The sequence below is a fragment of the Sulfitobacter pontiacus genome (genome assembly GCF_040790665.1).
GTDB lineage: Bacteria > Pseudomonadota > Alphaproteobacteria > Rhodobacterales > Rhodobacteraceae > Sulfitobacter > Sulfitobacter pontiacus.
This window is the reverse complement of the sequence record NZ_CP160850.1, coordinates 1-56948: the sequence shown is the minus strand read 5'-3', so window position 1 is coordinate 56948 and position 56948 is coordinate 1. Positions and strand designations below refer to the sequence as shown.

Here is a 56948-nt window from a genome sequence, read left to right as displayed (position 1 = left end):
TGATGTTCGACGCGCAAGAAGGGCAGTTCCTGCAAGAAGGCGTGCAGATCGCAGCGCTGGATCCGGTGCCGTTTGAACGCGCGGTGCAGCGTGCCGAGGTACAGCTGACCCAAGCCGAACGGGATTTCGAACGCTCGCAAACGCTGGCCAAAAGCAATGCCGTGTCCACGGCACAGGCGCAAGACACGGAAACCGCCCGCGATCTGGCGCGGATCGCGTTGAGCGAGGCCCGCGAGGCGCTGGACCACGCGACGCTGATCGCCCCGTTTCGCGCCTTGGTCGCCTCGCGTCTGACGCCGAATTATGCCAATGTCGCCCCCGGACAGGCCATCGTGCGATTGCATGATATGTCGGAAGTACGCGTCGAGATCGACGTTCCCGAGCAGATGTTCCAGATGTATTCAAATGCGGCTGACGTCGAATTTACCGGCACGTCGCCGCTATTTGCCGGTGGTGTGCCGCTTGAATTGCGCGAGTTCAACGCCGAAACGCAAAGCATCGGGCAGAGCTACCGCGTGACACTGGCGCTCCCCTCTGATCGGGTCACACCGAAACTGATCCCCGGCGCATCGATGAGCGTGACCGCGCGGATCGCGGCAGGTGACGACACTGCAACGACCCTGCCCCCTTCCGCCGTGGTTATGGCGGACGATCAGGCGCGGGTCATGGTCTATACCCCTGACGAGACCGGCGAACAGGGTCAGGTCAGCTGGGTCAACGTCGACGTGTCCTCGAATACCGGCACAGACATCATCGCCACGGGGATTGAGCCGGGCACCCTGGTTGTTGGCGCTGGCACACAGCTGCTGCGCGAGGGCGACACCGTGCGCCCCTTCAACGGGTTGAGCATCGAGTAAACTATGAAAATCGCACGTTTCTCCATTGAAAATCCGCTTTATACGTGGATTTTCATCCTCTTCGCCCTGTTTGGGGGTGTGTTTGGCTACCTGTCGGTCGGCAAGCTGGAAGACCCGAGCTTTACCTTGAAATCCGCCATCGTCGCCACCGCCTATCCCGGTGCCAGCGCGGCAGAGGTGGCGACCGAAATCTCTGAGGTGCTAGAGGCTGAAATCCAGCAGATGGACGAGGTCAAGACCGTCACCTCGCGCAATACCCACGGGCTGTCGGTCATCGAAGTCGAGATGCAGGATGAATACGACGGCACCGAGCTGCCACAGGTCTGGGATGATCTGCGAGATCGTGTGTCTGACGCGGCAAGCTCACTGCCCTCGGGGGCCTATCCGTCACAGGTGAACGACGATTTTGGCGATGTTTTCGGTATCCTATATGCCGTCTCCGCCCCCGGCTTTTCGGATTCCGAGATCTGGGAGATCGCGACCTTTATCCGGCGTGACCTGCTGACGGTCGACGGTGTTGCCAACGTCGATATCGACGGGCTGCCGGAAGAGGCGATTTTTGTCGAACCAGCGTCGCAAAAGATGTCACAGCTTGGCATTGATCCCAGCGTGATCATCGGCGCGATCAGTGAATCCACAGCGATCAACCCCACCGGCTTTGTCGAAACTGGCGATACCAACCTGCGGATCGACGGTCCCTCGGGCGATGATAGTGTCAATGAAATCAGCGCCTTGACCTTCGGCTTTCAGGGCGAGGTGCTGAACCTACTGGACGTGGCAACCGTGTCGCGGGGCCGTGTGGACGCCCCCGACCACCTTTTGCGTCAAGACGGGCAAGAGGTCTTCACCCTTGGCGTTTCGGGACTGGAATCGGAAAATATCGTCGAGGTCGGCAAACGCGTCGAAGCGCAGCTTGAGACCTTGCAGACCTTCCTTCCCGTCGGAGTAGAGATCACGCCGATCTACGAACAACACCGCGTCGTGGACGAAGCCAACAACAGCTTCCTTTTGTCTCTTGCCATGTCCGTGGGCGTGGTGATCGGGGTGCTTGCGCTGTTCATGGGGGTCCGCGCCTCTGTTGTTGTCGGCGTATCGCTTTTGCTGACCGTGCTGGCCACGTTCTTCTTCATGTATCTGTTCGGCGTCAAAGTTGAACGGATCAGCCTTGGGGCCTTGATCATCGCGATGGGGATGCTGGTGGATAACGCCATCGTCATCGCCGAGGGTATGCAACAGGAAATGCGCAAGGGGCGGCCCTCGGTTGCGGCCGCGGATACAGCGGCGCAGAATACGCAGATCCCCCTGCTGGGTGCCACGGTCATCGGGATCATGGCTTTTGCCGGGATCGGTCTGTCGCCTGACGCCACGGGCGAATTCATGTTCTCGCTTTTTGCGGTGATCGCGATCTCGTTGTTGATGTCGTGGATCGTTGCGGTGACTGTGACGCCTTTGCTGGGGCACTATATGCTGAAGATCGGCGGGCTGGCGGATGACGACAGCGGGTATAACGGCCCGATTTTCCGCAGCTATGGCAACCTTGTCAGGCTGGTGCTGCGGTTCCGCTGGCTGGTATTTGCCGGCCTGATCGGCACCACGGCGGCCTGTGTGATGATCTTTGGTCAGGTCAAACAGCAGTTCTTCCCTGCGTCCAACACGCCGCTGTTCTACTTTGAATATAAGGCTGAGCAAGGCAGCTCTATCCAGTCGACCTCCCGCGATCTTGCGGTTATCGAGGATTGGCTGCTCGCGCGCGACGACGTGGACACTGTGACGACGACCATCGGTGCCGGCCTGACGCGCTATGTTCTGACCTACACGCCCGGAGACAGCGACCCTTCGATCGGGCAGCTGGTGGTGCGCGCCACCTCGGCTGACGCAATCCCCGCCCTGCGCGCCGAGCTTGACCAGTTCGCAATCAACGCGCTGCCTTGGGCAGAGGTGCAGACCAAGCGGATCATTTTCGGCCCCGGTGGCGGGTCGGATATCGAGGCGCGTTTTTCTGGGCCTGACCCCGAAGTGCTGCGCGATCTGGCCGATCAGGCAGAAGATATCCTGCGTGACGCGACCCCGCTGCTGCATACCGAACATGTCGATTGGCGCGAGAAAGTGCTTGTGACCCGCCCTGTCTATGCCGAGGACCGTGCGCAGGCCGTGGGCATCGGGCGCGGCGATGTGGCGGATGCGATTGCCCTGTCGACCAATGGGATCACCGCGGGCACCTACCGCGAACGGGACCGGCTGATCGACATCATCGTGCGGGTGCCGCGTGCGGAATCCGCGAGCAACGGGCAGCTGCCCGACCAGATCGTCTATTCCGCCGCGCTTGGGGACTACCTGCCGCTGAGCCAGGTGATCGACGGGTTCAAGGTCACCGCCGAAAACGCGGTGATCGAACGGCGCAACCGCGTGCAGACGATCACGGTACAGGCCAACGTCATCGAAGGCGTCACCCCGCCCACCGTCTTCCCGCAGATCCGCCCGCTGATCGAAGAGATCGAGCTGCCGGTCGGCTATACCCTTGAATGGGGCGGAGAGTTCGAGAACGCGGGCGACGCGCAGGCCTCGCTTGGCAAGCAGATGCCGCTGAGCTTCGGGACCATGTTGCTGATCACCATCCTGCTGTTCGGCAAACTGCGTCAGACCGCGGTGATCTGGACCATCGTGCCCATGGCGATCAACGGGGCGGCACTGGGGCTGTTGTTCTCGGGGTTGGCGTTCAGCTTTACCGCGCTGCTGGGGCTGCTGTCGCTGTCGGGGATGTTGATCAAGAACGCCATTGTTCTGGTCGAAGAGATCGACGTGCAGAAAGAAAACGGCCTGAACCAGCACGACGCCATTGTCACCGCCAGTGTCAGCCGTTTGCGCCCTGTGGTTCTGGCGGCGGTCACGACGATCCTCGGGATGGTGCCGCTGCTGGCCGATTCGTTCTTTGCCGCGATGGCGGTGACGATTATGGGCGGTTTGGGCTTTGCCTCTGTTCTGACGCTGATCGGTGTGCCGGCGCTATATCACACCTATCTCGCGAAAGAGCGCCGCGCGGATGCGGCGGCCAAACCGGCCTAGGAAAACGGATTATGCCGTGGTGCCATGCACCACGGCATGCGCCAAGGCACGGGCCAGCGCGTCGCGCTCCGCCTCGGATTGATCGGGCCGGATACGGTACCAGTCAACCAGCCCGTTCAATGCACCCATCAACGCACGGCTGGCGATTTCGATGTTTGGCACGTCCAACTCCCCCTGCGCCACACCCGCGCGCAGCACCTCGCGGTAGAGATTTTCATAGTCGTTGCGCAGGGTAATCAGCTCGCGCAGCACGGCGCGCTCGGCTTCGGTGGTGGAGCCGCGCAAATAGACCTCTACGCCCAAGCGGATACTGCGCTGATAGGGCAGCGTATCCATCATCACACGCGCATGGGCATGGGCCATCAATTCAAGCTTGCTGATGTTGGAAGTATTCAATGATATCAGCGGGGTAACCGCGTCAAAACAATATTGCATCGCCTGTCGGTACACCGCGAAATAGATCGCGTTCTTGGACCGGAAATGGTGGTACACCCGCCCCTTGGTCGCACCCAGAACATCGGCGATATCGTCCATCGTCGCCTTGTCGAGCCCCTTGAGCATAAAGCACTGCGCCGCCGCCTCGATGATCTCGCGGCGGCTGTCATGCTTGGGCGCGGCCCCCTCGGTGGCGTCCGTCAGCGTGTCGTCATCGATGTGTTCGTCCATTCGGTTCAGCCTTTGACAGCGGGTGCGCAGTAAAGAACGGGGGGTTTTGCCCGTGTAGCGTGAATACTGAGCCGAAAAAAACGGTTGTGACAAGCCGTTGCGTCAGCGGACCCCCCGTAATTATCCGTTAGCGCACTTACATCACCGACAGCTATTGACACCTGCGCGCCCTGTTACGAGAGTAACATACTACTCGGAATGTTGGACCGTCAAAACACAGGCTCAACACATCAGACCGTGGGAATGGACGGTGTGCCGAGTACCGAAAATCAAGGGGCAACCACGCGTTTTGCGCGGTTGCGTGACCCGAAATATATGTTTGGGAGGACATACATGACTTATAAATCATCCGTCGCAGTCACCGCATTGGTCGCTGCTGTTGCCATCGCCGGTCAGGCCAGCGCGAAAGAGCGTCTGAACTTTGCCTACGGCTATCCGAATAACTCTGCCATCGGTCTGGCGGTTGACGCCTACGCCGAAGCCGTGGCCGAACGCTCTGACGGTGAAGTCGACGTAACCGGTTTCGCGATGTCCCTGCTGAGCCTGCCTGAAACCTCGCCCGGTGTGCGCGACGGTCTGGCGGATGTCGGCTTTGTGCTGCCGCCCTACTATCCGGCGGAATATTCGACCAACCTCTTCCTGCACGAGATGAACCTGCTGGTGAACCTTGTGGAAGAACCCACAGGCAAAGAGCCGCTGGCCTTCACCGGCGCGATGGTCGAATACACCTTCACCAAATGCCCCGAGTGTCTGGAAGAATATAGCGCGCAAAATCAGGTCTATACCGGCGGCGGCGTGACCCCGCTGTACAACCTGCTGTGCAAGGACGTCAAAGTCACCTCCGTCGAGGATCTGAACGGTCTGCGTCTGCGTGCCGGTGGTGCCGGTTTCGTACGTTTCGCCGAAGCTTTCGGTGCCCAAGGCGTGCGTCTGCCCGTTTCCGAAGCCTATGAAGCGCTGGATCAAGGCATCATCGACTGCGCCATGCTGTCCGCGCCCGAGCTGACAAACTACAACCTGCACGAGGTCGTCACCGACATCACGCTGGCCGTACCGGGCGGTGTGTTTGCGGGCGTTTCCTCGGCAAATGTGAATGCGGACCGCTGGAAGGGCATGGACGACGCAGCGCGCGAAGCCCTGCTGTGGGGTGGCAGCCAGATGACGGCGCACACAACATGGAACTTCTACACCGACGATGCCACGGCGATCGAACATGCGCGTGGGGCCGGGATCAACATCCACGAACCCGACGCAGAGCTGCTGGCAGCGGTCAAGGAATTCAGCCGTCAGGACCTCAAGACCGTTTCCGCCCTGTTCAAAGACACTTACGACGTAGCGCGGGCCGATGAAATCGCCGCCGATTTCGAGCCGCTGTTGGCCAAGTGGAACGATCTGGTGGTCGACGTGGACAGCGCTGACGCGTTGAACCAAGTGATCTGGGATCAGGTGATTTCCAAAGTGGACCCAGCGACTTACGCGCAGTAAGCCGCCCATCCGCTGATCACAACGGGGTGCCGCGCCGATGCGCGTGGCCCCCCGACGGCCCCTTTTGCAAACGGATACTCCGATGAAACTTATCGCGTCAGTGATCTCTGCGGTGATCACGTTGACCGCTTCGCTGGCTGGTATCATTGTTCTGATGCTGGTTGCCCATGTCACCATCGACGTGGTCATGCGCTTTGCGTTCGATACGCCGCTGAACTCTACTATTCTTTACGTCTCGGCCTTTTATATGGTCGCGATCGCCTTTCTGCCTCTCGCCGCGGTGGAGCAAAACGACAGCCACATCGCGGTTGAACTGCTGGTCGAAAGGTTTCCCACCAAAGTACAAAGCTTTCTCGCGGGGTTGGCCTTGCTGCTGACCTGCATCGTGACCGCCACCGTCGCGATCCGCACCGGAGACGAGGCTTTGGCGAAATTTATCGGCGGCTCCTATTCGATCGAGGCAGGCGGGAAGGTGACCACATGGCCCACCTATCTGGCGCTGCCCTTGGGCTTTGGCCTGATGTCGATCGTCGCCGCGTGGAAATTCATCTGTCACCTTACCGGCCGCCCCCACGGGTTGAACGCCTTGCAGGTTGAAGACCCCTATCTAGCCGGCGGAGACGCACAATGACCGAGTTACAAATCGCAGGCATCTTTATCGCGATCCTGCTGGCGATGATCCTGATGCGTATCCCGATCGGCATCTCGCTGATCGCCGTGTCCTTTGGCGGGCTTTGGTCCATGTTCAACTGGAACATCGCCTGGGGGAGCCTCGGGATCGTGCCCTATAGCTTTGCCAATTCATGGGTGCTGAGCTCTATCCCCGCCTTCCTGTTCATGGGGTTCATCTGTTATCACACAAGGCTGACGCAGGGGCTGTTCAACGCCGCGCAGATCTGGCTGTCGAGCCTACCGGGCGGCCTTGCGATTGCGTCAGTCTTTGGCTGCGCGGGTTTTGCCGCTGTGACCGGATCGTCGGTCGCCTGCTCTGCGGCGATGGGTAAAATCGCGGTACCTGAAATGGTGCGTCACCGGTACAGCCCCGAACTGGCGACGGGCACCGTTGCCGCGGCGGGGACCATTGGTGCCCTGATCCCACCATCCATCCTGATGATCCTCTACGGCATCATCTCGCGGCAGTCAGTCAGCGCGCTCTTCCTAGGTGGTCTGGTGGTCGGGGTGATCACGCTGGTCGCCTATATCGTGCTGATCCTCGTGCGGGTGAAGATGAACCCTGATCTTGCCCCTCCGGTCCAGATCAGCGCGACGCGCGCGGAAAAGATCAAGGCATTGGGTCAGACATGGCCGGTGCTGCTGATCGTGATCGGTGTGTTCGCGGGTCTGTTTGGCGGGGCGTTCACCCCGACCGAAGCGGGCGCCATCGGGGCCATGCTGTCGACCATTGTCGCCCTGCTGTACCGCACGCTGACGTTCAAGGCGCTGCGCATGGCGATCACCGAAACACTGACCACCACCGCAGCTTTGCTGATCATCGCCGTGGGGGCCAGCCTGCTGACACGCTTTCTGGCGCTGTCGGGGATCGGGGACGCGCTGTCCGATGCGATCCTGGGCTTTGGTGCCGCGCCGCTGTTGATCATGATCGGCATCGTTTGCGTCTATCTTGCGCTTGGCATGATGCTGGAGCCCGTCGGTGCGATGCTGCTGACCTTGCCTATCGTTCTGCCCATCGTCGAAGAGACGGGCTATAGCCTGCTGTGGTTCGGTGTGGTGCTGGTCAAACTGCTCGAGATCGGGATGATCACGCCGCCCATGGGGATGAACGTCTTTGTGATCAAAGGAGTGGTCGGCAATACCGCGTCGCTGTCCACGATCTTCAAGGGCGTGTTCTGGTTCGTCATCGTTGATCTGTTGATCGTGGCGGCGTTGATCGCCGTGCCCGATATCGTGATGTTCCTGCCCGATTGGGTCGGCCGCTAAGACATCGCCTCCGGCGCGGAGCTTTCCGCGCCGGAGCTTTCTACAGCGTGATAGCTTGCCCGTGAGGCGTCCGCGCCGCCGCTTCGTGCCATGCGTCTTTACACGCCGTCAGCTCGGCCGCCGTTGTCAGCTGCTTCTGCGCCACGATCTTTTCCAGCGCGGTCAGCCAGTGCTGGTAGTAGTCACGCTCTGTCCCTGAATGCACCTCTGCGGTCAGCGCTTGCGCCCATTCGGCCCATGTGAAGGCCCCCGATTGATGCAGGGACACCGCCATCGCAAAGGCCTGCGCCTGCCACGGCGCGTCAAACACCGGTTCATCATCCGACAGCGTAATATCGGGCAAAAGCGAAAGATCGGGCAGGGTCATGATACGGTCCTTAGATAGGGTTCCCACAGATCAAGGGTCACGCTGTCATCCGCGCGCGCCTGATCGCCCCAAAGCGTGCGCGCCGAAAAGGCCACCTGATACAGCCATTGCGGATCCTCGCCCTGCCCTTGCGCATTGCTATCGGGAAAGACGTGAAACCCGTGCACCTTGGTGATCGTCCCGATCTTGTCGCGGGCATAACGTGCCATGCGGGTGTGGGTGGCGGGATGGTTGTTAATCGTTCTGATCTGATCCCCGACGGCAAAGGCCGGGGTCCCAGTCGCGGGCCGATCCGCCGGCCCCCCCGCCGCCAACATGTCGTCGACATCTTCGGCAGCAAGCTTGCGTTTGATCGCCGCGGCGGGGGTCAGCGGCACCGATTGCGCGATCTCTGCCTCGGTGAGCATCCCCTTTTCCACCATCAACCGCTTGGCCGCTTTCAGCCAGATCGCGTAATAGGGCGTGCGGGTATAATCGCCCGGATGCATATCCTCGCGCGCGGATCGCGCAGCATCGATATTCCACTGCCCGCAGGCCCCAAGCGCCACCACGATACCAAGCGCGCGGGCCTCCCAGGGGGCGTGAAACAGCGGTTCGTCCTCTTCTTGCACCACAGGGCCAAAGCCCATCATCCCGCCAAGGTCCGCCCCGCCGTTCATGATGCCACCTGCGGCGCGCGCGTCAGCCCTGTCCCGATCATCGCATTGCGTGTCACCAGATCGGCCAACTGTTCCATCGAATAGCCTTCGGTTCCCGCCGGGCGCTGCGGGATCACGAGATAGCGGATCTCGGCGGTTGAATCATGCACCTCGACCCGCGTTGCCGGATCAAGGGTCACGCCGAACTCCGCCAGCACCCCACGCGGATCAATCACCGCCCGTGACCGGAAGGGAGGTGATTTATACCACGTCGGCGGCAGCCCCAGCACCGACCACGGGTAGCAAGAGCACAGCGTGCAGACGACCAGATGATGCACCTCGTCCGAGTTGAACACCGCTTCGATATGCTCGCCCTGACGGGAATGATACCCAAGCGAATGGATCGCTGCAGAGGAATCGCGCCGCAGCCAAGCCTCGAATTCCGGCTCGACCCATGATTTCGCCACCACATGCGCGCCGTTGCGCGGGCCGATCTTGGTCTCGTAGGTCTGGATGATACGGTCCACCGCCGCGCTGTCGATATAGCCCTTAGCGCTCAGCAGGCTTTCCAGCGCCCTCACCCGCGCCTCGGTTTCTGTCAGATGTGAATGATCGCCGTCGTGATCATGCCCGTGGGATGTCATCGTTCCGCCCCCTTCGCCCTGCGTGTTGATGCAACGATAGGAGGGAACGCCGCGATTGGAAACCACCATATGTGTGGGCGGCCCGCCGCGACTTCCGTGACGTCAACATACCTTACTTATCCCCCCGTCCTGACACGAAGCGACCGCAGGAATGCCTAATTTGTTAACCAAGTTGACCCAAAGCCAAGGAGCCCCGCATGAGAACCTATCCGATCCCCTTTAACGAAGAAGCCCGCCTGCGCGCCGTTTTTGACATTCCGGGACTGACCGCACAAAACGAAGCGTTGTTTGACACGATATGCGAGGCGGCGCGCACCCTGCTTGACTGTCCGATTGCGCATATCAGCGTGGTCGAAGAGGACAGCCAGTGGTATAAATCCGTTGTGGGCATGCATCTGGACCCGATGCCTAAGGACACCGGTTTTTGTGCGCACACCATTATGTCCGACGCGCCGATGATCGTGCCCGATCTCAGCAAGGACGCCCGCTTTGAACGGCACCCGATGGTCGCCAAGGGCGGGCCGGAGGCGCGCTATTACGCGGGTGTGCCGCTTATCCTGTCCTCCGGTCACCGCTTTGGCAGCCTTTGTGCGCTGGACCTGAAGCCCCATGAATACCCTTCGGAAAAGCAGATTGCCCTGCTCACCGATCTGGGTCGTATCGTCGTTGCCGCACTAGAGCGGAGCCAACCCGAAGCCCCCGAAGTGCAGCAGGATAAAACCGCGCAATCAGCCTTCCTGACCTTGGTCGGGCACGAGTTGCGCACGCCGCTCACCGTACTTTTCGGCAGTCTCAAGCTGTTGGAGGCGACAGCAAGCACCGGTACTAACCCCACGCTGATCCATTCGGCCCGTCGGTCGGTGGATCACCTGACGAAACTGATTGAAACGATCCTGTCCTATAGTAACGCCAGCACCGGCGAGCTGCGGTTGAACGAACAAAACTGCGACCTTGCCGCGATCCTGAGCGCGGTTGCAAGGTTGCAGTTCCCCACCACGGATGTGGCGGCCAAAACGGTCACGCTTCGTGATACTGTGATGCTGGATACGCTGCATGTGGACGCCGAACAGATCGAGCTTGCCGTCACAGCCTTGGTGTTGAATGCCGTGATGCACGGCGGGACCGACATCACCCTAGAGACGTTTCAGGACATGGACGGGAACATCGAGATTTCGGTCCGGGACAACGGCAGTTTCGACGAACATGTCGAACTGGCCGAACTTTACAAACCTTTTGTCGTGGGCGGGTCGCTGGACCACCGCGCGACCAAGGGCGGGCTGGGTCTGGGGCTGCCCCTGACCCGCAAGCTGGTCGAGATGCACGGCGGCGATTTTGAGGTCCACGCAGAAGCGGATCACAGCCGCGCCGTCATCCGCCTGCCCGCGTGGCGGGGTAAAACCGCGATGATCCAGGCCGCCAAGATGGCGCCCGCCACTGTCCCCGATGCGCGGCAGAAGCTTATCTAGCAGCGGAGCCTAAAAGCTTGTCTCGGCGTGGTGGATGAACCGGGCCTCAAGCGCGCTTGGTTGGCGTTCGGCATGGGTCAGGATGTGAAACCGTCGCTGCGGGGTGTCGATGGGCACGTCGACCATCCGCCCCGCCTCGATCGACCGGCGGACCACCAGATCGGACAGCAGCGCGGCACCGATGCCCGCTTCGACCGCGCTGCACACCGCCTCGTTTGACGGAAGCTCCAGTGTGCTTTCCAGATTCTCCAGCCCCAAGCCCTGCCGCCCGAGCCACTGCAGAAAACTGTCGCGCGTGCCTGACCCTGCTTCCCGCAGGATCCAAGGGGTCTGGCGCAAGCGTTCAGGCGAAAGATCGCCCGCCGCGGCACCGCTTGGGAACACCAGCCGCAGCGTGTCCCCCGCCACCGCCTTAGCGCGGAGTGTGGTGAGCTGGCAGTCCCCCTCGATAATGCCGATGTCAGCTTGCAATGCTTCGACCGCGCGGGCGGCGTCGTCGCTGTTGCCGATCCGCACTGTCAGCGCGATCTCGGGGTGCGCCGCGCGGAACCGCGCGATCACCGCGGGCAACCAGTAGTTCGCGACCGTCTGGCTTGCCGCAAGCCGAAGCCTGCCGCGTTTCACCCCCGCCAGATCATCCAGCCGCTGGCTGGCGATGGCTGCGCGGGCCAGTACGGCACGGGCTTCGCCCAGAAAATCGCGCCCCGCATCGGTCAGCACAATCCGCCGTCCGATACGATCAAAGAGGCGCAGGTTATGACGATCTTCCAGCGCGGCGATGGCAGCGCTGGTCGCACTCTGGGTCTGGTTCAATGCTTCGGCGGCGCGGGTCATGTGTTCACGCTCTGCCACGGCAACGAAAATGCGCAACTGGTCCAGTGTCATCAGGCGGCCCCCGTCAGGATGATCAGCGCAAGGCTGACGCCCATGATAAAGACCCAAGCCGCCGCCCCCAGCAAGGCCGGACGCCCCCCCGCCGCAGCAAGTTTGCGCAGATCGGTCTCAAGCCCCATCGCCGCAAGCGCCATCGCCAGCAGGAATTGCGTCACACCGGTCGCGGGGTCCAGCACCGCCTGCGGCACCCAACCGGTCGAGGCCACGCCGACCATCGCGATGAACCCGAAAACAAACCACGGGATCGGGGCCTTGCCGCCACCGCCTTGCCCCTGACGCCGCCGCGCGGCAAACGCGCCCAGACACAGGATCATCGGGGCAAGCATCATCACCCGCGTGAGCTTGGCAATCGTGCCGAACTGGCCGGCCTCCTCGCCGCGCTGGAAGGCGGCGGCGACGACCTGGGCGACCTCGTGGATCGACGCACCGGTCCAAAGGCCAAAGCCGCGCGGGCCAAGGGTCAGCCAGCTTTCGGCCAAGGGCAGCAGGATCATGGAGAGCGAGCCAAAAATCGTCACGCAAGCCACCGCATAGGCGACGTCTTCGTCGCGGCCACGGGTGACGGTATTGGTTGCGATCACGGCAGAGGCCCCGCAGATCGACGTGCCCGCCGCGATCAACTGCGTCAGCTTGGCATCCACCCCCAGCACGCGGCCCAGCCATGTGGTGAACCCGAAGGTCAGCACCAGCGACAGCGCGATCACCGCGACCCCCACCCAGCCGACAGCCGCAACCTGCCCCAGCGTCAGCTGCAACCCCATCAGGATAATCCCCGCCCGCAACACCGGCCGCATACTGATCGCAAGCCCTGCCTTCGCCACCTCGGGCGTGCCAAGGGTGTTGCGCAGCGCCATGCCCAGAAGGATCGCGAGGATCAACGGGCTCAGCATCCCCACCCCCGGCAGATACCGCAGTGCAAAGGCCAGCGCGGCGATCATGGCGGCAAGCGCCAGACCCGGCCAGATCGATGGCGTGGTTTTATCAGCGTGGATGTGGTCAGAGAGGGTCGTATCCGTCATAGCGTGCCTAAGTATCGTCGTTACCTGTGCACTATCGGCTATTCCGATACATCAATCCAACGGATTATAATTGTCCAAATGATCGGAATGGGTGATTGATTGGTTAGGCCGCGGCAGTCGCTTGATGCAGCGTCTCTCTTTACGCTTGGGGTTCTACGCCCCTATCGTTATGGGACTGCCGAAACCCGCATCGCTGCGCAGAAAGGGAAACCCATGGTCCCGATCATCTTTGGCCCCCTGCGGACCCGTGAAACGCCGCGCCAGTCGCGTGCGGTGACCCGCGTGCATGTCATCCTGAACGCCACGGCGGCGCTGCTGGCCGAGAACCGGTTGCAAGACCTCACCACCACTGCCATCGCGACCCGTGCCGGGGTGCCTGTCAGCTCTATCTATCGGTATTTTCCCACGCTTGATGACGTGCTGCTTGAACTCTATTCGCAGACCGCCAATGAATTACGCGCCAAGCTTTTCGCCAGCCTTGATGATGTTCACGCCCATACGACATGGCGGGACCGGTTGCGTGCCGTGCTGGATGTGCAGCGCAGGTATCTGGCGCGACATCCCTACTACCGCCCCCTGCTGCTGCATTTCGCGACGAAACGCGGGCCGCTCGCGATCGAGGATGACGACCACGATGATCTGGTCCGCTTTCTATGCAACAGATGGGAAAGCGGTGCCGACGGGTTTCAGGGTGGCGATCCGGTGGTGGTGGCCAAGACCACGATCCAGATCTCCCTTGCGATGGAAGATCTGGTCGCGGCGCAGGCGGATCGGCGCAGCTCTCGCCCCTATTCGCAAGAGCTGACCAAAGTGCTTGAACGTTATCTGGCGCAATACCTGTCGGATTAGCGCCTGCGGGTCAGGCGATTGTATCCGCCCGCCCCGCTTGCCGCCCAGAAAAGATGCAGCCGCCCAGAAACGTCCCCTCAAGCGCGTTATACCCGTGATACCCACCGCCGCCAAAACCGGCGACCTCGCCCGCCGCGAACAGCCCCGGGATCGGCGTGCCAGAGGCATCCAGCATCTGGCTGTCAAGATTGGTCTGCAACCCGCCCAGAGTTTTGCGCGTGATGATGTTCAGCTTGACCCCGATCAACGGCCCGTTTTCAGGGTCGAGGATCTTGTGCAGTTTCGCCGTGCGTTGCAGCTTGTCGCCGCGATAGTTCCGCGCCGCATGGATCGCCATGATCTGCGCGTCTTTGGTGAAGTTGTTATCGACCTGCCTGTCGCGGGCCCTGATCTCGGCCTCGATCTTGTCAAGCGACAACAGGTCATTCCCCTCCATCCCGTTCATCTTGGCGATGAGCTCGGGCAATGTTTGGGCGACGACGAAATTCTCGCCATGCTCCTTGAAGGCCTCGACGGCGGGGGTCGCGGCCTTGTTCAGGATACGTTGCTGCAAGACTTTGACCCAGCTTTTGTCGGCGAAATCGGGGTTCTGCTCTGACCCTGACAGGGCAAATTCCTTTTTCACGATCTTCTGCGTCGTGATGAACCACGAATAATCAAAGCCCGTATCAAGGATCATCTTCAAAGACCCCAGACTGTCGAACCCCGGCAGCGACGGCGCGGGAAAGCGGTTGCCCTTTGCATCGAACCACATCGACGACGGGCCGGGCAGGATACGGATACCGTGGTTGGGCCAGATCGGGTCCCAGTTCTTCACGCCCTCGGTATAGTGCCACATGCGGTCATTGTTGATCAGCTGGCCGCCCGCCGCCTCGCTGATGGCGATCATGCGGCCATCGACGTGGGCGGGCACGCCGGCGATCATCTCTTTCGGGGCGGGCCCAAGACGTGCCGTCGGCCATGACTTGCGCACCAGCTCGAAATCTCCGCCGATCCCGCCGGAGGTGACAACGACAGAGGGCGCGCGCAGTTCGAAATCGCCCACGATATCACGGTTGGTCTTTTGCCCGCGCGATGCCCCGTCCGCCGCCAGCACCTCGCCCGAGACACCGACCGCGGCACCGTTTTCCATGATGATATGCGAACAGCGATGGCGGAATTTCAGCGCGATGCGACCGGCCTGTTCGTGTTCCCGCACGCGGCGTTCGAATGGTTCCATTGTTCCGGGCCCAACACCCCAAGTCAGGTGGAAGCGCGGCACCGAATTCCCGTGACCCGACCCAAAGCTGCCGCCGCGTTCGGCCCATCCCACGACGGGAAACCACCGCATCCCCATATCGTACAGCCAACTGCGCATCGGGCCTGCGGCGAAATCGACATAGGCCTCGGCCCATTTGCGCGGCCATGCGTCTTCGGGTCGGTCGAACTGCGCCGATCCCATCCAGTCTTGCAGCGCAAGTTCGCGGCTGTCCTTGATGCCCATCCGGCGCTGTTCGGGGCTGTCGATCAGCATCAGCCCGCCAAGGGACCAGAAGGCCTGCCCGCCCAGAAAGGCTTCGGGTTCCTGATCGATGATGGTGACCTGTTTCCCACGATCAGCCAGTTCGGCTGCGGCGACCAGTCCGGCCAGACCGCCGCCCACGATAATTACGTCAGAGGTGTTCATGCAAAGCTCCTTACGCTGTGCCGATGCGGCGGTATTTCAAAACGACGGGCAGGATGATCAGATACATCAGGATACCGTAAACAGCCGACGGCAGCGCATAGGCGGTGAACCCACCCTCGCCGCCGACAATGATCGCGGCAACGGCGATCCCCAGGGTACTGTTCTGCACCCCCGTCTCGACCGAGATGGTCTTGGCCTCGGTCACCGACCGGCCAAGCAGCCGCGGCACGGCAAAGCCGATGGTGGTCAGCGCGGCCAGCAAGACCAGCAGCGCGGGCCCGATCACCACGATATTTTCCACAAACAGCGCCCAATTCGCCGCCAGCGCCGCCAGCACGATCGCCGCAAACAGGATCGTCGCCACCGCGCTCAGCTTAGGCTCCGCCCGGGTCATCGCGGCAGGGGCCATCGCCCGCGCGCCCAAGCCAAGCGTGACAGGCACCACCGTCAGGGCAAACATGGTGACCGCGGTTTTGGTGATGTCGATCTCGGGCGCGGCATCGCCCATGAAATATCCCATCGACAGGCCCAAAATCAGCGGCACGGTCACCACACTGGCAAGGCTGATCACCGCCGTCAGCGACACCGACAGCGCCACATCCCCTTTCGCCAGCTTCGAGATCACATTGCTGGTCACCCCACCGGGGCAGGCCGCCAAGATCATGAAGCCCACGGCCATTTCCGCGCGGATGCCGAAGGCCAGCACACAGATAAAGGTCACGAGCGGCAGCAGGATGCTCTGGTTCAGCGCCCCGATGAAAAAAGCGAGCGGCCGCTGCCCGACACGGGCGAAATCCGCAGGTGTCAGCCCGACACCCAAGGTAAACATGATAAACGCCAAGCCAAGCGGCAAGACGACCGAAATCAGTATGTCCACGATTATCCCTCCCAAGACATCTGTGAAAAACAGAATATATTTCCGGTATAGCCGTCAAGTGCCGATTCACCTAAGAGAAATCCGCTCTGCCGTAACGTCGCGCACGGGCCCCCGATGGACCCTTCCCCAAAGTAAGGTTACCTTAGCATAAGGGAACGAAACAACCTGCGCGCCCGAAAGTGGCGGGTGGGCATTGGCACGATGGGAGTACATCTAATGTCGGATACGGTGATTGCGGATTTTGATCGCAAGCTTGCACGAGAGGCGTTTGAACAGCGCGCGGCGCAGGGTGCTGCGGCGCTGACGCGTCTGGGGGCGGGGGCGGATGTGCCTGTGGCGCTGATCATGCGCAACGATCTGACCCAGCTCGAGGTCATGCGCGCTGCGGCCATGGCCGGCACGGTCATCGTGGCGCAGAACTGGCACGCCGCCGCAGAAGAGGCCGGCGCCATTTGCGACGACAGCGGCGCCCAGTTCGTGATCATCCACCGTGACCTGATCGACGCGCTGCGCCCCGCCCTCGAAGGGCGCACGGTCATCGCGGTCACCCCTGATACCGCGCTGCGTCAAGCCTATGGCATTGATGACGCCGCCGCAAAGACCGACCCCGAGACACCGGAATGGTCCGCGCTGGTAGATGCCGCCGACCCCATCACCCCGCGCGAGATGATGCGCCCGCTGATGCGCTATACCTCGGGCTCGACCGGCAAGCCGAAGGGCGTGCGGCGTTTGGGAGGCGGGCCCAAGCGCGACTTTGAAGAGGTGCTTTCGCGCGTAGGCACCGAGATGTTGCAGCTCAAACCCGGCTCGCGGTTCTTTACGGCCGCGCCGATCTATCACTCGGCACCATCAACGCTGACCTCTGCCGCGCTGGTCACCCCGGGCGTATCGACCTTTGTCGCGCCCAAGTTCGATCCCGAAAGCTTCCTCGCCACGATCGAGGCTCAGCGCATTACCCATATCTATCTGGTCCCCACCATGATGAGCCGGATGCTGAAGCTCCCCCAAGAGGTGAAGGCGAAATATGACCTGTCCTCGGTGGAATTCTGCGTCTCGACGGGGTCACCCTGGCCACATGACCTGAAAGTAGCGATGATCGACTGGTGGGGGCCGGTGTTCTGGGAAAGCTACGGCGCGACAGAGATCGGGTTTATGACGATGGTATCCTCGGCAGACGCTTTGGCACGGCCCGGTACCGCAGGGCGGATGCAGATGGGCGGCACGCTGTTGATCCTTGACCCCGATGGGAACGAGCTGCCCGCCGGTCAGGTGGGCGAGATTTATGCCCGCATGGATGCCTTCGGCGGGTTCGACTATTCCAACGATCCCGAAAGCCGCGCCTCGGCTGAAAAGCACGGGCATTTCTCTGTCGGGGATCTGGGATCGGTGGATGAGGACGGGTTCCTGTTCATCACGGATCGCAAGAAAGACATGATCATCTCGGGCGGGGCCAATATCTTTCCCGCCGAGATCGAAGCGGTGCTGATGCGCGCGCCTTTCATCCGCGATGTCGCCGTCTTTGGCGCGCCTGACCCCGAATTTGGCGAACAGATCGTCGCGGCGGTTGAACTGGCCGATGGGCACAGCGCCGACAAACAGAAGGTGCTGGATTTCCTTGACGGCAAACTGGCCCGATTCAAAGCGCCACGGATTGTCGATTTCCACGAGGCCCTGCCCCGCGAAGACAGCGGCAAGATCTTCAAACCCCGCCTGCGCGCGCCCTACTGGGACGGGGCGGGCCGGTCGATCTGACCCTGACCTGACGCCCCAACACCAACAGGGACCGGTGCGAAGTGCGCCGGTCTCCTTGTGTTGGGGCGCGGGGATTCCTACATCGCGCCGGTACACACGCCGCCCCGAGGGGCCAAAAACAGGATGATCACGATGACCAGCACCCTATTAGAGCAGTTGAACTGGCGCTATGCGACCAAGAAGATGGACCCGTCCAAGAAAGTCCCTCAGGACAAAGTCGACACCATCGTCGAAGCCATCCGCATGACCCCCACCTCAAGCGGCACCCAGCCCTTCGAGCTGCTGGTCGTGACCAACTCCGACAAGCTGGCGCAGATCCAGAAAGCCGCCAGCGACCAGACCCAGATCACCGAAGGGTCACATCTGCTGGTGTTCGCGGCGTGGGATAACTACACCAAAGACCGCATAGACGCGGTCACCGATCTGAATGTCGAAGCCCGTGGCGACCTGCCCTTGCTCAGCGCCTATTACGAGAACCTGAAAAACAACTACCTGCCCCGCGATGCCGAGGTAAACTACGCCCATGCCGCGCGTCAGGCCTATATCGCGCTTGGGGTGGCACTGGTTGCCGCCGCTGAACAAGAGGTCGACAGCACCCCGATGGAGGGTTTCGACCCAGCGAAGGTAGACGAGATTCTGGGCCTTAAAGAGCGCGGCCTGCGGTCGGTGATCCTGCTGCCTCTGGGCTACCGCGACGCGGAATCCGACTGGCTGGCCCCGATGAAAAAGGTACGCAAGTCGGCGGAAACGCTGGTCACCCATATCGACTGATTGCTGCGGGGCGAAGGGGCGAACACCCGTCTCGCACCGCCAGAAGCAGACCAACGCGGGGCCGGTTCTTTGCGACCGGCCCCGCGGTTTTCGTCAGACCGCCGCCTCGCGGGTCAGACGTTTTGATGCCATCCCCGGCTCTGCCCCCCAGACCGCCACATAGCGGTAGAAGACTGGCGTGAGGAACAGGGTGAAGATGGTGGCAAACCCAAGCCCGCCCACGATCACCCAGCCCACGGCGATGCGCGCTTCGGCCCCCGCCCCCGAGGTCAGGATCAACGGCAAGCCGCCAAAGACGGTCGATACCATCGTCATCATCACCGGACGGATCCGCAGACGCAGCGCGTCCCGGATGGCGCTGTCGATATCCTGCCCCGCCTCGCGCAACTGGTTGGCAAATTCGACGATCAGGATACCATTCTTCGCCATCACCCCGATCAGCATCACCAGCCCGATCTGACTGTAGTAGTTCAACGATCCACCGCTGAGCGAGATCGCGAAAAGCGCCGCCGCCAGACCAAAGGGCACGGTCAGCATGATGACGACAGCGCTGGCGATGCTTTCGAACTGCGCGGCCAGCACAAGGAAGACCACCACCAACGCGACGCCGAACACCATATACATCTCTGTCTGGCTGTCGCTCAGTGTCGCCGCCTCGCCGGTAAAGATGATCCCCATCCCGTCGGGCAGCACGCTATCAGCAATCGCCGTCAGACGGGTCATCGCGACGCTAAGATCGATACCGTCGTTCAGGTTCGCCTGCGCCGACACCGCCAGCGACCCGCCCTGCCGTTCCAGCGTAGATTGACTGACCACGGGCACCAGCTCTGCCGCCGCGGACAGGGGCACATAGGCACCCCCCGGCAACTGCAGCTGGATGTTATCAAGATCAGACGGGTCATCAATCGGCGGGCCACCGGGGACGACATTCACATCCGTCTCGATCTCGTCCGCAAAGACGGTGACGGCGACCTTGCCTTGGGTCATTGCGCCGATGGTCTGGGTGATCTCGGCCTCTGTCAGGCCAAAGACGCTCGCCATTTCGGGATCAACGCGGACCTCGTATTGCGCCTGCACCGCGTCGTTGGAAAGTTGCGGGTTCAAAAACGCCTCATCCTGCGCCATCGCCGCGACCAAAGCCTCGGTTGCCGTGGTCATCGCCGCGATGTCCTTGCCCGTCACCGCGAATTGCAAGCCCTGCCCGCCGCCGCGGATATTGAGGCTGTTGGTCCCCCGCGCACTGGCCTGAACGCCGGGCACCCGCGCCAGCTTGCCGCTGATCTCGGCGACCAGTGCGGATTGGCTGCGGTCACGATTGCTCCAGTCATCGAGCCGCACGATGATGAAGGCGCTGGTGCCACCGCCGACGCCAACGATGCTTTGAACCGAGGTGACCTCGCCGCTTTCCTGATAGGGGGTCAGGATCTCTTCGATCTGATCAACCTGGGTATCAAGGTAGTCGATCGTGGTGTCAGAGGCGCCGCGCGCCTGTACCAGAAAGAACCCGCGATCCTCGTCGGGCGTGATGGCAGAAGGCAAAGTGCCCGCCGCCCCCGCCGCCACGATCACAAAGGCCCCCGCCGCCCCCAGCACCACCAACGGCATGCGAATGGCTTTGTCCATCACCGTGTCAAACATCCGCCCGGCCCAGCCTTGCGGCTTTGCCGTTGCCTCGAGCGCGGATTTCCCCGGATCAAGAAAGGCCGCCAGAACCGGTGCCAGCGTCAGCGCGGTGATGGACGACAGCGTGACAGCAAAGGCCAGCACAAAGCCGAATTCGCTGAACACCCCACCGGCCTGACCGGGCAGGAAAGAGATCGGGATAAACACCGCCGCCAGCGTCGCGGTGGTAGAGATGACGGCAAAGAACACCTCGTTCGTGCCCGCCGCGGCGGCAGCAAAGGCCCCCATCCCCTGTTTACGTTTGCGCACGATATTCTCGATCACGACAATCGCGTCATCCACCACCATCCCCGTCGCCAGCACCAGCGCCAGCAGGCTGATGGTATTGACCGAGAACCCCGTCAGCCAGATCGCGGCGACCGTGCCCACCAGCGACACCGGAATGGTCACCGCCGGGATCATCACCGCACGGGGGGAACGTAGAAAGGCAAAGATCACCACAACCACAATCCCCGTCGCCAAAGCGATGGATTTCATCACCTCGGTCAAGGATCCCCTGATGAATGTCCCGTCGTCAGAGGTCACGAAAAGCCGAACGCCGTCGGGCAGCGCCGATTGCAGATCAGTCACCGCAACGGCCACATCTTCCGAGATCGACAGCGTGTTGCCCACGGATTGCCGCGTGATGTCCATGCCGACGGCGGTTTGCCCGTTCACGCGGGTCAGCACGGCGTCCTCTTCCGGCAGCAGCCGCACGAACGCCACGTCAGAAACGCGCGTATTCGCATCAATCGGGATCTGGCCCACGGTATCAACGGTGACATTCGCGTTGCCGACCCGCAGCGCCAAGGTTTGCGCATCTGAATCCAGCGATCCCAGCGGCGTGTCATCGCGCAGCGCTGCCAGCGCGTCAGAGACATCGAACAGGGTCATCCCCCGACTAAGCAGCGCGGGCATATCAAGCGTCACGCGGAACTCGTTGGGTTGCTCGCCGCGCAGGGTGACCTCTGCAATGCCGTCAATGGTGGACAGCCGGTCATAGACGACGCCCTCGGCCAGCTCGGTCAACGCATCAAGGCTCGCGTCGCCCATGAGCGCCAGCCGGATGATCGCATCCGCGTTGCTGTCGCTTTTGGTCACGGTCGGATCATCCTCGATATCATCGGGCAGGTCGCGCAATGTGGACGAAACGATCTCGCGCGCCTCATTTGCCGCGACATCGACATCGGTGCCTTCGGACAGATCAATGGTGATCCGGCTCGACCCCGTGGTCGAGGTGGATTCCATATAGGATAACCCCTCAAGCGCGCTCAGGGCATCCTCAAGGACCTGCGTCACCTCACGGTCGACGGTTGCGGGCACCGCGCCTTCATAGGTGGTGCGCACGGATAGAACCGGCTGGTCAACGTCGGGCATTTCCCGCACGTCGACAGCCACAAGCGCCGCCAGACCTGCGATCAGGATCAGCAGGTTGATGACGATCCCGAAAATCGGCCGCGAGACGAATAGATCGGCGAGCCCGCCACGGGGCTTTGCAGGGGTATCGCTCATGACGGTGCCTTTTCAGTCTCGGCACCGACCGCGGTGATTTTCGCCCCGTCCCGCAGTTTTTGCGCGCCTTCGGTCACGACCATTGCGCCATCGGCGATGTCGGCCTCGACCCAGACGAATTCGTTTTTACGGTAAAGGATCGTGATCGGCACCCGCACCGCCGTCCCGCCGTCATCGACCCAAACCGCCGCACCCGTACGCGACCACGTCACCGCGGTCGACGGCAAGACCGGCAGCGGTTCGCTTTCATGCAGCAGGCGCACCGCAAAGGTCATGCCCGGCCAGAGGATGCGTTGCGCATTGTCGCTCTTGGCCTTCACCGTGACCGAGCGCGTGACCGCATCGATCCGGCTGTCGAATGACAGGATCTCTCCGGTGATCGACCGACCGACAAAGGCAGAGGTAGAGACCAGCACCTCATGCGCCTGCCCCAGCACGCCAATGGCGCGTTCGGGCAGTTCGAATTCGACCACCAGCGTTTCGGTCTGGTCAATCGTTGCAATCACGTCATTCGCGCCAAGGATATCGCCGACCTCAACCTCGCTAAGCCCCAGACGCCCCGAAATGGGCGCGCGAATGGTGCGGTCTTCCAGCGCGACTTCGGCCAGACCCACTTCGGCATCGGCCAGTTGCTGCGCCACCCGCGCCTCTGACTGTGCGACATCGGTGATGGTAGAGTTGCCACCGGCCCGCAGCCGGTCATAGCGGTCGACCGTATCGGTCGCCTGCTGCAAATTGGCGCGCGCGATTTCAAGGTTCAGCTCTTGGGTCCGCGCATCCAACCGCACAAGGACTTCGCCCTGTTCAACGTCGCGGTTCGCAGTCAGCCGGGTTTCGACCACTGTACCGGCGGTTTCAGTCACCACATCCGCACTGCGCAAAGAGGATGCTGTGCCGGTCGCGTATAAAGTCACCTCGTAGGGGCGTTGTTCCAGCGCGGTCGTCACCACCGACGTCGCCCCCCGAGCACGCCCGCCCCCAGGGGGGCCACCTGCAGGGCGCCCACCCGCCGCGGATTGAGGCTGCGCCGCCTCGCTTGTGGCATCCGTGCCGGGCAGGCCAAAGGTGATGGCATAAGCCCCGAACAAAAGCCCGACGGCCACCAGCAAACTCACAAATTTCCGCATTATTCCAACTATCCAGATCAGGTCATTAAGCCATTTAACGTGGGCCCTGAAAATTCCGTCGCTGAAAACGCGAATAAATGTAGAAAAAAATCCAACGGTCCTGGGGCAGCCTAGTTTTCGGGCTTCACGCTCAGGGTGACCACGCGCCAGGCGTCATCCTCGCCAACCAGCTCTTTCGCGCGCGTCGCATCGGGCAGCAATTCGTCGTCGTCACCGATCACCACGTGCAGATAGCGTCCGGCCTCGCGCAGCTTGACGACGGGCGCGCCGTCCATGCCTTTCTGAACACGATCCGCCAGATCTTGACGCTCGGCAGAGCCAAGCTTGCGCGGCGCACCGTCCAACAGCTCCGCGACCGAGATACGCAGATTGCGCCCACCGTCTTTCAGCACGTCCAACCCGATCAACCCCGCAGCCACGGCATCGGCCCACCAGAACCCCATCGAGATACCGATGATGCCCAGAATACCCGCAACGCCGGTCTTCCAGTCTGCGGCGTTCATGTCAGCATCCGCATGCAACACCTTGTCCTGAATGTCGGGCGCGATGGCCAGCTTCCTGCGCCCCAAGATCACTGGCGGGATGATCGAATAGACCAATGCCGCCACCATCAACCAGCCCATCCAGATCTCGGTGCCAAACAGTTCGATACTGCCGATGGTGGGATGTTCCTGCCGCACCAACGTGACCACCGCGTCATACACCAGATAACCGCCCATCAAGGTCAGCGCCGCCGCCGAGAGGGCAAAGGCCAGGGTGCCAATGCGGTGCAGGCCAAAGGGATACTTCGGGCTTGGCGGCATCCGTTCAAGCCGCGCGGCGATCAGGAACAGGATCGGCGGCAACAGCGATAACGTGTCTTCGATCCACGCCGCCTGCATCGCCTGACTTGATCCCATGACCAGAAACATCACGAAAATGATCGTGACCAGCCAGAACAGCGTCCACCATTCCAGCCGACGCGCTTTCGCGATTTTGTCGGCGATCTCTTGCGGCAGCGGGGGGTAGCGGTTCATTCCTGCGCCTCCCGCGTCAGCGGACGCAGCGCCATATTGGACCGCATGAGAAACCGGTTCTCGCCGCGCCGCAACAGCAAGACCCGTTCGGGACGGTCGGCCCCGACGGTCACATATCCGATGGGGTTGGTCATGCCCGTATGCTCTGTCAGCGGTGAATCTTTCGGTATCCCGCCCGCCAGCAGATGCAGATCACCCCCCTCAAGCGCATCAAGCATCTGGTGCGGGTTCTCGCGATGCCATTCGATCTGGGCATCCAGTGCCGCGGCGATCAACGTTACCGCCTGCAGGTCTTGATCCGGCAAAGGATCTTGCAACGCGCCGACCTTCAGCACGGCACCTTGCACGGTATCAGTGGTGTTTTCGGGGTCTTTCGGTAACTGGCAGGCAGCCAGAACGACCAAAAGAGCAGCGGCGATGAGGTGGCGGTACATGATCAAAACCCTTCAGGGCGACAACTGCACAGATCATGATTTCGTTCCCGCGGGACCGACACCCGCAGGAACCAGAGGGGTCACAGCCCCCTTCGACAACAGATCACCCGTTAAAGCGGGGTGCCCGTTTTTCGAGGAACGCGGCCACGCCCTCTTTGAAGTCGGGGGTATTCCCCGCTTCCTTCTGCCATTTGCGCTCGTTCGCCAATGCGGTGTCAAAATCAGTGTCGGCAGCGCTCCACGCGGCTTTGCGGATCAAGGCAAGGCTGCGCACCGGCCCGTTCGCCAGTTTGATCGCGATCTCAAGCGCGGTGGCGTCAACCGCGTCATTCTCGACCAGCCGCGTCACCAGCCCCCAGTCAAACGCCGTCGGCGCGGGAATTTTCTCGGCCAGCAGCATCATCTCCATCGCGCGCACGCGGCCCACGGCGCGTGTCAGCAACCACGTCGCCCCGCCATCGGGGATCAGCCCGATCCGCGCAAAGGCTTCAAGGAAATAGGCATCACGACCGGCGACAATCACATCACAGGCCAGCGCAATCGACGCGCCCACACCCGCGACCGCCCCCTGCACGGCAGAGACCACGGGCACCGGCAGATCGCGAAGCGTCATCATCAACGGGTTGTAGGCATTTTCAAGCGCGGCACCCGCGTCAAGCTCTTTGCCACTTTCGATCGTCCCCTGCTTGAGGTTCGCCCCCGCCGAGAACGCGCGCGGCGACCCCGCCAAGACAATCGCCCGCGCTGTCTGTGCTTCGTGTTGCAGCAGGTCACGCAGCTCTAGCGCCATGGCAGAGGTCAGCGCGTTCATCGTCTCGGCATCATCGAGCCGCAGCACTGTCACCGGCCCGTGCCGTTCGACCTTGATCTTATCCGTCATCCTGCTCTCCTCCCACGCATTCTACGGTCTGTGTCGGGGTATCCCACCACGGGAACAGGGCATGGTAAAGGCGCCATCACCGGAACCCGCAGCGTCGAAGGCTCACTGATCAGGTATCGCCAAACGTCGCGGCGACCCACTCCGGCAAGGTCACCCGCTGCTCGAACACTGTCGATTTCGCCCGCAGCACGTTTTCTTTGGTGTCGCGCACCGGCTCCGCGCTGATCGTGGCATAGGCGTGATCGCGCGCGACCTCCCATGTCTCGTCGCGAAATCCCGCCAATCGGGCATAGAACCGTGCCGCCGTCTGGTCCGCCTCTTTCCACGCGGCACCGGGCAAGCCGCGCCCCGGCATGTTCCCCACATCGACCCGATGCTGGTTTGCCGTCTCTAACGCGTCGATATTGGCGTATTTCAGGTGCATCAAGTAGACACCGCGCGGCAGGTCAAACACCGCCGTTTCAATGCGCTTGGGCCCGACCCATATGCCGTGGCGCCACAGCCCCGTGCCGCGTTTGGTCACCCATGCCTTGCTGTAGTGCCCCGAGAACACCGCTGTGCGCCGATGGCCAAGAGCCATTTGCCCTTCTGCGAGCACATCATCCTCCAAGGTCTCTGCCACATTAAGACCAAGCGCGAACATCGACTTTGCCGATGCCGTCTCTAACACCGCGTGCAGTGACGAATATAGTGCGGGATCATAACAGATCAGCTCGTCCGCATCGGTGCGGATCACCCAGTCGAAAGACACGGCCAGCCCATCGGCAAAACTGTTCAACACTTGCCCGCGGCGCCGGTCGAACCCTTCCAGCGTTTCGCGGGGCACGGTGATCACGGTCGCACGCGGGCAAAGGCTGGCGACCTTGGCGTCGGCCCCGTGGGCGACGATATAGAGGTTATCAAACCCCAGCATACGCCCGTAATGCGCGTACCACTGTGACAGCGCCCAGTAGTCTTTGTAAACCATTGTGATCGCGCAAATATTCATGGTGTCCTTTTACGCGCTTTGCGATTTTCCGAACAGGGTATTTTGTCATGCACCGGCCTGACGCCTTCGAATTCCCTTACGCAAAAGGGTGAACGCCTTGTTCCAGCCATATTTTATGTTGCTTTTTGGCGACACCGTTGCCATTATGTTGCTCAGGCCGGGGGGCGAACATGTCATTGGAAAAGCTGATAGATTTGGCAGGTGCCGCGAAAGCGGGCACGGGCGATGTTGCGTTTTGGGACAGCTGCACCCAAACCTTCGCCGATCTGGGCGTCACCGGCATCGGCTATGGCATCATCCCTTACGCCAGTGACGCGACCGTGCGCGGGTTTACCCAAGCCGGTTTCTTTCGCCACACCTACCCCCAAGACTGGGTCACCGCGGTCGAGGAACAGGCGCTGGTGGATGACGATATCTCGGTCGAGTTGATCGCCAATGGTACGAAAGAGGTGCTGTGGAATGACGCCAGCCTGCTGGACCACGCGACCGAGCCGCAACAGATGCAATCCGAGCTTGAGAATGACATCGGCATGCAGTTCGGTGCGTCTTTCGCGCTGAACCGCACGCCCGCGGGTCAGGCCATCTCCGGCATCGGTCTTTGGGTGAGCGAGATACGCAGCGACCGCGAATTCGATCTTTACTGGCAAGAGCATCGCAGCGCGTTACGACGTTTGTCCTTTGCGATGGATGAAGGCATCCGCCGCGATCACATGAGCGTGCTGGTCAACCTCACCCCGCGCGAGCGTGACTGCCTCAGCTATCTTGCCATCGGTCTGCGCCCGGCCGAGATCTGCTGGACCCTCAAGATCAGCGAAAAAACCTTCGAGAAACACATCAAGGGCGCGAAAGAAAAGCTGCGGGCCAGCACACGCGATCATGCGGTCGCCAAATCACTGGTTTTAGGGCTAATCCAACCGTAGATGGGGGTTTTCCCCCGCTTGATCTACCCTTGGGTTACTGGCAGGTAGGGCGCATAGAACGGCATCACGATTTTCTCCAAGCAAGCCGGTGAGATAGGGCATATTCACGCTGCCTTTTCTCGTCATGCTGGCATTGCTTCGCAAGTAATTCTTAGACCAAAGCGCGGGGTGGCAGTAATGCCGCCCCCATTTTGTATTCACTGGTCGTAAAACGTGAACCACCACGCCGCCCACAACTGACGCGAGAGGGTCGCCACGTCAACTTATCACAAAGCCGTCAAATCCGTTGCCACACGCGAAGACCGCGATAAAAAGACCACCAGTTTTTTACGATTTGCGAAACCTTTGCCGACTTCGGACCGTGGTTTCTTGCAGAAATCACGCGGAGCAGACGACAATGGCAGCGATCAACGGCACGACGGGGACAGACACCCTTCAAGGGACGGCAGAAGACGATCGGATTGATGCCGGCGCAGGGGACGACCGCGTGTCCGGCGAAGGCGGCGACGATCGGATCGACGGTGGCGCGGGCGATGACCTGCTGTATGGCGATGCAGGCGTCGGTACGGCACCGGGCAACGACGCTTCGCCTATCAACCTGTCATCGGGCAATGCATACCGAGGCACCGAAAACAACGCCGAGCCGGGCGATTCTGCGATCTACCTAAATGTCGCCACGCTAGAAGACGGTCGGTCGGTTGTTGGCCGACTCGTACTGGTCAGCACAACAAACGACGATATGCCAATCGACCTTACAGGCGGCAACGGTTCCGAAATACTGCTTAATTCAGGTCGCGGTGGTAGCTCACGCTTCGAGGGTGAAACAGCAACGTTTAGGCTCGAATTTTACGATCGCGAAACACTCCAGCCTATCGCCCTGAACGCGACAGCAACCTTCAACGATCTCGATCGCAACAACCCCGGCGATCAGGAATCCGTGACGCTGGACACCAACAGCTTCACCTCCTTCGCGACCAGCGATGACACGTCGTTGAATGTCACCAATGCCGATGGCACCGTGACCGCAGCGGGGACCGAGGCGAACTCCCCCGACGATCAGGATGCGTGGTTCTCGGGCCAGTTCGAGAACCGCGAGTTCATCGAGTTCACGCTTGAAACCCGTTCCACACAGTCGGGCTTCACCCTCTCGGGCGACCTGATTGACGACGCCGTTGTGACCCCGATCGAAGCGGGCAATGACACCATTCAGGGCGGCGAAGGCGACGACACGATCTTTGGTCAGGGCGGAAACGACAGCCTTGACGGTGGCGAAGGCGACGATCAGATCGAAGGCGGCGACGGGCAGGATACCATCACCTCGGGCGGCGGCGATGACCGCGCCGAAGGTGGGCAAGGCTCCGACCTGTTCAACTTTACCTCGGGCGGTGATCACACCATCGTAGGCGGCGAAGATGCCGACGGAACAGATGTCGACGTTCTGAACCTCAGCGGGCTGGATCGGTCGCAGTACACGCTGACCAAAACGGGCCCTGAATCCGGCACCATCGAATTCCGCGATGCCGACGGCAACGTGACCGGCACCACAACCTATTCCGAGATCGAAGAGGTCGTGATCTGCTTCACCCCCGGCACCACCATTGCCACGCGACGCGGCGAGATCCCGGTGCAGCAGATCAAGGTCGGCGATCTGGTCGTCACCCGTGACAACGGCCTGCAGCCGGTTCGCTGGGTGGGTCGCCGCAATCTGGGGCGCGACAACCTGCTGCGCACCCCCGGCTTCAACCCCGTTCGGATCAAGGCCGGTGCCTTTGGCGAAGGCGTGCCGCAGCGCGATATGATGGTCAGCCCGAACCACCGCATGCTTGTCGCCTCTGAGACGGCCGAGGTGATGTTCAGCGAACGCGAAGTTCTGGTCGCGGCGAAACATCTGGTCGGGCTCGATGGGGTCGACACTGTCACGCCGGACAAGGTCAGCTACATCCACATGCTGTTTGACAACCACGAAGTCGTGTTTGCGGACGGGACATGGGCCGAAAGCTTCCAGCCGGGGGCACATTCGATGGCCGGCATCCAGTCCGAACAGCGCAGCGAGATCCTGTCGCTGTTCCCCGAACTCGATGCGGCTGACGGCATGTCCAACTTTGTCGCCGCGCGCCGGTCCCTGCGCGCGCATGAGGCGCAACTGCTGGTATCCGCCAGCGCCGCGTAAGGCGCGCCATCCGGTGCAAGTAACGAAAAGGCAGCCCTTTCATGGGCTGCCTTTTTTGTCTCAATGACTGCGCGTTACCAAAAGGCCGAGATATAGCACCGATCGGCCGCGCCGCCATGCTCTTTCCACGTCTTGCGCACCTGCGTCGCCATCGCCTTTTGCCCCGCGAACCATAAAAACCCGTCCGCCGCAGATGAAACCGCGTCGCAGGCCGCCTGCCCCATCGTGGGACGCTCGGCCTCGCTGGCGATGATAACCTCCAGACCGGAGTGCTTTGGCAGCGGATAATGTGCGGCATCTACATGCGATGGATACAGCATGATGCGCCCGGTCAGATCGGGGTTCGCCTCCATGATACGGGCGATGGCCGGAAAGGCGGTATCATCGGCAAATCCGAACACCGGCCCCGTGATCGTACAGCCGCCGCCCCCCGGTCCGGTGACAAGGATCTGCGTCCCCAGTTCAACGCTGCGCGCCCAATCGGTGGTGCGCCCACCTTCGTGAATAAACAGATCAAACACCAGCAGCCCGTTTTCCCGATCCACCCGCCGCGCGGTATAGACCGGCAGATGCAGCTTGTGTTCACCCTTGGGCCAGACGGTTGCCCCGTTCTCTCCGATGCGGGGCCATTGGGGGGTCTTGCCCGGTTGCGCGATGCCAAGGCGGAAATGGATCGCACTGTCAGAGAACCGCGCCACATCGCCCGCCAGCGTGACCCGCATAAACCCGCAGTCCAACATCTCGCGGTGCTGCACCGTCATCAACCGTGCGTTATCGGGCAAGGCACCCTGACGTACACCATCCGACCAGCGGATCGCCTGCGCCGCATCGGGCATGACGCTGCCGATCTGATCCACCAGACTGTCCTTCAACGTCTGCAGAAAATCGGCGCGCGCGGTCGATATCTCGGCCCTGCAATGGGCACCGGACGGGGCAAAGGCGATCCGCCCATAATAGGTGCCCAGGACAATCCCCTGCGCCCCATCCTGTTCGACGTGCAGGTCATGCTCTGCCGCTTCGGCCAAGGTGGCCTGTCGCAGGGCGGCGAAGTTGACGCCGGGCAATTCGGTTTGTGCAGTGTGATCAGACATGGGCCACCCCCTGTTGCGGTGCGCGCTGCCCCGAGACCCGCCAGATCAGCGGCAATGCCGCAAGCGAGACGGCACAGGCCACACCAAAAAAGATACCGTAACCAAGATGCTCGGCGATGACCCCGGCGACCATGCCCGAGACCATGCTCACCGCCGCATCCATACATTGGAACAAGGTAAAATCGACGCCGCCCTGCCGCGGGTCGGACCAGTTCATGAACTGCCCGTAAAGGGCGACGAAACCAAAGGCCATGACGGCCGCGCTGCTGACCATCGCAATCGGGGCCACCGTCGCGGCGGCGAAAACGCCACCCGCCGCCGACAGGCCAACCACCCCGAGGATCAGCGCCTGAAGCGCCACCGCACCTGCCAGCACCACGCGGGTGCCGAAACGGCGCACCACCGCGCCACCGGCCATCGCCCCCGCAAAGCCCAAGGTCAGGCTGCCGACCCCGCTGAGCAGTCCAAGCTGACCCAGATCATAGCCCGCATCGATAAAGTAAGGCCCGAACATCCCCATCGCGGTTTTCTGCGCCACGACATAAAGCGCCGCGACCAGCAAACCCTGACGCACCTCGGCGCGGGCCAAGGCGGTTCTAAGCCGCGGTTGATGCGGTCGCGCCTGCGCGGTTTTCGCCCGCGCGATGATCGCAAAGGGGACGCAGAGCACAGCAATCACCGCCGCCATCCCCCATGCGCCCACCAGCCATCCGGCGCGGTCCACGAGGATCAGGAACACGCCCCCGCCGATCGCAGCCCCCAGATAGGCACCGCCCACCTGCGCCGCGTTGCCCCAGCCGTATTGCGTCTCCTTCAACGCCGCCACGGCATAGCCGTCGCAGGCAATATCGACCGTGGCCGTCGCAAAGGCCGCCACCATCAACACCGCCAAAACAGGCAGCACCGGCGACGGGCCGATCAGCCCCACCACGAAAAGCGCCGCGATCACCACCGCAGCGCCCAATGTTACAATCGTGACCGACCGGTCCCGCCCGCCGTCGGGCAGGCGGAACCGTTCAACCCTCGGGGCCCAAAGGAACTTGAGCGCCCAAGGCAGCACCAGCACCGAGATCAACCCGATCTGGTCCAGCGGCAGGTTCTGCGCGCGCAACACCCCCGGCAGCCCGGACCATGTGACGCCCGCAATGACGCTTTGCGCGATATAGATGCCGCCGATCGCGCCGACGACACCCCAAGTTCCTCCAAGCCGCGCCATCAGAAGCGGTAGCTGACGCTGGCCGTGGCCGTGCGCCCTTCGTAGCGATAGCAATAGTCCGCGCTACAGGTCTGGTCTGTGTTGTCAAAGACGTTCTTGACGTTGATCTGCGCGCTCAGCCCGTCATAGCCGACTTCACCGAAATCATAGGACATCGACAGATCGGCAAAGACCTCGGCATCGTTCTTGTAGGTATTTGCATCGTTGCCATAGCTTTCGCCGACATAGCGCAGACCCGCGCCGAAGCCAAAGCCCTTGAACGCCCCGCTTTGCGGCTCGTAAAAGCCCCAGATCGATGCGGTGTGATGCGGTGTGGCCGACAGCTGGTTGCCCACGGTGCCGGTGGACCCTGCCTCGATCTCCATATCCAGATAGGTATAGGCGCTGGTCACGCGCAGACCATTGGCAAAGTTGAACTGGCCTTCAATCTCCAGCCCGCGCGACCGCAGGTCATAGGGCACCTGCACCTGGTTCAAGCCATTGAACGTCGCCGGATCAACCGTCTGGAAGACAACCCCGTCCTCTTGACGGATGTCAAACAGTGACGCGGTGATCAGGCTTTCCGTCCCCGGCAGCTGGTATTTGACGCCCACTTCCTTTTGCAGCCCGCGTGTCGGCTCTGCCGAACGGCCGCTGTTGGGGTCGGTGCTGTCGTCATAGACCAGCCCTGTGGTCGGCACGAAAGAGCTCGACACATTGGCATAGACCGACAGGTCGGTGTTGAACGCATAGCTCAGACCGACACGACCCGAGAACCCGTTGTGCGATGTATCGGTGCCGTTCTGATTGGCATCAAAGGTGGTCATGTCGACCCAGTCGTAACGACCGCTCAGGAACATCGTCCAGGGGCCGGAGCTCAGCTGGTCGTGCACATAGACGCCATACTGGTACATTTCCTGACCGTTGGAATAGGGCTGATCCACCGCGTCCGTGTCGGCAGCAGAGACATAGCCGACACCGCCATAATAGGCATCATAGGACGACTGCGTATAATCGAAACCGGCCACAACCGTGTGGTCAAACGCACCGGTAGAGAAGTGCCCCTCGGCATAGGTATCGACCGAGAAATTCTCGGAATTCTCAAGGTAATGGCCCCAGTAACGCCCGAACCCCGTGCCCGCCGCATAGATGCCGCTGAACTCAAGATCCGCATCCACTTCGGAATACCGCAGGTTTTGGCGCAGGGTCACGCCATTGTCCATCTCGTGCTCAAGCTCGTAGCCGACACGCCATTGTTCGTTCACAAAGTCATTATAATCAGGATCGCCGACATAGATATCAGACGCTTCGCCCTGCGACGGGTTGTAGTAAGACGCCGTACCGCCGCGTGTTGATTCAGAATATTCTGTCAGCACGGTGATCTTGGTCCGGTCCGTCAACTGATAGGTAAAGGACGGGGCCAGCAGCGCCAGATCGTCGCTATAGCCCGGCAGCGGCGTATCCGCATCCCGCGCCACACCGGTCAGACGATAGCTGAGCCGTCCGTCGGTGCCGACGGGGCCGGTGAAATCAAACGCCAGCTCTTTACGGCTGTCGGTGCCAAAGGTCAGCTTGAGCTCGTTATAGGCGTCGTCCTTGGGGCGTTTGGAGATGATGTTTACCAGACCGCCCGCACCGCTGACGCCATACATCGACGACGATGGCCCCTTCAGGACGGAAACCCCCTCGAACGTGTAGGGGTGGTTCTGGAACCACGCCGACGGCCCGTTCACCTGACGCAGGCCATCGCGGAACAACCCGTCATAATAGGCCGAGAAACCGCGCAGATAGACAGCGTCATAGCGCGAGTCGAAACCGAAGTTGGTGACATTCGTCCCCGAGGTATAACCCAACGCGTCCAGCAGCGTGCGCGGCTCCTGATCTTCGATCTGGTCCTGCCCGACGGTGCTGATCGCTTGGGGGATGTCACGGATGGGGGTGTCTACGCGCGTGGCCTGACGCCCCGATTCGGCCACGTACCCGTTTTGCAGCAGCGTCGCATCGCTTTCCGCCTCAAGCGTGAGCGTCCCCAGATCAAGCGTATCCGCCTCCTGCGCATAGGCGGGGTGTGATGCGGCCAGCGCGGCCACCAAGGCAATCCTTGAAATTTGCATGGAATTCTGTCCCTTACTGTTTTAGTCGGAAATGAACCGCCCCGCGGCTATTGTCAAACTGAAATAGTAAGGTATTCACTTGCGCGAGACCTAATCAGGTCAGCGCGCCGGAGCAAGCCGCTGCGTCACAAACTTGGTCGCCACAAGCGGCATCCTGCCTACACCCATGTATTTACATAATATTTTCAAATACCCCACTAAAATACTCCCCCTTGTCGGCGCGACGCTTATACCCTATAAATAAAGTAAGATATTCAACCGGACAGGCCCGACCCCTGCCCCATGTATGGACTTCTCTTGATATGGCATCTTTGGCGACCCTTCCGATCCTCGACCGCGACGACGCACAGGCTCCCGCCCCCCGTATCACCCCCGAACAACGCGCCGCGCTGACCCATTTGCGGATGTCGGCGATGGCCTGTCGCGTCGCCGCGCGCACGGATCTTTACGAAGCCTGCGCCCTGCTCAGCCTTGATGGCGAGGACGCGAAACGCACATTTGTGGATACGCTGATCAAATGTCTGCCGAATGCGATCCAGCGCAAGGTCGTCTGGTTCGCGCCGGGCACAGACACGCTATCGTTTGACGAAGCATGGATCCTGCGCTGCCTCACCAGCATCCGCGAGGACGATCCCGCCAGTCTCAACTTCCTGATCAAGTCGCGCGTGGCCCCTGCGGACCGACGCTATATCGGCTATCTTCTTGGCCAGATTTCCGAGCAGTTTTCTCAAGTTTAGAATAATTCCAAAAAGACCTTGGCAAACCGTTTTTGGTGTCTATGTTGAATGGACAGCAAGCTAGTACCGTGCCAGCCAGTCAGAATTTTAATCACTTGGGGACGAGAAAATGAACCAGACAGCAGCTGCTTTGACAACCGATGCAAAAACAGCAATCGCCGATGCATTGAACCAATGCGTTGCGGAAACCGCCGTGACGACAATGCTGGCGCAAAACTTTCACTGGAACGTAAAAGGTATGGGTTTCGGCCCGCTGCACGACCTGTTCCAGAAGATCTACGAAGACCACTTTGTCGCGCAGGATGATCTGGCAGAGCGTATTCGCGCCCTTGATGTCCATGCCGAAGGGATGCTTGCAGGCATGCTGAAGCGGTCCAAGATCAACGAACATGATGGCCACGCCAACGACAAGGAAATGATCCGCATCATGATGGAAGCGCAGGAAACGCTGGCCTCCACCATCGCGGGCGCGGGCCAATTGGCCGCCGACCATGGCGACACGCTGACAGAAGATCTGTGTATCGCACGCGGGACAGAGCACGAGAAATTCGCGTGGTTCCTGCGCGCACACCTCGCAGGCTAAATAGCCCGCCCGCTGATCCCGTCAGCACCCAAATCAAATCGCGGCTAGAGAAGCTTCTCGGCCGCGATTTTGCGTTTTGCCAGCTTCTTGCGATAGGCCAGATCCCAATGGCCGTATTTGCCCAGACGTTCCTGTTGTGCGGTCAGCATCTGGATAAAGCCCACGCGGTGGCTTTCTTTCTTCAGCGACTTGAACATGGATTTCTGCGCCTTGGTCATCGAACACCCGATGCAATGGCCTTCGCGTTTGAACTTGCACACGTCGATACAGGGGCTGGGTGTTTTTGCCATGGGAAACCTTGCTGATTGATCCGGCGGTTTGCCCCCTGCCCGCGCAGGGTGCCAGCGGTAGCCTATGCCAGCAAAAGCAAGGCCGCGCCAGTGGGGGCGCGGCCTTGGTCGTTCAAATCATCGTTTGCCGAAGGGGGATCAGGCGGGATCAGCACCAAAGACACCGCAGGCAATCCGGTCGCCCGCATCGCCTGAAGGTTGCGAGCTGTAATCGTCCTGCCCGCCGTGGATAACAAAGGCAGCGCCGTCGTCATCCATCAGATGCTCTTCGACATTCAGGAACGGTAGGAACACTTCCTGCTCTACGGTGCCATCACTGCCCACCGTGACATTCGGCATATCTCCGGGGTGTGGGCCACCGGCGGTCAACACGCCATGCTCGCGGTCCCCCGCGATATGTCCGCCAGCGGATTTGAACCCGTCGCCCGAACAATCACCGGTTTCATGCAAATGCACCGCAATGCCCCCTGCGGGCAGGTTGGACAGCGACAGTTTTGCCAGCGCCACGCCGGACTCGGTATCCTGAACCGTCACGGTTCCGACCTCTGCGCCCTCGGCATCCATAACCGGCGCAGTCGTCTCGGCGGCGAAAGCGGCGCTTGTCATCAGCCCGCAGGCCACGGCGGTGGTGAGTGCGAATTTCATTGGAATCTCCCTTTTCATGCTTGGGTTTGAACCGGCCAGCTGTGGTCGATTGGTCAAAGACCAACCCGCCGCATTTACCCAAAGTTCCAAGCCCCCGTGCCCCCACGGCAAAACAACGCCCATCGGCAGAAGTTAGCCGCCCCTCGACGGACGCGGAACCGCCGCGCCGTCTCTATCGTTTCAACTACAGGTAACCACAACACAGGAGAGTTTCGACATGACTGCGACATCACATTCTAGCCTCGTATCTTCCTCTGACGTGAATGGTACGACTGTTTACAGCCGCGACGGCACGCATATCGGGTCCATTGATCACCTGATGATCGATAAGCAATCCGGCAAGGTCGCCTATGCCGTGATGGGCTTTGGCGGGTTTCTGGGCCTGGGCGAGGATCACCACCCCGTGCCGTGGGGCAAGCTTGAATACGACACCACCAAAGAAGGCTTCGTGACCGACATCACCGAAGAGCAGGTCAAAGGCGCACCAACCCGCAGCGACGGTTGGGTGACAGACCGCGAATGGGAACGCCGGACCCACGAACACTATATGGTGCCGAACTACTGGATCTGATCCACAGAAGTTAACGACGCAGACCGTCCCCACATCGGGGGCGGTCTTTTTCTGTCACTGCCCTACATCCAGACCAATAGCTTTCAAGAGACCGGATTGCCCCTATGCCCAGTTCCGCCCCCTGCCCCCCTCTCCCGCACCCGTCTTGCGCGCAGGAGACACGCTGATGTGGGAGGATCTGCTGAACGAATTCGCCCTCGCCCCCAGCCTGCCCCTGTCGGTCGTTGTGGCCCGCACCCTTGCGACGGTGGTATTCTGCGGGCTGATCGGGCTTGAACGCGAAACCTCCAAACGGCCTGCGGGTCTGCGCACGCATATGCTGATCGGCCTCGCGTCGTGCATCTACTGCCTGCTGACCCTCGCCCTGCTCGCCCGCAGCGCCGAATTCGGCGACACCATCCGGATGGACCCCCTGCGTATCATCGAGGCGGTGACCAGCGGCGTCGCTTTCCTTGCCGCGGGGCTGATCGTCTTTTCCCAAGGCAAGGTGCGCGGCCTGACAACGGGGGCCAGCATGTGGGTCGCCGCCGCCGTTGGCGTGGCCTGCGGCTTGGGCGAATGGACGATCGCGGGCATGACCGTGATCCTCGCGCTGATCATCATCGCGCTGGTGCGCAAGCTAGAAAAACACGCGGGCACCTATGAAGAGCACGACTAGCCGCGGCCATCGGCAGCAATGCAACAGTTTGTGACCCAGAAACACGCGCCCTTGTTTTACAACTCCGGCGAAATACCCTAGCTGCATAGCAAATTCATATGAGGAATATCACGATGAGCGTTCGGGTTTGGATTGCAGGCTGTGCCGTATTGGCACTGGCTGCTTGTGCGGATGTACAGACCACCACTGACAAGATGACCAACGACCAAGGGTTTTTCACCGAGCTGCCCGAAGGGGTGCGCTTGGTGGCTGCCAAGAACCAGGATCTGACCGCGGTTAAGATCGACCCCAGCAACGGGTGCTACGTCTATCGCTACCGCGGGCCGGTCGAAACCACCTTCCTGCCCCTGCGCGCCGACAACGGCCGCCCGATCTGCAGCCAAACGATCGCCGCAGCTGCGGCGGGCTAATCGCGCCCCGCGTCTTGACGTAAAAAGGCCGCCCGAAGCATCTCGCTTCGGGCGGCCTTTTCATGTGTGCAAAGGTCGGGACTTAGGTCGCAGCCGTCACCAGCTCTTCCGGCGGGTACAGGACCGCGCGCGATCCGGTGTTCACGTTCTCGTACAGATCGTTGATATGCGCCATGATCATCCGCACGCAGCCAGAGCTTGCACGCCCGCCGATCGATTGCGGGTTAGGCGACCCGTGGATGCGCAGATAGGTGTCGCGGTTACCGACGAAAAGATACAGCGCGCGTGACCCCAAGGGGTTCTGCGGGCCTGCGTCCATCCCATCGGCGTGTTGTTCATAAAGCTCGGGATCGCGGCGGATCATGTTCTGCGTCGGCGTCCAGGTTGGCCATTTCGCCTTGCGCTTGATCGAATAGGTGCCGGGCTCGTACAGGTTACCCCGCGCAATCGCCACGCCATAGCGCATAGCCGTGCCATTGTCCTGAATGTGATACAGATACCGCGCGACCGCATCGACGTGGATATCGCCCGGCGTCAGACCGGGGTTCGCCTCTACCAGTTGGGGCAGAAAGCGGGGCGCGACGCCCCAGGGGTTCGTCGTTGCAGGATCGTAGCCCGCTGGCGTTACCTGCGCATCCCATGCGTCCCACATCGACTTGTCTGTCGTCGCAGCGGCGGCGAGACTGGGGGCCAGAGGGGCAGAGAACAACGCGGCAGCGGAGCTGGTGATAAAATGGCGTTTGGTCAGCATGCGTGCACGCTCCTATTTAGTTAGTGCTTGACGATGTAACCCCCAATCGCGCGACCCAGTTCCCAAGAACCAGTCACATGGCTGTGTGAGTTTGTTTCGGCCCGCGCAAACTAGACCGCCCCCACCAGAAACGCCACGACTAGTTTCGCCAAAATTTTTTGCAAAACTGCGGAACATCTCGCTCACGCGGGCGTTATTTAGACAAATGACCAATCATTTGGGTTTCGTATGCCAACGTATTCCAGACGATCAGTTCTATTCGGCTTCGGTGCCGCAGTCGGCCTTGCGTCCCTCCCGCGCCATGCCTTTGCCGCCCTTGATGGCACCCCCTTCACCTTCCTGACCGATCCCGAGGCCCGAAGCCTCGCACTGCTGTGTGACACGCTGATCCCGCAGGATGATTTCCCCTCGGCCAGTCAGGCCGGCGTGGTCGATTTCATCGACCTGCAACTTGCGGGCGGATACGGGCGCGGGGAACACCTGTATATGGACGGGCCCCACCCCCAAGGCACGCCCGAGCAAGGCTACCAATCTCCCCTACGCCCCGCCGAGCTCTGGCGCGAGGGGCTGGCGGCGATGCAGACCGTCATCGGCCCGCTTGACGGACAACCGCAATCCGCGCTCGACCAGCTGATGACCGGCCTGTCCGAGGATAGGCCCGCGCTTGCCGGTCGTGTCGGGGCCAAAACCTTCTTTACCGAACTCCACGCCCTGACGAACCAGGGCTATTTTGCCGACCCGATCTATGGCGGCAACAAGGGCTATGCCGGTTGGCATATGGTCGGCTTCCCCGGGGCCTTCGGCTATTTCACCGACACGGTCGACGCCCACAATCGCCCCTACCGGCAGCCCCCTATGGGCATCGGGCATCAACCGGGCACAAGCGACTTCAACTGGGAAAGGTAGATCATGGCACGGCGGCTGGCGAAAACAGATGTGGTCATCATCGGGGCCGGTTGGACGGGTCTGACAGCTGCATATGAACTTGCCCACGCTGGCAAACGCTGTGTGGTGCTGGAACGCGGATCCTACCGCCACGACGCCGATGATTTCGCCGCCCCCAAGGAACATGACGAACTGAAATATGCGGTGCACCACGCGCATATGATCAACACCCGCAAAGAGACCCTGACCTTCCGCAACAACGCCAGCCAGCAGGCGCTGCCGATGCGCAGGCTCGGGTCGTTCCTGCCCGGTGTCGGGCTTGGCGGCGCGGGTATCCACTGGAACGGCCAGCTTTGGCGGCCCCTGCCCTCCGACCTCGAAATGCGCAGCCACTACGAAAACCGCTATGGTGCCGACTTCATTCCCGATGATCTGAATGTGCAGGATTGGGGCGTCACCTATGACGAGCTTGAACCCCATTTCGATTTCTACGAGAAAATCTGCGGCACCTCCGGTATAGCAGGCCAGATGGCAGACGGCCCGCGTGAAGGCGGCAACCCCTTCGAAGGGCCGCGCAGCGCCGATTATCCCAACCCGCCGATGCGCCAGCCCATCGGCCCCACCAAATTCGGCGAGGCGGCGCAAAAGCTCGGCTATCACCCTTTCCCCATGCCCGCCGCCAACGCCACTAAAGAATACACCAACCCCTACGGAGCCAAGCTGCATCCCTGCACCTATTGCGGCTTTTGCGAACGCTTCGGCTGCGGCTACTACGCCAAGGCCGACCCGATCATCTGCGTCTATGACCAGATCAAATCCCACGAGAATTTCGAGATCCGCTATCAGGCACAAGTCTTGCGGGTCGAGAAGTCAGAGGACGGCAAGACCGCCACCGGCGTCACCTATCTGACCGACGCGGGCGAAGAGGTGTTCCAGCCCGCCGATATCGTCTGCATGAATGCCTATGGCCTGTGGAATGTGCATCTGATGCTGGTCTCCGGTCTGGGCAAACCCTACGACCCGAAAACCCGCACGGGCACCGTGGGGCGGAACTATGCCTATCAGACGATGGCGGGTGTGAACGTATTTTTCGATGATCAGGTGGTGACCAACCCCTTTATGGGGGCGGGGGCGCTTGGCACGGTGATCGACGATTTCAACGGTGACAACTTTGATCACAGCGATCTGGGGTTTCTGGGCGGCGGCTATATCGCCTGCACGCAGACCAATGGCCGCCCGATCAACTACCAGCCCACGCCAAAAGGCACGCCCGCATGGGGCGCCGACTGGAAACGTGCCGTGCGCGAGAATTACCTACACCACGCCAGCCTGACCGTCCACGGGTCATCCATGGCGACGCCCGATAACTACCTTGACCTCGATCCAACATGGAAAGACGCCTATGGCCGCCCGCTGCTGCGGATGACCTTCAACTTCCCCGAAAACGACCGGCGCATGGCCGACTATGTGATGGGCAAGGCGCATGAGATCGCGCGCAATATGGATAACGTGACATCCACCTCCGCCAGCAACCGTGCGGCAGAGGGCAGTGATTATTCCATCGTGCCCTATCAGACCACCCATAACACCGGCGGCACGGTGATGGGCACGGACCCGACCACCAGCGTCGTGAACCGCTTTGGCCAGATGTGGGATCATCACAACGTCTTTGTCTTTGGCGCAGGGCTGTTTCCGCAGAACCTTGGCTACAACCCCACGGGGCCGCTGATGGGTGTCGCCTATTGGACGCTCGATCACATGAAGAACGACTATATCGCCAACCCGCGCCCACTGATGGACGCCTGAAGCAGAGGAGCCGCCATGAACATCCCGCATCGCCCCCTGCTTAGCCTCGCCCTCGCAGCCTTTTTGCCCGCGCTGGCCACCGCGCAGGCGATCCCTGCGGATCAGCCCTATGGTACGGCGCGCGACCTGTTCAACATGACGGTCGATACGCCGCCCGATGCCGACACGCTGGCACGGGGGCAGACCATCGCCCTACAGGGCGCGGGCGATGTGCAATCCTGCGTGACCTGCCACAGCGTTGACGGTCAGGGTGACGGGTCGGGCAGCTTCCCGCGGCTGACCGGACAACCGGCGTGGTACCTCGACAAGCAGCTGGATGACTACGCCAGCGACGCGCGGCCCGACGACCTGATGACGCCCGTCGCGCAATCCCTCTCTGAAGACGACCGCGCCGCGGTCAGCGCCTATTACGCCTCTCTCGCCGCGCCGCTGCGGGTGGCGCGCGGGCAGGTCTCGGTACAAGATATCCAGAAAGGTGCCGCCATCGCGCGGGCCGGATCGCCCGAAAAGGGTCTGCCCGCCTGCACCAACTGCCACGGGCCCGACGGCACGGGCAACCCGCCCTCGGTGCCCTATCTTGCCGGTCAATACGCCAACTACATGGTGCTGCAACTGGACCGCTGGAAACGCGGCCAGCGGGACAATGACTTTGGCGGCATGATGTCCGCCATCGCCCGCAAAATGACCCCCGAGGATATGCGCGCCATCAGTGAATACTACGAGCGCGTGGCCAACCCGCTGACGACGAAAGACCCTCAATGACGCTCAACGCCCCCTCCCCCGCAACGCAACAGAACCGGAGGCCCCATGTTTGACTGGATCACCGGCCTGCTGGACGCCGCAGGCTATCTGGGCGTCGCGTTTTTGATGTTCGCGGAAAACGTCTTTCCGCCCATCCCGTCCGAGCTGATCATGCCGCTGGCGGGGTTTCTGGCCTATCAGGACCAGATGAACTTTGTCGGCGTGGTGATCGCGGGCAGCATCGGGTCGCTGGCGGGCACCTACCTCTACTATATCATCGCGCGCAAGATCGGGCGCGACCGCGTGCGGCGCCTTCTGGAAAAGCATGGCCGCTGGCTCACCATGTCCCCCGAGGATCTTGACCGCGCGTCGGACTGGTTCGACCGCCACGGCAATCTGGCCGTGCTCATGGGGCGCATGGTGCCCGCGATCCGCACATTGATCTCGGTGCCCGCGGGGCTGACGCCGATGCATCACCTGCCGTTTCTGGCCTTCTCGCTGGCGGGCACGGTGATCTGGAACACATTGCTGACCGGCCTCGGCTACGCGCTCGGGTCGCAATACGATCTGGTCGCGGACTACATGAACCCCGTGTCCAACGTTGTCATCGGCGCCTTGGTGCTGACCTACATCTACCGCGTGATCCGCAAGAAAGGCGGCAGCGCACAAGACGCCACGGGCTAGCCGTCGCTACGGGCGTGAACTGGTGACGGCTGTGATGTCGGGGCCACGCCCCCGGCAAGGGGGGAAGGGAGTGTCCCATGACCAAGGATGTTTCAACAACGCCGGATCAAGACGGCGAGAAAACCGAACTTAAACGCGTGATGGGGCCCGGATTGCTGCTGCTGTTCGTGGTGGGCGATGTCTTGGGCACAGGGATCTACGCGCTCACAGGCGAAGTCGCGGCAAAGGTCGGCGGCATCGTCTGGCTGCCGTTCCTCGTGGCCTTTGTCTTGGCCACCGTGACCGCTTGCAGCTACCTTGAACTTGTCACCAAATACCCCAAGGCCGCCGGTGCCGCGCTTTATACGCAGAAAGCCTTTGGCGTGCATTTCCTCACCTTCCTTGTGGCCTTCGCTGTGATGTCGAGCGGGATCACCTCGGCCTCGACCGCCTCGCAGGCTTTTGCCGAGAATTTCGGCAAAAGTTTCGGTCTGGGCGACGGGGCCTTCCTGATCACCGCCATCAGCATCGGCTTTATGGTGCTGCTGGGGCTGATCAACCTGCGCGGCGTCGGCGAAAGCGTGAAGGCAAATGTGGTGCTCACCTGCATCGAACTGACCGGCCTGCTGATCATCATCATGATCGGCGCCGCCGCGCTCATGGGCGGGCAAGGCGATTTCGGCCGCGCGTTCGATTTCAGCAGCGCCGGAGAGCAGGGCCTGTTCTGGCCCGTGATCGCCGCGACCACGCTGGCCTTCTTTGCAATGGTCGGCTTCGAGGATTCCGTGAACATGGCCGAAGAGGCCAAGAACCCCTCGCGCATCTTTCCCAAAGTCCTGCTCGGCGGGCTGCTGATCACCGGCGTGATCTATCTGCTGGTGTCGATCACCGCCATTGCCCTTGTCGACGCAAAGGCCTTGGGCGAAGGGGCCACCCCCCTGCTCAAGGTCGTCGAAGCCGGCGCGCCCTGGTTCCCGCTCAGCGTCTTCGGCATCATCACCATGTGCGCCGTGGCGAACTCCGCGCTGATTAACATGCTGATGGCCAGCCGCCTGCTGTACGGGATGGCGCAGGAAAAAGTGCTGCCCTCCATTCTGGGCAAGGTGCTGCCCAAACGGCGCACGCCCTATACGGCCATTGTCTTTACCACCGGGCTGGCGATCGCGCTGATCACCTTTGTCGGCGCGGTGCCTGATCTGGGGGGCACCACCGCGCTGCTGCTGCTTGCGGTGTTCACGCTGGTCAATATCGCCGTGCTGGTGCTGCGCAGCGATACGGTGGACCACGACCATTTCACCAGCCCCCTCGGCCTGCCCTATATCGGCGCGATATCCTGCGCCTTTTTCGTCGGCCCGTGGACGGGGCGCGACAGCGTGCAATACCTCATCGCCGCGGTGCTGATCGGCTTGGGTGTCGTGCTCTGGGGTGCGACCGTATTCTACATGAAATCAAAGGGGCAAGACCCGCTTGCCTCGGACATGGACAAATTGTCAGAGTGAAAGGAGCCCTCTTGCAACACCCTTGGCGCATCTGTGTAATCGCCCCGGCCGCCCTGCTTCTGGCGGGCTGCGAGGGGCGTCAATCCGTGCTGGCCCCCGCCGGTCAGGACGCGTCGGATGTGCTGAACCTCTTTTGGGTGATGCTGGTCGGCGCGGTGATCCTGTGGGGGCTTGTCGCGCTGCTGTTTGTCTATGTCACACGCATCAACCCCTGTGCCATGCGCCGCCGCCCCGCCGAGATGCTGATCGTCGGCGGGGGCATCCTCTTTCCCGTGGTCCTGCTGGGGGGGCTGCTGATGTATTCCCTGCCGCTGATGGGACCGACCCGCGCCGAAGGGGACGGGCTGGTCGTGCGCGTCACCGCCGAACAATGGTGGTGGCGCGTCGAATACCAACAGCAGGGGGAGACGAGAACAATCGTCTCGGCGAATGAACTCCGCCTGCCCGCCGGTGCCCGGACCGAGCTTGTGCTGAACGCCCATCGGGTGATCCACTCCTTCTGGGTGCCGGCCCTTGGCGGCAAGACCGATATGTTCCCGGGGCGTGAAACCCGCATGACCCTCGCGCCCACCGATCCCGGCATCTACCGGGGCCAATGCGCCGAATTCTGCGGCGCCTCCCATGCGCTGATGGCCTTTGAAACCGTGGTGATGCCACCCGATGAATTCGACCAATGGCTGAGCGCCGAGGCGCGCGATGCCAAGCCACCCCAAGGCGCGCTGGCCAAAGCCGGCGCAACCCTGTTCCTTGAGGAAGGCTGCGGCGCCTGCCACAGCATTCGTGGCACCAAAGCCATCGGCAAGACCGGCCCCGACCTGACCCATCTGGCAAATCGCCACTCGCTTGCCGCGGGCACCCTGCCCCTGAACGCGCAGGCCATCGCCACATGGATCGGCCACACCGACACGATCAAACCCGAGGTCAATATGCCCACCTATGACTTCCTGTCCGACGACGACCTCGCGGCGCTCGCCGCCTATCTGGGGGGGCTGGAATGACCCGCAGATACCCCGATGTGCTGCAACCCGAAGGCACCTACCCCCCGACCGAGGATATGCTCGCCGAACCCGTCCCGCAGGAGGTTCAAGAGGCGCAGAAAAAACGCCTGCGTGCGGCTTGGAAAACGCCGCAAGGCTGGCGCTACTGGTCGGCGGTGAACAACACCGAGGTCGGCATCTGGTACACGATGACCGCGTTCTTTTTCATGCTCTGCGCCGGTATTCTGGCGGTGCTCATGCGCACCCAGCTTGCCGTGCCCGAGAATGATTTCCTCGACGCCGACCGCTATAACCAGTTCTTCACCATGCACGGCTCGGCGATGATGTTCCTCTTTGCCGTGCCCATGTTCGAGGCGATCTCGATCCTGCTGCTGCCCGGTATGCTGGGCGCGCGCGACATGCCGTTCCCGCGGCTCAGCGCCTATGGCTACTGGTGCTTCCTGATCGGCGGCATCTTTGTCTTCGCGTCCATCCTGTTCGATTCCGGCCCCAAGGCGGGCTGGTTCATGTACCCCCCGCTCGCCACCAAGGAAGAAGGCATCGGCCCCGATGTCTGGCTTTTGGGCCTCTCGTTTATCGAGGTCGCCTCCATCGCCGCGGCGGTCGAGCTGATTGTCGGCGCGCTCAAATGCCGCCCGCCGGGGATGCGCGTCAACATCATGCCGCTTTATGCGTGGTATGTGATGGTCGTAGGCGGCATGATCCTCTTCGCCTTCCCGCCGCTGATCGCGGGGGATTTCCTGTTCGAACTCGAACGCTCCTTCGATTGGCCGTTCTTCGATCCCGTCCGGGGTGGCGACCCGATGCTCTGGCAGCATCTGTTCTGGATTTTCGGCCATCCGGAGGTCTACATCATCTTCCTGCCCTCTATCGCGATCGCCGCGATGATCGTGCCCACCGTCGCACGCACGCCCATCGTGGGCTATTCGTGGATCGTGCTCAGTGCGGTCGGCACGGGGTTCTTGTCCTTCGGGCTGTGGGTGCATCACATGTTCACCACCGGCCTGCCCCAGATCAGTCTGGGGTTCTTCTCTGCCGCGTCCGAGGCCGTGGTGATCCCCACCGGCATCCAGCTTTTCGCCTTTGTCGCGACGCTGATGGTGGGACGGGTCAAGATGACCCTGCCGATGCTCTGGATCGCGGGGGCGCTGGCGATCTTTGTGGCGGGCGGTCTGACAGGGGTGATGCTGGCCATCGTGCCCTTCAACTGGCAGGCCCATGACAGCTACTTCGTCGTGGCCCACCTGCATTACACGCTGTTTGGCGGCATGGTCTTTCCGGTCATGGCGGGGGTCTATTATTTCTTCCCCTTCTTCCGCAAAAAGCTTCTGTCCGAAACCCTTGGCCGTTGGGCCTTCTGGCTGATCTTTGTGGGCTTCAACGTCACCTTCCTGCCGATGCATCTGACGGGGCTCAAGGGGATGCCGCGCCGGATCTTCACCTACCCGGGCAGCGCGGGCTGGGACTGGCTCAATATGATGTCCACCGTCGGGGCCTATATCACCGCCGCAGGCTTTGCCGTCTTCGTCTACGATCTGCTGCGGCCCAAAGCGTACCAAGGCCAGATCAAGCGCAACCCTTGGGGCGGCGGCACGCTGGAATGGGCCCATGATGTGCCCGAAGAGGCATGGGGCAACCGTTCGGTGCCCTATATCACCTCGCGCTATCCGCTGTGGGACCAGCCCAAACTGGTCGAGCGTATGGACGCGGGCCGCTACTATCTGCCCGACGCCCCCGAGGGCAAACGCGAGACGCTGATCACCTCGGTCATCGACGCGAAACCGCTGATGGTGCAGCGCGTCACCGGCCCCGCGTGGATCACCATGCTCGCCGCGTTCTTTACCGGCGGCGCGTTCATCTTCCCCACCTTCCACATCTACGAACCCGCCATCGTCTGCGGCGCCTTCGCCATTGTCTGCGTGCTCTACTGGCTCTGGACCAGCACGGCACAGGTGCCGGATCAGGAGCGTAAGGACGTGGGTCTTGGCCTCAGCCTGCCGACCTACGCCTCGGGGCCGACCTCTGTCGGGTGGTGGGCGGTCTGGATCACGATGCTGGGCGACAGCACCGCCTTCGCCAGCCTCGTCTTCGGGTTCTTCTTCTACTGGACCGCGCGCCCGGACTTTATCACCATCGGAGCGGACCACGCGACGGGCGCCGCCGTCGCGCTCGGGGTTACGCTGTTTGTCGTCTCATGGGCCGCGACCGTGCTCGCACGCGAGGTCAATAAACGCAGCCATATCACGCTGGCACGCCTCGCATTGGCACTGGCCGCGACCTGCACCGTCGGCGGGGCGGGGCTGATCATCCTGTCGGTCCTCGACCTTGAGCCCACAACCCATGTCTACCCCGCGACCATGTGGGCGCTGATGGTCTGGCTGGTGGCCCATTCCCTGCTGGGGGTCATCATGCAGCTTTACGCGCTGGCAGGGTCGATCTTTGGCAAGGTGACCCCGCAATATGACGCCGATCTGTGCAACGTCACGCTGTTCTGGCACTTCATGGTGCTGACCGCGCTGGTCACCGGCTTTATTCTGGGCGTGGCCCCAAGGTTGCTGGCATGAACCAGATCTCCACCGAAGAAGAGCAAGAGGAATTCCACGAGGAACAAGACAGCCTCTGGCGGCTCGCCCTCAGCCCCACGCTTTGGGCGCTGCATTTCGTGATCTGCTACGGTGCCACAACCGTATTCTGCGCCGATCACATCCTCGGCGTGGATTACCTTACCACCCTTCGCCTCGGCATCGGGCTGCTGACCATAGGCGTTCTGGCGGCGATCGTCTGGCTGGGCTGGGGCGCGTGGCGGCAATGGGATGTGGTGCGCGACCGCGAATGGGAAAACGACGCGGGCAACAACGAGGACCGCCACCAGTTCATGGGCCACGCGGCCTTCCTGCTGTCGCTGATCTCGGCGGTCGGGGTGATCTATGTCTCGCTCCCCGTGCTCCTGATCGCCAGCTGCGCATGACCCGCGCCGCGACATATCTAGGGTTTGTCCTGCTTGGCCTGCTCTGGCTGGTGCCGCTGGAACGGCTGACCGGCGCCGCCTTCCCCGTCCATATGCTGCGCCATATGGGGCTGGTCGCCGTGGTCGCACCGCTGCTCGCCTTCGGACTGGGCGACCGGCTGCGCTGGCTGCTGATCTCTCCGCTGATCGCGACGGTGCTTGAATTCATGGTGGTCTGGGCATGGCACCTGCCGCAACTGCACGGGATGGCCTATCTGCTGCCCGCGGGCTTTGCGCTGGAACAGGGCAGTTTCCTGATCGTCGGACTGCTGGTCTGGGTCAGCGCCCTGCGCGCGCACAACGGGCTGGCAGGGGCCGGATCGCTGCTGCTGACCTCGATGCATATGACCCTACTGGGGGCGCTGCTGATCCTCGCCCCCCGCGATGTCTTTGCCGAGATTTGCGGCCGCGCCGCCGACCTTGGCGGGCAACAACTGGGCGGGCTGCTGATGCTGGGCATCGGCACACCGGTCTATCTGATCGCCGGATTGTGGCTGGTGGGCCGTGACCTGCGCAGCACCGACCACGCACCCCAAACGTAACGGAGCAAACGCAATGAGAACTGTGATCAAAACCCTGATCGTTCTGGCCCTGCTGGGGGCTGTCGGCGCGGTGACCATCGTGGGGCTGGGGCTGTTCAACGTCTCTGCCCGCGCGGGCCATATTCCGGGCGTGTCCTGGGTGCTGCACACCGCCTATCGCCAGTCGGTCAAACTCCGCGCCCCTGACGCCGAACAGGTGCCCGACCTGTCCGACCCCGATCTCGTCGCCCTCGGCGCGGGGCATTTCGACAGCGCCTGTAGCTTCTGCCACGCTGCCCCCGACCGGATCCACTCCGCCACCGCCGACGCCATGTCGCCCGAACCGCCCCATATCACCGACGCCGTCGCCGACTGGCAGCCGCAACATCTGTTCACCATCGTCAAGGATGGCGTCAAGATGAGCGGCATGCCCTACTGGCCCGCCGAAAACCGCGAGGACGAGATCTGGGCCATGGTCGCCTTCCTTACCCATGTCCGCGAGATGGAAGGCGCGGGCTTTGACGCCGTGCTGGCGTCAGACGCAGCAGCCGACGACACCGCGCTGACCTATTGCGCCTCCTGCCACGGCGCGACGGGCAACAGCAAAGGCAACGGCCATATCCCCCGCCTCGATATCCTCGACGAAGGGTACATGCAGGACGCAATCATCGCCTATCGCACGGGCGCGCGGGACAGCGGCTTTATGGCCCATGCGGCGACGCAGCTTCCCCCCGATGACCTGACCCGCGTGATCCGCCACTATGCCGCATCCGCGCCCGATGGCCCGACCCCGAGAGCTCCCCTGTCCCCGGCAGAGCTTGAGCTGATGGAGCAAGGGGCCGGCGTCGCCGCCATCGGCAATATCGACGCGCCCTCTTGCGCGTCCTGCCACGGCCCCGGTCTGGAGCTGACCAAACCCGGCTTCCCGCGCATCAGCGGCCAGCCGCGCCCCTATCTGGCGCAGCAGCTGAAGCTTTGGCGCGATGGCACACGCGGTGGCGGCCCCCGCAAAGAGCTGATGGAAAAAGCCGCTCGCAATCTGTCAGATGCCGAGATCGACGCGCTGGCGCTGTATTATTCCCAGCTTCCGGCGGAGTAGGCAAAAAGGGTAACCCTAGTCGAGCGCACCAGAATCTGCCCGCAGAAACATCTTTTTGCGGCGCGACCACCGAAGCCCGACGTCACGTGCCGTACGCTCCATCCCGCGGTGCAATCCATAGTGGCGCAGAAACGGTATCCAAGACGGCAGCTTGGTCACGCTGTGATCGCCAAAGCCGTCCACGATCAGCGGTCGCCACGTCCCGTCCTGCTCGCCCCAAACGATGTTTCTTGGGCCAACGTTCGGCGCAACCACCCCAAGCGCAAACATCGCGCGGGAAAAGTCGTTCAAAGCTTTCAGCGCCGGCGTATCCAGCAGGTCCTGTGCAATGAATTCATCCAGCGTCAGCCCCAGCCCGCCTGTCGCCGGCCCCACACGTTGCATCAAAAGGCCCAACCCGTGATCGGTGCGCATGATGCCATTGGTGGACGCGATCGGCGACGCATGCCCCATCTGGTAGCTGCGAATTCGTATGGTGATGTCGTGGTTCACCTCGCGAAACAACGCGCGATGCGGTGCCATGGGAAAATGCTTGTGCAGAAACGGTTTTATGCCGCCGCGCGCGGACTCGCTGACGGGCCTTAGCGGGACTTTGACAACAAGGTCATCAGGTGCCGTGACCGAAAAAACCGCCCTGTCCTCCTCTCTTCTAAGAAGAGTGCCGGTTTCATTATGAATGAGTTGAACTGTTGCTGACATCTATACTTATTATCTTTAGATCTGGGCACTTACTAACCGTCGCACGCTATGGCGAATCCGTAACCTAAAGTTGCGGCCCGAGTCAAAAGGTATCTCTTAGGTCGACTTGCCAGAACAGACATTCGCAATTTTCCGCTGCTTGAAAACAACTGTCCCCGCTTGACATTCCCCTGCGGCACTTTGATTGACATGCGTTAAGAACGATAGAAACCATAGAAAAGGGTGGAATGTGCGTTTTCTCGCTGGAGTAGCATCCCTCATCTGCGCTGTTAATCTGATTATCGGAAAAGTCTTTTCCTGGCTCGCGCTGGCCATTGTCGTCGTCTGCTTTACCGTAGTGGTACAAAGATACCTCTTTGCCACCAGCTACGTCTGGATGCAGGATCTCTATATCTGGCTGAACGGGGCGATGTTCACCGCGGTGGCAGGCTTTGCCCTGCTGCGCGACGATCACGTGCGCGTCGATATCTTTTACCGTCCCGCCAAACTGCGCACCCGCGCCATCACCGACCTGATCGGGGTGTTCGTCTTTCTGCTGCCCTTTACCTGGATCGTCTACATCTATTCGATGCCCTTCGTGCAGCGCGCGTGGGGGTACCACGAAGGCTCTGCCAACGTAGGCGGGATGCCGGGGCTTTATATCCTCAAAACCTTTATCATCGTCTTTGCGGCCCTGATTGCGGCGCAAGGCATTGCCATGGCGATCCGGTCCATTCTGGTGCTTGGTGGCAGGGCTGATCTTGTGCCCGCCGCGATGCAATACAGCCCGGACGCCATCAAACCCGCCACCACCGAGGGAGCCGCCTGATGGACCCGATCATGATTGGCGAGATGCTCGCCGCGCTGATGTTCTTTGGGGTCATCGGCTTTTTGCTTCTGGGCTTCCCCGTGGCCTTCACCCTCGCCGGGACTTCGTTACTATTCTGCGGTGTAGGCATGGCTTTGGGCGTGTTCGACCCATCCAACTTCGGGTCTTTGCCCAACCGATATATCGGCTTTATGACGAACGAAGTGCTCGTCGCCGTGCCGCTGTTCATCTTCATGGGGGTGATGCTGGAGCGCAGCCAGATCGCCGAACAACTGTTGCTCACCATGGGCAAGATGTTCGGCAATATGCGCGGCGGGCTCGGGATCTCTGTGGTGCTGGTCGGGGCGATGCTCGCGGCCTCTACGGGTGTGGTGGGCGCGACCGTGGTGACGATGGGGCTGATCTCGCTACCCGCGATGCTGCGGGCGGGCTATGACCCGAAACTGGCCACCGGCGTGATCTGCGCCAGCGGCACTTTGGGCCAGATCATCCCCCCCTCTACCGTGTTGATTTTCATGGGCGATATGCTGTCGGGCATCAACTCGCAGGTGCAGATGGCCAAGGGCAACTTTGCCCCCACGCCTGTCTCTGTCGGGGATCTCTTTGCCGGCGCCCTGCTGCCCGGGCTGCTGCTCGTGTCGCTTTACCTCGGGTATGTGCTGTTCAAAGCCGCAACAGACCCTAAATCCTGCCCGGCCACCCCCGTTCCAGCGGATGAGAAATCAAAGCTGCTGCGCGAGGTCTTTGTAGCGCTTGTCCCGCCTTTGGCGCTGATTTTGGCCGTGTTAGGGTCTATTCTGGGCGGCATCGCCACCCCGACAGAGGCCGCATCCGTCGGTGCCGTCGGGGCCATGATCCTCGCCGCATTGCGCTGGCGTCTGTCCTTTGGCGTGCTCAAAGAGACGATGGTATCGACGGCCACAATCACCAGCATGGTCTTTGTGATCCTTCTCGGGGCCTCGGTCTTTTCGGTCGTGTTCCGCATGATGGGCGGCGACAATCTGGTGCATGAATTCCTCAGCAATCTGCCGGGCGGGACGCTCGCTGCCGTTGCAGTGGTAATGATCATCATGTTCTTCCTGGGCTTCATCCTCGACACCTTCGAGATCATCTTTATCGTGATCCCGATCACCGCACCGGTGCTGCTGATGCTGGATGTCGATCCGATCTGGCTGGGTGTGCTTGTGGGGGTGAACCTGCAAACGTCGTTCCTGACCCCGCCCTTCGGCTTTGCGCTGTTCTACCTGCGCGGCGTCGCCCCGGCGGACCTGCCCACCAGCGCGATCTACAAGGGCATCCTGCCCTTCGTGATGCTGCAGGTGGTGGCGATTGCGATCCTGTTCATGTTCCCGCAGATCGTGACCTGGTTGCCCAAGCTGATCGCAGGCTAAAGGCCACCATATCTTTTGACACGCTAAGGGGATCGCCCTCCCTGGGGGGGGCGATCCGCAGGTTTGAAAGTGGCAGCCCCGGTGCATCAACCGCTGACCGATGCAGATGGCGCGACGTCGTAAAATCGCCCTCCGGGGGGAGGGAGGGCGATGCCCGGTGTGCCACCGGGCGGGACGGGGATTAGGCCCCTGCCCCAGCACGAAAAAAGGCCCGGTGTTTCCACCGGGCCTTTTCTGTATCCGACGGGCGGAGCTTAGTATTTCAGGAAGCTCTGACGCGCCTGAATGTAGGGGCTGTCGATCTTCTCTGTCCGGGTGCGGACAAGGTTCAGCGCTTCGACAAAGCTGTCGGCGGTTTTCTTGACCAGCGGGTCGTCGCTGCTGCGCAGTTCCTCGACCACCTCGACCGAGGCTTTGGCACCGGCTTCCATGATGTCATCGGGGAAGTTGCGGACGGTCACGCCGTGCTCTTCCACCAGCGTTTTCAGCGCGCGTGGATCGTTGGCATAGAAGTCGGCCGCGACCTGATCGTATTCCGCCTGGCTTACATCACGGATGATCGCCTGCAGGTCTTCGGGCAGTTCCTGATACTTCTTCTTGTCGACGACCAGCTCGGTCGCGAGGCCGGATTCAACGAAGGACGGCATGTAGTAATTCTTGGCAACCTGATGGAAGCCGAGCGCAAGATCATTGTAGGGGCCGACGAATTCGGCCGCGTCCAGCGTGCCCGATTGCAGCGCCTGAAAGATCTCGCCCGCGGCCATGTTGGTGACCGTGGCGCCCAGTTTCTCCCATACGCGACCGCCAAGGCCGGGGGTCCGGAAGCGCACGCCTTTGACATCGTCAAGGCTGGTCAGTTCGTCGCGGAACCAACCGCCTGTCTGCGTGCCGGTGTTGCCCGACAGGAAGCCCTGAACGCCGAACTGGTCATAGATCTCGTCCCAGATTTCCTGACCGCCCATATAGCGCATCCAGGCTGTCAGTTCTGGCGTGGTCATGCCGTAAGGAACGCCGGTAAAGAAGGACAGCGCCGGCGATTTGTTTTGCCAATAGTAAGCGGCACCGTGGCTCATCTCGGCTGTGCCGTCGATGACCGCGTCCAGCGACTGCAGCGGCGGCACCAGTTCGCCCGCCGAGAAAACCTTGACCGTCAGGCGGCCACCGGAAGCGGCGGTGATGCGGTCTGCCAGACGCTGCGCGCCGACACCCAGACCGGGGAAGTTTTTCGGCCAGGTGGTGACCATGCGCCAGGTAATGTTGCCTTGGGCGACGGCGGGTGCGGCCAGCGATGAAGCAACGGCCCCTGCCCCCGCAACGCCTGCGCCACGAATAAATGAACGACGATCCATGATGTTTCTCCCGAGATCAAAAATATGTCGATAAGGTCTTTCTGACATCTGCCAGCCCTCCCCTATGGGCGCACGTTAATCCCGCGTTTCAGGGGATGTCCATGGGTCAACGTCGGGTTCTGGTGCCGATAGGGCGAAATCGCGGTGGAATCTGCATCTTTCAACCGCAAAGCTGTTTTGAATCAAAGCGTTAAGCCGATATTCGCGGCGAAAGCTCCTTGTTTTATTGGGAAATGGGGCAATTGCGCTCTCCGCCCCGTCAACGCACAAAAAAGGGGACGCTTCTGCGCCCCCCTTCCCGGCTACCCCCCTCATTTACCCTTGCCGGTTACCCATGGGTAACCCGATGCGCGGTGGTTACCCATGGGTAACCGGGTGGGCAGCGGTTACCCATGGGTAACCGTTTACCGGATGCGTGGCCCGTTGCTGAGCACCTCTTCAAAGGCGCGCACGGCTTCTTCCAATTGCTTCTTGGGCATGGTGGCAAAGTCGATATCGCTCATCAAACGGCATTCACCGTGGCGGGCGGTGACCTTGGTCTGGCCGACGTAGAATTCGAACTTCTGCTTAGGCTCTGCCTTGGAGGCGGGCTTCTCTGTCGGCTCGTTCGAGGTGGTCAGAAAATCCTTGAGGATTTTATTCTGCTCGTCCGGCGTCGAGGCATCCAAGAGTTTTTCCTGCAAGACACTGGCTTGATCCGGTGTGCGCAGCGCGCGCGCGACATCGACACCCAGATTACGCGGCACGGCCTTGGGCCACTGCAAGCTCCCCTCCAAAGCAGAGAGAAGGAAGACGAAGCTTTTGATGTAAGACCGCTTGGTCTTGTGCAGCGCGCTGTAAAGACGGGTCACCAGCTCTGCCGGGTCGATCTCTTCTACCGCGTCGTCCTTGGCGGCGGTGATCGCCACCTGTGCCATCTCGGCAAAAGACAGATCTTCGCGCACGACGTTCTCTTCGACCATATCCACATAGCGCGAAATGCGGTCATCCTCGCCGACCTCTACCCGCGCGGTGATCGTGCCAAAGCGGTCGTCTTTGGTTTCGGAAAACAACTGCGACAGTGCGGTGAAACGGCGCCAGCCTTTCTTGAGCTGGTAGCGCCCGTTCGGCCCGACATAGACCTCGACGGGTTCGCGCTGCCCGCGTTCGCGGATCGAGGATTTAAGCTCCTCCATCTCGTCGGACTGGGCGACTTCTTCCAGCGCGAGGCGATCGCGCGGCAAATCGTCGGTGAAGATTTCCGACAGGTCGATCTGATAGAGCACGCGGCCTTCGCCTTGGGCCTGCCGGAAAGTCTTGGCGTCTTCGGCGTTGCGGCGGCGCTGTTCGATTTTGGCTTCGGTTGCCTCTGCTAGGTTTTCGGCCACGTCCCGCACGGCGGCGCCCATGGGGCCCGGCTGGCGGTTGCGGCGGCTGCCGGATGTGGGGGCTTCTACCGGGGCGAAGCCGAATTTGTTTTTACTGCTCATTCTGCCTTCTCCTTACGTTTTCCGTTTTCTTTCCACGCTTCGAGCACGGTTTGCAAAAACTCGTCATAGGCACGGTCGAAACTTTGCCGCGCCCGTTTCCATGTTTCGCGCGTCATCTGGCGATAGTCCTGTTCGTAAACCGACATCTGGAACCGGCCCGATTGTTCGACCGCGCGGGTCATTTCAATCGGGTGGGCGCAGACGTCGGCGCCGAAGACGTTCTTGAACGCGTCGATCATGGCGCTGTGCAACGGATTGTTGGATTCAAAACGGGTCATAAGTAAACGGATGTCGGAAAACTGTTTAGGAAGCGTAATGCCTGCGTCCGCTGCGAGGCTTGCAAACCCTTCCGAGATATCGGCCATGGCGTCGCCAAGCTGGCCCAGATAGCTGGTCGTACTGTCATATTCCCAGTAGCCCGGGCCCGAGGGAATATAGAGAATATCAGCCGCAAACGCGGCGTTTAGGGACTGGTAGCCGATGGCGGGCGGGCAGTCGAAAATGATGATGTCATATTGATCGTCGGGCAGTTCATCGAGGTAGCGCGCGACGCAGCCGAAAAAGCTCCATGCCTTGTGGAGTGCGCGGTATTGGGCCGAGGCGAATTCGACGAAGGCCGCGTTGGCGCAGGACGGGATGATGTCGATCGTGGGCCAGCAGGTTGGCTGGATGAATTCCTGAAACCGCTGCGCGCCGATGGATTGCACGTCTTCAGGCAATTCGTCCGCGGCGGGGTAGGGGCAGTCATCGGGGTCATCATAGCTTTCCATGATCCGGTTGGATTCACGGCAGAGGTCGCGGCACATGATGCCCCAGACCGTGTGGCTTTCCTTGACCTCGGTCAGCCCCATCGAATGGGTCAGCGTCGCTTGCGGGTCGAAGTCGACGCAGAGCACGCGGTAGCCATCAAGGGCGGCGGCATGGGCGAGGTGTTGTGCGACGACCGTCTTGCCGACACCGCCTTTGAAGTTCGACACGGCCACGCGCATGGCACGGCCCCGGGGGCGTTCGGGCAGCAGCTTGCGACCGCGGAATTTGGCGCGGCGGCGCAGTTCGTTGATCTCTTCGAGGCTGAACCAACGCTGGCGGCCATCCTCTTCGGTGAGCCCTTGGGGCAGGGTCGGGTCGTCCGCCAGCTTCTTGCGCAGGGTGTCGGCGGGGACGTCGAACATGAACTGGCTGATCTCCCAGATGGAGAAGGGGCGCAGGGCCTTGATCTCTCCGGGGGAGAAGGTGGCGCGGCGCACGGCGGCCTGTTGTTCCAAGCTGCGCTCGTTCATGTTAAGAAGGTCGTTGTGATTTCTCAT

The 56948-nt window shown here is 61.6% G+C and carries 52 protein-coding genes (1 of these 52 running past the window's edge); 28 read left to right on the top strand and 24 right to left on the bottom strand.

Annotated elements, in window-relative coordinates; translation table 11 throughout:
• Nucleotides 1–857, top strand: the 3' portion of a protein-coding gene (locus AB1495_RS15160) for an efflux RND transporter periplasmic adaptor subunit (RefSeq protein ID WP_074637095.1). The gene continues 220 nt to the left of window position 1, outside the view; the window shows 857 of its 1077 coding nt (coding positions 221–1077); its start codon lies beyond the left edge, outside the window; its stop codon occupies nucleotides 855–857.
• 3 nt (nucleotides 858–860) lie between these two features.
• Nucleotides 861–3920, top strand: coding sequence for an efflux RND transporter permease subunit (locus AB1495_RS15155; protein ID WP_074637098.1), 3060 nt, complete (start codon nucleotides 861–863; stop codon nucleotides 3918–3920).
• A gap of 9 nt (nucleotides 3921–3929) precedes the next feature.
• On the opposite strand, the gene AB1495_RS15150 is transcribed toward AB1495_RS15155, so the two are convergent.
• Nucleotides 3930–4586: a TetR/AcrR family transcriptional regulator gene (locus AB1495_RS15150; protein ID WP_074637100.1), complete on the bottom strand. Its 657-nt coding sequence runs from the start codon at nucleotides 4584–4586 to the stop codon at nucleotides 3930–3932.
• 333 nt (nucleotides 4587–4919) lie between these two features.
• Between AB1495_RS15150 and AB1495_RS15145 the strand changes: the two genes are divergently transcribed.
• The 3 genes from AB1495_RS15145 (at nucleotide 4920) to AB1495_RS15135 (ending at nucleotide 8009) form a co-directional block, all read left to right on the top strand.
• The gene (locus AB1495_RS15145; protein WP_074637175.1) at nucleotides 4920–6071 is read left to right on the top strand and encodes a C4-dicarboxylate TRAP transporter substrate-binding protein; all 1152 of its coding nucleotides are present in this window, start codon (nucleotides 4920–4922) and stop codon (nucleotides 6069–6071) included.
• A gap of 82 nt (nucleotides 6072–6153) precedes the next feature.
• Nucleotides 6154–6702, top strand: a complete 549-nt coding sequence (locus AB1495_RS15140) for a TRAP transporter small permease (protein WP_009824216.1) — start codon at nucleotides 6154–6156, stop codon at nucleotides 6700–6702.
• Nucleotides 6699–8009: a TRAP transporter large permease gene (locus AB1495_RS15135; RefSeq protein WP_005848709.1), complete on the top strand. Its 1311-nt coding sequence runs from the start codon at nucleotides 6699–6701 to the stop codon at nucleotides 8007–8009. Before AB1495_RS15140 ends, AB1495_RS15135 begins: the two co-directional genes overlap by 4 nt.
• A 40-nt stretch (nucleotides 8010–8049) precedes the next feature.
• On the opposite strand, the gene AB1495_RS15130 is transcribed toward AB1495_RS15135, so the two are convergent.
• The 3 genes from AB1495_RS15130 to nthA are packed head-to-tail and all read right to left on the bottom strand — an operon-like array spanning nucleotide 8050 to nucleotide 9658.
• A complete protein-coding gene (locus AB1495_RS15130) occupies nucleotides 8050–8376 on the bottom strand; it encodes a nitrile hydratase accessory protein (protein WP_074637102.1) in 327 nt (108 codons plus the stop codon).
• Entirely contained in the window at nucleotides 8373–9035 is a 663-nt protein-coding gene (nthB, locus tag AB1495_RS15125) for a nitrile hydratase subunit beta (protein ID WP_074637104.1), read from the bottom strand. The genes AB1495_RS15130 and nthB overlap by 4 nt, the downstream gene beginning before the upstream one ends.
• A complete protein-coding gene (gene nthA / locus AB1495_RS15120) occupies nucleotides 9032–9658 on the bottom strand; it encodes a nitrile hydratase subunit alpha (protein WP_074637106.1) in 627 nt (208 codons plus the stop codon). Before nthA ends, nthB begins: the two co-directional genes overlap by 4 nt.
• 197 nt (nucleotides 9659–9855) lie before the next feature.
• On the opposite strand from nthA, the gene AB1495_RS15115 reads away from it, so the two are divergent.
• Nucleotides 9856–11124 carry a GAF domain-containing sensor histidine kinase gene (locus tag AB1495_RS15115; RefSeq protein WP_074637108.1) on the top strand — a complete coding sequence of 423 codons (1269 nt, stop codon included), beginning with the start codon at nucleotides 9856–9858 and terminating at the stop codon, nucleotides 11122–11124.
• A gap of 9 nt (nucleotides 11125–11133) precedes the next feature.
• Here AB1495_RS15115 and AB1495_RS15110 read toward each other — a convergent pair whose 3' ends face one another.
• Nucleotides 11134–12009 carry a LysR substrate-binding domain-containing protein gene (locus AB1495_RS15110; RefSeq protein WP_074637111.1) on the bottom strand — a complete coding sequence of 292 codons (876 nt, stop codon included), beginning with the start codon at nucleotides 12007–12009 and terminating at the stop codon, nucleotides 11134–11136.
• The gene (locus AB1495_RS15105; protein WP_074637114.1) at nucleotides 12009–13037 is read right to left on the bottom strand and encodes a YeiH family protein; all 1029 of its coding nucleotides are present in this window, start codon (nucleotides 13035–13037) and stop codon (nucleotides 12009–12011) included. The genes AB1495_RS15110 and AB1495_RS15105 overlap by 1 nt, the downstream gene beginning before the upstream one ends.
• Nucleotides 13038–13250: 213 nt before the next feature.
• On the opposite strand from AB1495_RS15105, the gene AB1495_RS15100 reads away from it, so the two are divergent.
• Nucleotides 13251–13886: a TetR/AcrR family transcriptional regulator gene (locus AB1495_RS15100; protein ID WP_074637116.1), complete on the top strand. Its 636-nt coding sequence runs from the start codon at nucleotides 13251–13253 to the stop codon at nucleotides 13884–13886.
• A 10-nt stretch (nucleotides 13887–13896) separates the two neighbouring features.
• On the opposite strand, the gene AB1495_RS15095 is transcribed toward AB1495_RS15100, so the two are convergent.
• Both AB1495_RS15095 and AB1495_RS15090 read right to left on the bottom strand, forming a co-directional pair.
• Nucleotides 13897–15552, bottom strand: coding sequence for an FAD-binding dehydrogenase (locus tag AB1495_RS15095; RefSeq protein ID WP_074637118.1), 1656 nt, complete (start codon nucleotides 15550–15552; stop codon nucleotides 13897–13899).
• Nucleotides 15553–15562: 10 nt separating this feature from the next.
• On the bottom strand, nucleotides 15563–16429 hold the full coding sequence (locus tag AB1495_RS15090) for a bile acid:sodium symporter family protein (protein WP_074637119.1): 867 nt from the start codon (nucleotides 16427–16429) through the stop codon (nucleotides 15563–15565).
• A gap of 201 nt (nucleotides 16430–16630) precedes the next feature.
• Here AB1495_RS15090 and AB1495_RS15085 point away from each other — a divergent pair, with 201 nt between their 5' ends.
• On the top strand, nucleotides 16631–18181 hold the full coding sequence (locus AB1495_RS15085; RefSeq protein WP_367581979.1) for an AMP-binding protein: 1551 nt from the start codon (nucleotides 16631–16633) through the stop codon (nucleotides 18179–18181).
• A 123-nt stretch (nucleotides 18182–18304) separates the two neighbouring features.
• Nucleotides 18305–18952, top strand: coding sequence for an NAD(P)H-dependent oxidoreductase (locus AB1495_RS15080; RefSeq protein WP_139283831.1), 648 nt, complete (start codon nucleotides 18305–18307; stop codon nucleotides 18950–18952).
• A 93-nt stretch (nucleotides 18953–19045) separates the two neighbouring features.
• Here AB1495_RS15080 and AB1495_RS15075 read toward each other — a convergent pair whose 3' ends face one another.
• The 6 genes from AB1495_RS15075 to AB1495_RS15050 all read right to left on the bottom strand — a co-directional run bounded on the left by AB1495_RS15075 (nucleotide 19046) and on the right by AB1495_RS15050 (nucleotide 26571).
• On the bottom strand, nucleotides 19046–22126 hold the full coding sequence (locus AB1495_RS15075) for an efflux RND transporter permease subunit (RefSeq protein WP_074637124.1): 3081 nt from the start codon (nucleotides 22124–22126) through the stop codon (nucleotides 19046–19048).
• On the bottom strand, nucleotides 22123–23253 hold the full coding sequence (locus AB1495_RS15070; protein WP_074637126.1) for an efflux RND transporter periplasmic adaptor subunit: 1131 nt from the start codon (nucleotides 23251–23253) through the stop codon (nucleotides 22123–22125). The genes AB1495_RS15075 and AB1495_RS15070 overlap by 4 nt, the downstream gene beginning before the upstream one ends.
• A 110-nt stretch (nucleotides 23254–23363) precedes the next feature.
• A complete protein-coding gene (locus tag AB1495_RS15065; protein WP_074637128.1) occupies nucleotides 23364–24269 on the bottom strand; it encodes a cation transporter in 906 nt (301 codons plus the stop codon).
• Complete coding sequence (locus AB1495_RS15060) at nucleotides 24266–24703, bottom strand: enoyl-CoA hydratase (RefSeq protein ID WP_074637129.1); 438 nt, start codon at nucleotides 24701–24703, stop codon at nucleotides 24266–24268. The genes AB1495_RS15065 and AB1495_RS15060 overlap by 4 nt, the downstream gene beginning before the upstream one ends.
• A 103-nt stretch (nucleotides 24704–24806) precedes the next feature.
• Nucleotides 24807–25583 carry an enoyl-CoA hydratase-related protein gene (locus AB1495_RS15055; protein ID WP_074637130.1) on the bottom strand — a complete coding sequence of 259 codons (777 nt, stop codon included), beginning with the start codon at nucleotides 25581–25583 and terminating at the stop codon, nucleotides 24807–24809.
• 109 nt (nucleotides 25584–25692) lie between these two features.
• The gene (locus tag AB1495_RS15050) at nucleotides 25693–26571 is read right to left on the bottom strand and encodes a glycosyltransferase family 2 protein (protein ID WP_074637131.1); all 879 of its coding nucleotides are present in this window, start codon (nucleotides 26569–26571) and stop codon (nucleotides 25693–25695) included.
• Between the two features lie 170 nt (nucleotides 26572–26741).
• Between AB1495_RS15050 and AB1495_RS15045 the strand changes: the two genes are divergently transcribed.
• Nucleotides 26742–27491 carry a helix-turn-helix transcriptional regulator gene (locus AB1495_RS15045; RefSeq protein ID WP_074637133.1) on the top strand — a complete coding sequence of 250 codons (750 nt, stop codon included), beginning with the start codon at nucleotides 26742–26744 and terminating at the stop codon, nucleotides 27489–27491.
• Nucleotides 27492–27888: 397 nt separating this feature from the next.
• The gene (locus tag AB1495_RS15040; protein WP_074637135.1) at nucleotides 27889–29661 is read left to right on the top strand and encodes a Hint domain-containing protein; all 1773 of its coding nucleotides are present in this window, start codon (nucleotides 27889–27891) and stop codon (nucleotides 29659–29661) included.
• 74 nt (nucleotides 29662–29735) lie between these two features.
• On the opposite strand, the gene AB1495_RS15035 is transcribed toward AB1495_RS15040, so the two are convergent.
• Genes AB1495_RS15035 through AB1495_RS15025 form a run of 3 tightly spaced genes read right to left on the bottom strand, consistent with a single transcriptional unit; the run spans nucleotide 29736 to nucleotide 34061 of the window.
• Nucleotides 29736–30752 carry a siderophore-interacting protein gene (locus AB1495_RS15035; protein WP_074637137.1) on the bottom strand — a complete coding sequence of 339 codons (1017 nt, stop codon included), beginning with the start codon at nucleotides 30750–30752 and terminating at the stop codon, nucleotides 29736–29738.
• A complete protein-coding gene (locus AB1495_RS15030; RefSeq protein WP_074637139.1) occupies nucleotides 30745–31968 on the bottom strand; it encodes an MFS transporter in 1224 nt (407 codons plus the stop codon). Before AB1495_RS15030 ends, AB1495_RS15035 begins: the two co-directional genes overlap by 8 nt.
• Nucleotides 31968–34061 (bottom strand): TonB-dependent siderophore receptor, encoded by a 2094-nt coding sequence (locus AB1495_RS15025; RefSeq protein ID WP_074637140.1) that lies wholly within the window; start codon nucleotides 34059–34061, stop codon nucleotides 31968–31970. The genes AB1495_RS15030 and AB1495_RS15025 overlap by 1 nt, the downstream gene beginning before the upstream one ends.
• Before the next feature lie 302 nt (nucleotides 34062–34363).
• On the opposite strand from AB1495_RS15025, the gene AB1495_RS15020 reads away from it, so the two are divergent.
• Both AB1495_RS15020 and AB1495_RS15015 read left to right on the top strand, forming a co-directional pair.
• Nucleotides 34364–34798: a hypothetical protein gene (locus AB1495_RS15020; protein ID WP_074637141.1), complete on the top strand. Its 435-nt coding sequence runs from the start codon at nucleotides 34364–34366 to the stop codon at nucleotides 34796–34798.
• A 109-nt stretch (nucleotides 34799–34907) separates the two neighbouring features.
• Nucleotides 34908–35381, top strand: a complete 474-nt coding sequence (locus AB1495_RS15015) for a Dps family protein (protein WP_005848741.1) — start codon at nucleotides 34908–34910, stop codon at nucleotides 35379–35381.
• 44 nt (nucleotides 35382–35425) lie between these two features.
• Here AB1495_RS15015 and AB1495_RS15010 read toward each other — a convergent pair whose 3' ends face one another.
• Nucleotides 35426–35671 (bottom strand): DUF1289 domain-containing protein, encoded by a 246-nt coding sequence (locus AB1495_RS15010; protein WP_037941374.1) that lies wholly within the window; start codon nucleotides 35669–35671, stop codon nucleotides 35426–35428.
• 138 nt (nucleotides 35672–35809) lie between these two features.
• Nucleotides 35810–36316 (bottom strand): superoxide dismutase family protein, encoded by a 507-nt coding sequence (locus AB1495_RS15005; RefSeq protein WP_005848745.1) that lies wholly within the window; start codon nucleotides 36314–36316, stop codon nucleotides 35810–35812.
• 217 nt (nucleotides 36317–36533) lie between these two features.
• Here AB1495_RS15005 and AB1495_RS15000 point away from each other — a divergent pair, with 217 nt between their 5' ends.
• The 3 genes from AB1495_RS15000 (at nucleotide 36534) to AB1495_RS14990 (ending at nucleotide 37955) form a co-directional block, all read left to right on the top strand.
• Complete coding sequence (locus AB1495_RS15000; RefSeq protein WP_174226631.1) at nucleotides 36534–36887, top strand: PRC-barrel domain-containing protein; 354 nt, start codon at nucleotides 36534–36536, stop codon at nucleotides 36885–36887.
• A gap of 166 nt (nucleotides 36888–37053) precedes the next feature.
• Nucleotides 37054–37545 carry an MgtC/SapB family protein gene (locus AB1495_RS14995; RefSeq protein WP_074637142.1) on the top strand — a complete coding sequence of 164 codons (492 nt, stop codon included), beginning with the start codon at nucleotides 37054–37056 and terminating at the stop codon, nucleotides 37543–37545.
• A gap of 113 nt (nucleotides 37546–37658) precedes the next feature.
• Nucleotides 37659–37955, top strand: a complete 297-nt coding sequence (locus tag AB1495_RS14990) for a hypothetical protein (protein WP_074637143.1) — start codon at nucleotides 37659–37661, stop codon at nucleotides 37953–37955.
• A gap of 82 nt (nucleotides 37956–38037) precedes the next feature.
• Here AB1495_RS14990 and AB1495_RS14985 read toward each other — a convergent pair whose 3' ends face one another.
• Nucleotides 38038–38706 (bottom strand): L,D-transpeptidase, encoded by a 669-nt coding sequence (locus AB1495_RS14985; protein ID WP_009824246.1) that lies wholly within the window; start codon nucleotides 38704–38706, stop codon nucleotides 38038–38040.
• 228 nt (nucleotides 38707–38934) lie between these two features.
• Here AB1495_RS14985 and AB1495_RS14980 point away from each other — a divergent pair, with 228 nt between their 5' ends.
• The 10 genes from AB1495_RS14980 (at nucleotide 38935) to AB1495_RS14935 (ending at nucleotide 49925) form a co-directional block, all read left to right on the top strand.
• Nucleotides 38935–39612: a gluconate 2-dehydrogenase subunit 3 family protein gene (locus tag AB1495_RS14980; protein WP_009824247.1), complete on the top strand. Its 678-nt coding sequence runs from the start codon at nucleotides 38935–38937 to the stop codon at nucleotides 39610–39612.
• 3 nt (nucleotides 39613–39615) lie between these two features.
• Entirely contained in the window at nucleotides 39616–41397 is a 1782-nt protein-coding gene (locus AB1495_RS14975; protein WP_074637145.1) for a GMC family oxidoreductase, read from the top strand.
• Between the two features lie 15 nt (nucleotides 41398–41412).
• The gene (locus AB1495_RS14970; protein WP_074637146.1) at nucleotides 41413–42159 is read left to right on the top strand and encodes a c-type cytochrome; all 747 of its coding nucleotides are present in this window, start codon (nucleotides 41413–41415) and stop codon (nucleotides 42157–42159) included.
• A gap of 45 nt (nucleotides 42160–42204) precedes the next feature.
• Nucleotides 42205–42822, top strand: coding sequence for a DedA family protein (locus AB1495_RS14965; protein WP_074637147.1), 618 nt, complete (start codon nucleotides 42205–42207; stop codon nucleotides 42820–42822).
• A gap of 77 nt (nucleotides 42823–42899) precedes the next feature.
• Complete coding sequence (locus AB1495_RS14960; RefSeq protein WP_037967033.1) at nucleotides 42900–44300, top strand: APC family permease; 1401 nt, start codon at nucleotides 42900–42902, stop codon at nucleotides 44298–44300.
• An 11-nt stretch (nucleotides 44301–44311) separates the two neighbouring features.
• On the top strand, nucleotides 44312–45298 hold the full coding sequence (locus tag AB1495_RS14955) for a cytochrome c oxidase subunit II (RefSeq protein ID WP_074637148.1): 987 nt from the start codon (nucleotides 44312–44314) through the stop codon (nucleotides 45296–45298).
• The gene (ctaD, locus tag AB1495_RS14950) at nucleotides 45295–47862 is read left to right on the top strand and encodes a cytochrome c oxidase subunit I (protein ID WP_074637149.1); all 2568 of its coding nucleotides are present in this window, start codon (nucleotides 45295–45297) and stop codon (nucleotides 47860–47862) included. Before AB1495_RS14955 ends, ctaD begins: the two co-directional genes overlap by 4 nt.
• Nucleotides 47859–48266, top strand: coding sequence for a hypothetical protein (locus AB1495_RS14945; protein ID WP_005848768.1), 408 nt, complete (start codon nucleotides 47859–47861; stop codon nucleotides 48264–48266). Before ctaD ends, AB1495_RS14945 begins: the two co-directional genes overlap by 4 nt.
• A complete protein-coding gene (locus tag AB1495_RS14940; protein WP_074637151.1) occupies nucleotides 48263–48847 on the top strand; it encodes a cytochrome c oxidase assembly protein in 585 nt (194 codons plus the stop codon). The genes AB1495_RS14945 and AB1495_RS14940 overlap by 4 nt, the downstream gene beginning before the upstream one ends.
• Nucleotides 48848–48860: 13 nt before the next feature.
• A complete protein-coding gene (locus AB1495_RS14935; protein WP_074637153.1) occupies nucleotides 48861–49925 on the top strand; it encodes a c-type cytochrome in 1065 nt (354 codons plus the stop codon).
• Between the two features lie 15 nt (nucleotides 49926–49940).
• On the opposite strand, the gene AB1495_RS14930 is transcribed toward AB1495_RS14935, so the two are convergent.
• A complete protein-coding gene (locus tag AB1495_RS14930) occupies nucleotides 49941–50624 on the bottom strand; it encodes a YrbL family protein (RefSeq protein WP_074637155.1) in 684 nt (227 codons plus the stop codon).
• A gap of 229 nt (nucleotides 50625–50853) precedes the next feature.
• Here AB1495_RS14930 and AB1495_RS14925 point away from each other — a divergent pair, with 229 nt between their 5' ends.
• Together AB1495_RS14925 and AB1495_RS14920 are read left to right on the top strand one after the other, a co-directional pair.
• Nucleotides 50854–51432 (top strand): TRAP transporter small permease subunit, encoded by a 579-nt coding sequence (locus AB1495_RS14925; protein WP_174226630.1) that lies wholly within the window; start codon nucleotides 50854–50856, stop codon nucleotides 51430–51432.
• Nucleotides 51432–52823, top strand: coding sequence for a TRAP transporter large permease subunit (locus AB1495_RS14920; RefSeq protein ID WP_005848778.1), 1392 nt, complete (start codon nucleotides 51432–51434; stop codon nucleotides 52821–52823). The genes AB1495_RS14925 and AB1495_RS14920 overlap by 1 nt, the downstream gene beginning before the upstream one ends.
• A 254-nt stretch (nucleotides 52824–53077) precedes the next feature.
• Here AB1495_RS14920 and AB1495_RS14915 read toward each other — a convergent pair whose 3' ends face one another.
• The 3 genes from AB1495_RS14915 to AB1495_RS14905 all read right to left on the bottom strand — a co-directional run bounded on the left by AB1495_RS14915 (nucleotide 53078) and on the right by AB1495_RS14905 (nucleotide 56948).
• On the bottom strand, nucleotides 53078–54172 hold the full coding sequence (locus tag AB1495_RS14915) for a TRAP transporter substrate-binding protein (protein ID WP_074637156.1): 1095 nt from the start codon (nucleotides 54170–54172) through the stop codon (nucleotides 53078–53080).
• Between the two features lie 404 nt (nucleotides 54173–54576).
• Entirely contained in the window at nucleotides 54577–55641 is a 1065-nt protein-coding gene (locus AB1495_RS14910; protein ID WP_074637157.1) for a ParB N-terminal domain-containing protein, read from the bottom strand.
• Nucleotides 55638–56948 (bottom strand): AAA family ATPase, encoded by a 1311-nt coding sequence (locus AB1495_RS14905; protein WP_107277637.1) that lies wholly within the window; start codon nucleotides 56946–56948, stop codon nucleotides 55638–55640. Before AB1495_RS14905 ends, AB1495_RS14910 begins: the two co-directional genes overlap by 4 nt.

Coding starts and splice junctions, on each gene's coding strand:
- AB1495_RS15155 (WP_074637098.1), top strand. CDS start 861: ATGAAAATCGCACGTTTCTCCATTGAAAATCCGCTTTATACGTGGATT.
- AB1495_RS15150 (WP_074637100.1), bottom strand. CDS start 4,586: ATGGACGAACACATCGATGACGACACGCTGACGGACGCCACCGAGGGG.
- AB1495_RS15145 (WP_074637175.1), top strand. CDS start 4,920: ATGACTTATAAATCATCCGTCGCAGTCACCGCATTGGTCGCTGCTGTT.
- AB1495_RS15140 (WP_009824216.1), top strand. CDS start 6,154: ATGAAACTTATCGCGTCAGTGATCTCTGCGGTGATCACGTTGACCGCT.
- AB1495_RS15135 (WP_005848709.1), top strand. CDS start 6,699: ATGACCGAGTTACAAATCGCAGGCATCTTTATCGCGATCCTGCTGGCG.
- AB1495_RS15130 (WP_074637102.1), bottom strand. CDS start 8,376: ATGACCCTGCCCGATCTTTCGCTTTTGCCCGATATTACGCTGTCGGAT.
- nthB (WP_074637104.1), bottom strand. CDS start 9,035: ATGAACGGCGGGGCGGACCTTGGCGGGATGATGGGCTTTGGCCCTGTG.
- nthA (WP_074637106.1), bottom strand. CDS start 9,658: ATGACATCCCACGGGCATGATCACGACGGCGATCATTCACATCTGACA.
- AB1495_RS15115 (WP_074637108.1), top strand. CDS start 9,856: ATGAGAACCTATCCGATCCCCTTTAACGAAGAAGCCCGCCTGCGCGCC.
- AB1495_RS15110 (WP_074637111.1), bottom strand. CDS start 12,009: ATGACACTGGACCAGTTGCGCATTTTCGTTGCCGTGGCAGAGCGTGAA.
- AB1495_RS15105 (WP_074637114.1), bottom strand. CDS start 13,037: ATGACGGATACGACCCTCTCTGACCACATCCACGCTGATAAAACCACG.
- AB1495_RS15100 (WP_074637116.1), top strand. CDS start 13,251: ATGGTCCCGATCATCTTTGGCCCCCTGCGGACCCGTGAAACGCCGCGC.
- AB1495_RS15095 (WP_074637118.1), bottom strand. CDS start 15,552: ATGAACACCTCTGACGTAATTATCGTGGGCGGCGGTCTGGCCGGACTG.
- AB1495_RS15085 (WP_367581979.1), top strand. CDS start 16,631: ATGGGAGTACATCTAATGTCGGATACGGTGATTGCGGATTTTGATCGC.
- AB1495_RS15080 (WP_139283831.1), top strand. CDS start 18,305: ATGATCACGATGACCAGCACCCTATTAGAGCAGTTGAACTGGCGCTAT.
- AB1495_RS15075 (WP_074637124.1), bottom strand. CDS start 22,126: ATGAGCGATACCCCTGCAAAGCCCCGTGGCGGGCTCGCCGATCTATTC.
- AB1495_RS15070 (WP_074637126.1), bottom strand. CDS start 23,253: ATGCGGAAATTTGTGAGTTTGCTGGTGGCCGTCGGGCTTTTGTTCGGG.
- AB1495_RS15065 (WP_074637128.1), bottom strand. CDS start 24,269: ATGAACCGCTACCCCCCGCTGCCGCAAGAGATCGCCGACAAAATCGCG.
- AB1495_RS15060 (WP_074637129.1), bottom strand. CDS start 24,703: ATGTACCGCCACCTCATCGCCGCTGCTCTTTTGGTCGTTCTGGCTGCC.
- AB1495_RS15055 (WP_074637130.1), bottom strand. CDS start 25,583: ATGACGGATAAGATCAAGGTCGAACGGCACGGGCCGGTGACAGTGCTG.
- AB1495_RS15050 (WP_074637131.1), bottom strand. CDS start 26,571: ATGAATATTTGCGCGATCACAATGGTTTACAAAGACTACTGGGCGCTG.
- AB1495_RS15045 (WP_074637133.1), top strand. CDS start 26,742: ATGTCATTGGAAAAGCTGATAGATTTGGCAGGTGCCGCGAAAGCGGGC.
- AB1495_RS15040 (WP_074637135.1), top strand. CDS start 27,889: ATGGCAGCGATCAACGGCACGACGGGGACAGACACCCTTCAAGGGACG.
- AB1495_RS15035 (WP_074637137.1), bottom strand. CDS start 30,752: ATGTCTGATCACACTGCACAAACCGAATTGCCCGGCGTCAACTTCGCC.
- AB1495_RS15030 (WP_074637139.1), bottom strand. CDS start 31,968: ATGGCGCGGCTTGGAGGAACTTGGGGTGTCGTCGGCGCGATCGGCGGC.
- AB1495_RS15025 (WP_074637140.1), bottom strand. CDS start 34,061: ATGCAAATTTCAAGGATTGCCTTGGTGGCCGCGCTGGCCGCATCACAC.
- AB1495_RS15020 (WP_074637141.1), top strand. CDS start 34,364: ATGGCATCTTTGGCGACCCTTCCGATCCTCGACCGCGACGACGCACAG.
- AB1495_RS15015 (WP_005848741.1), top strand. CDS start 34,908: ATGAACCAGACAGCAGCTGCTTTGACAACCGATGCAAAAACAGCAATC.
- AB1495_RS15010 (WP_037941374.1), bottom strand. CDS start 35,671: ATGGCAAAAACACCCAGCCCCTGTATCGACGTGTGCAAGTTCAAACGC.
- AB1495_RS15005 (WP_005848745.1), bottom strand. CDS start 36,316: ATGAAATTCGCACTCACCACCGCCGTGGCCTGCGGGCTGATGACAAGC.
- AB1495_RS15000 (WP_174226631.1), top strand. CDS start 36,534: ATGACTGCGACATCACATTCTAGCCTCGTATCTTCCTCTGACGTGAAT.
- AB1495_RS14995 (WP_074637142.1), top strand. CDS start 37,054: ATGTGGGAGGATCTGCTGAACGAATTCGCCCTCGCCCCCAGCCTGCCC.
- AB1495_RS14990 (WP_074637143.1), top strand. CDS start 37,659: ATGAGCGTTCGGGTTTGGATTGCAGGCTGTGCCGTATTGGCACTGGCT.
- AB1495_RS14985 (WP_009824246.1), bottom strand. CDS start 38,706: ATGCTGACCAAACGCCATTTTATCACCAGCTCCGCTGCCGCGTTGTTC.
- AB1495_RS14980 (WP_009824247.1), top strand. CDS start 38,935: ATGCCAACGTATTCCAGACGATCAGTTCTATTCGGCTTCGGTGCCGCA.
- AB1495_RS14975 (WP_074637145.1), top strand. CDS start 39,616: ATGGCACGGCGGCTGGCGAAAACAGATGTGGTCATCATCGGGGCCGGT.
- AB1495_RS14970 (WP_074637146.1), top strand. CDS start 41,413: ATGAACATCCCGCATCGCCCCCTGCTTAGCCTCGCCCTCGCAGCCTTT.
- AB1495_RS14965 (WP_074637147.1), top strand. CDS start 42,205: ATGTTTGACTGGATCACCGGCCTGCTGGACGCCGCAGGCTATCTGGGC.
- AB1495_RS14960 (WP_037967033.1), top strand. CDS start 42,900: ATGACCAAGGATGTTTCAACAACGCCGGATCAAGACGGCGAGAAAACC.
- ctaD (WP_074637149.1), top strand. CDS start 45,295: ATGACCCGCAGATACCCCGATGTGCTGCAACCCGAAGGCACCTACCCC.
- AB1495_RS14945 (WP_005848768.1), top strand. CDS start 47,859: ATGAACCAGATCTCCACCGAAGAAGAGCAAGAGGAATTCCACGAGGAA.
- AB1495_RS14940 (WP_074637151.1), top strand. CDS start 48,263: ATGACCCGCGCCGCGACATATCTAGGGTTTGTCCTGCTTGGCCTGCTC.
- AB1495_RS14935 (WP_074637153.1), top strand. CDS start 48,861: ATGAGAACTGTGATCAAAACCCTGATCGTTCTGGCCCTGCTGGGGGCT.
- AB1495_RS14930 (WP_074637155.1), bottom strand. CDS start 50,624: ATGTCAGCAACAGTTCAACTCATTCATAATGAAACCGGCACTCTTCTT.
- AB1495_RS14920 (WP_005848778.1), top strand. CDS start 51,432: ATGGACCCGATCATGATTGGCGAGATGCTCGCCGCGCTGATGTTCTTT.
- AB1495_RS14915 (WP_074637156.1), bottom strand. CDS start 54,172: ATGGATCGTCGTTCATTTATTCGTGGCGCAGGCGTTGCGGGGGCAGGG.
- AB1495_RS14910 (WP_074637157.1), bottom strand. CDS start 55,641: ATGAGCAGTAAAAACAAATTCGGCTTCGCCCCGGTAGAAGCCCCCACA.
- AB1495_RS14905 (WP_107277637.1), bottom strand. CDS start 56,948: ATGAGAAATCACAACGACCTTCTTAACATGAACGAGCGCAGCTTGGAA.